43 protein-coding genes (1 of these 43 running past the window's edge) are annotated in these 57671 nt (G+C 49.7%); 15 read left to right on the forward strand and 28 right to left on the reverse strand.

The features are described from left to right. The coding region (locus ACY0JR_RS12555) for a hypothetical protein (RefSeq protein ID WP_462634444.1) at positions 1-369 on the forward strand (369 nt) is incomplete at its 5' end. 134 nt (positions 370-503) lie between these two features. Here the strand turns inward: ACY0JR_RS12555 and ACY0JR_RS12560 are convergent. The 3 genes from ACY0JR_RS12560 to ACY0JR_RS12570 form a co-directional block, all read right to left on the reverse strand. Next, a complete protein-coding gene (locus ACY0JR_RS12560) occupies positions 504-1868 on the reverse strand; it encodes a sensor histidine kinase (RefSeq protein ID WP_462634445.1) in 1365 nt (454 codons plus the stop codon). Next, a complete protein-coding gene (locus ACY0JR_RS12565; RefSeq protein WP_462634446.1) occupies positions 1865-2548 on the reverse strand; it encodes a response regulator transcription factor in 684 nt (227 codons plus the stop codon). The genes ACY0JR_RS12560 and ACY0JR_RS12565 overlap by 4 nt, the downstream gene beginning before the upstream one ends. Positions 2549-3214: 666 nt before the next feature. Then, on the reverse strand, positions 3215-4201 hold the full coding sequence (locus ACY0JR_RS12570; protein WP_462634447.1) for a GlxA family transcriptional regulator: 987 nt from the start codon (positions 4199-4201) through the stop codon (positions 3215-3217). Positions 4202-4395: 194 nt separating this feature from the next. Here ACY0JR_RS12570 and ACY0JR_RS12575 point away from each other — a divergent pair, with 194 nt between their 5' ends. The 3 genes from ACY0JR_RS12575 to ACY0JR_RS12585 are packed head-to-tail and all read left to right on the forward strand — an operon-like array spanning position 4396 to position 5900. Next, entirely contained in the window at positions 4396-4851 is a 456-nt protein-coding gene (locus tag ACY0JR_RS12575) for an SRPBCC family protein (protein WP_462634448.1), read from the forward strand. Positions 4852-4869: 18 nt separating this feature from the next. Further along, positions 4870-5418: an SRPBCC family protein gene (locus tag ACY0JR_RS12580; RefSeq protein WP_462634449.1), complete on the forward strand. Its 549-nt coding sequence runs from the start codon at positions 4870-4872 to the stop codon at positions 5416-5418. Positions 5419-5426: 8 nt separating this feature from the next. Further along, entirely contained in the window at positions 5427-5900 is a 474-nt protein-coding gene (locus ACY0JR_RS12585) for a VOC family protein (RefSeq protein ID WP_462634450.1), read from the forward strand. A 192-nt stretch (positions 5901-6092) separates the two neighbouring features. On the opposite strand, the gene ACY0JR_RS12590 is transcribed toward ACY0JR_RS12585, so the two are convergent. Beyond that, a complete protein-coding gene (locus ACY0JR_RS12590; RefSeq protein ID WP_462634451.1) occupies positions 6093-6692 on the reverse strand; it encodes a porin family protein in 600 nt (199 codons plus the stop codon). Between the two features lie 513 nt (positions 6693-7205). Between ACY0JR_RS12590 and ACY0JR_RS12595 the strand changes: the two genes are divergently transcribed. Next, positions 7206-8078 (forward strand): arylamine N-acetyltransferase family protein, encoded by an 873-nt coding sequence (locus tag ACY0JR_RS12595; protein ID WP_462634452.1) that lies wholly within the window; start codon positions 7206-7208, stop codon positions 8076-8078. Positions 8079-8297: 219 nt separating this feature from the next. Further along, positions 8298-9035: a ThuA domain-containing protein gene (locus ACY0JR_RS12600; protein WP_462634453.1), complete on the forward strand. Its 738-nt coding sequence runs from the start codon at positions 8298-8300 to the stop codon at positions 9033-9035. Positions 9036-9333: 298 nt separating this feature from the next. On the opposite strand, the gene ACY0JR_RS12605 is transcribed toward ACY0JR_RS12600, so the two are convergent. Beyond that, complete coding sequence (locus ACY0JR_RS12605) at positions 9334-12156, reverse strand: DUF4961 domain-containing protein (RefSeq protein ID WP_462634454.1); 2823 nt, start codon at positions 12154-12156, stop codon at positions 9334-9336. A gap of 192 nt (positions 12157-12348) precedes the next feature. On the opposite strand from ACY0JR_RS12605, the gene ACY0JR_RS12610 reads away from it, so the two are divergent. After that, positions 12349-14370: an alpha amylase C-terminal domain-containing protein gene (locus ACY0JR_RS12610; protein ID WP_462634455.1), complete on the forward strand. Its 2022-nt coding sequence runs from the start codon at positions 12349-12351 to the stop codon at positions 14368-14370. A 687-nt stretch (positions 14371-15057) separates the two neighbouring features. Here the strand turns inward: ACY0JR_RS12610 and ACY0JR_RS12615 are convergent. Then, positions 15058-16398: a glycosyltransferase family 4 protein gene (locus ACY0JR_RS12615; RefSeq protein ID WP_462634456.1), complete on the reverse strand. Its 1341-nt coding sequence runs from the start codon at positions 16396-16398 to the stop codon at positions 15058-15060. 525 nt (positions 16399-16923) lie between these two features. Further along, positions 16924-18726 (reverse strand): glycosyltransferase, encoded by a 1803-nt coding sequence (locus ACY0JR_RS12620; protein WP_462634457.1) that lies wholly within the window; start codon positions 18724-18726, stop codon positions 16924-16926. A 422-nt stretch (positions 18727-19148) separates the two neighbouring features. Here ACY0JR_RS12620 and ACY0JR_RS12625 point away from each other — a divergent pair, with 422 nt between their 5' ends. Continuing rightward, entirely contained in the window at positions 19149-19583 is a 435-nt protein-coding gene (locus ACY0JR_RS12625; RefSeq protein WP_462634458.1) for an acyl-CoA thioesterase, read from the forward strand. A gap of 105 nt (positions 19584-19688) precedes the next feature. After that, positions 19689-21281 carry a M20/M25/M40 family metallo-hydrolase gene (locus ACY0JR_RS12630; RefSeq protein ID WP_462634459.1) on the forward strand — a complete coding sequence of 531 codons (1593 nt, stop codon included), beginning with the start codon at positions 19689-19691 and terminating at the stop codon, positions 21279-21281. A gap of 674 nt (positions 21282-21955) precedes the next feature. On the opposite strand, the gene ACY0JR_RS12635 is transcribed toward ACY0JR_RS12630, so the two are convergent. After that, positions 21956-23611, reverse strand: a complete 1656-nt coding sequence (locus ACY0JR_RS12635) for a M1 family metallopeptidase (protein ID WP_462634460.1) — start codon at positions 23609-23611, stop codon at positions 21956-21958. Between the two features lie 294 nt (positions 23612-23905). After that, the gene (locus ACY0JR_RS12640; RefSeq protein ID WP_462634461.1) at positions 23906-25798 is read right to left on the reverse strand and encodes a chloride channel protein; all 1893 of its coding nucleotides are present in this window, start codon (positions 25796-25798) and stop codon (positions 23906-23908) included. A gap of 99 nt (positions 25799-25897) precedes the next feature. Here ACY0JR_RS12640 and ACY0JR_RS12645 point away from each other — a divergent pair, with 99 nt between their 5' ends. Both ACY0JR_RS12645 and ACY0JR_RS12650 read left to right on the forward strand, forming a co-directional pair. Continuing rightward, positions 25898-26815, forward strand: coding sequence for a bestrophin family protein (locus ACY0JR_RS12645; RefSeq protein WP_462634462.1), 918 nt, complete (start codon positions 25898-25900; stop codon positions 26813-26815). Positions 26816-26975: 160 nt separating this feature from the next. Further along, positions 26976-27557: an HPP family protein gene (locus ACY0JR_RS12650; RefSeq protein ID WP_462634463.1), complete on the forward strand. Its 582-nt coding sequence runs from the start codon at positions 26976-26978 to the stop codon at positions 27555-27557. A 36-nt stretch (positions 27558-27593) separates the two neighbouring features. Here ACY0JR_RS12650 and ACY0JR_RS12655 read toward each other — a convergent pair whose 3' ends face one another. From ACY0JR_RS12655 to ccoS, 3 genes are read right to left on the reverse strand one after another with little or no spacing between them, the layout of a single operon-like run. Next, a complete protein-coding gene (locus tag ACY0JR_RS12655; RefSeq protein ID WP_462634540.1) occupies positions 27594-27845 on the reverse strand; it encodes a hypothetical protein in 252 nt (83 codons plus the stop codon). Next, the gene (locus ACY0JR_RS12660) at positions 27838-28077 is read right to left on the reverse strand and encodes a hypothetical protein (RefSeq protein ID WP_462634464.1); all 240 of its coding nucleotides are present in this window, start codon (positions 28075-28077) and stop codon (positions 27838-27840) included. The genes ACY0JR_RS12655 and ACY0JR_RS12660 overlap by 8 nt, the downstream gene beginning before the upstream one ends. Further along, on the reverse strand, positions 28067-28273 hold the full coding sequence (ccoS, locus tag ACY0JR_RS12665; protein ID WP_462634465.1) for a cbb3-type cytochrome oxidase assembly protein CcoS: 207 nt from the start codon (positions 28271-28273) through the stop codon (positions 28067-28069). The genes ACY0JR_RS12660 and ccoS overlap by 11 nt, the downstream gene beginning before the upstream one ends. A 388-nt stretch (positions 28274-28661) precedes the next feature. Here ccoS and ACY0JR_RS12670 point away from each other — a divergent pair, with 388 nt between their 5' ends. Together ACY0JR_RS12670 and ACY0JR_RS12675 are read left to right on the forward strand one after the other, a co-directional pair. Continuing rightward, positions 28662-29057, forward strand: coding sequence for a hypothetical protein (locus ACY0JR_RS12670; RefSeq protein WP_462634466.1), 396 nt, complete (start codon positions 28662-28664; stop codon positions 29055-29057). A 364-nt stretch (positions 29058-29421) separates the two neighbouring features. Beyond that, positions 29422-29973 carry an REP-associated tyrosine transposase gene (locus ACY0JR_RS12675; protein WP_462634467.1) on the forward strand — a complete coding sequence of 184 codons (552 nt, stop codon included), beginning with the start codon at positions 29422-29424 and terminating at the stop codon, positions 29971-29973. Positions 29974-30240: 267 nt separating this feature from the next. Here the strand turns inward: ACY0JR_RS12675 and ACY0JR_RS12680 are convergent, their stop codons facing one another. Together ACY0JR_RS12680 and ACY0JR_RS12685 are read right to left on the reverse strand one after the other, a co-directional pair. Next, positions 30241-32184, reverse strand: a complete 1944-nt coding sequence (locus tag ACY0JR_RS12680) for a heavy metal translocating P-type ATPase (protein WP_462634468.1) — start codon at positions 32182-32184, stop codon at positions 30241-30243. 69 nt (positions 32185-32253) lie between these two features. Further along, a complete protein-coding gene (locus tag ACY0JR_RS12685; protein ID WP_462634469.1) occupies positions 32254-32691 on the reverse strand; it encodes a heavy metal translocating P-type ATPase metal-binding domain-containing protein in 438 nt (145 codons plus the stop codon). Positions 32692-32863: 172 nt separating this feature from the next. Between ACY0JR_RS12685 and ACY0JR_RS12690 the strand changes: the two genes are divergently transcribed. After that, positions 32864-33337 (forward strand): hypothetical protein, encoded by a 474-nt coding sequence (locus ACY0JR_RS12690; protein ID WP_462634470.1) that lies wholly within the window; start codon positions 32864-32866, stop codon positions 33335-33337. 12 nt (positions 33338-33349) lie between these two features. Further along, entirely contained in the window at positions 33350-33676 is a 327-nt protein-coding gene (locus ACY0JR_RS12695) for a cupin domain-containing protein (RefSeq protein ID WP_462634471.1), read from the forward strand. Between the two features lie 208 nt (positions 33677-33884). On the opposite strand, the gene ACY0JR_RS12700 is transcribed toward ACY0JR_RS12695, so the two are convergent. The 14 genes from ACY0JR_RS12700 to ACY0JR_RS12765 all read right to left on the reverse strand — a co-directional run. Next, positions 33885-35255 carry an ATP-binding protein gene (locus ACY0JR_RS12700; RefSeq protein ID WP_462634472.1) on the reverse strand — a complete coding sequence of 457 codons (1371 nt, stop codon included), beginning with the start codon at positions 35253-35255 and terminating at the stop codon, positions 33885-33887. A 14-nt stretch (positions 35256-35269) separates the two neighbouring features. Then, positions 35270-40354 carry an eCIS core domain-containing protein gene (locus ACY0JR_RS12705; protein WP_462634473.1) on the reverse strand — a complete coding sequence of 1695 codons (5085 nt, stop codon included), beginning with the start codon at positions 40352-40354 and terminating at the stop codon, positions 35270-35272. Between the two features lie 15 nt (positions 40355-40369). After that, the gene (locus ACY0JR_RS12710) at positions 40370-41674 is read right to left on the reverse strand and encodes a contractile injection system tape measure protein (protein ID WP_462634474.1); all 1305 of its coding nucleotides are present in this window, start codon (positions 41672-41674) and stop codon (positions 40370-40372) included. Between the two features lie 13 nt (positions 41675-41687). Next, entirely contained in the window at positions 41688-45395 is a 3708-nt protein-coding gene (locus ACY0JR_RS12715) for a carboxypeptidase-like regulatory domain-containing protein (RefSeq protein ID WP_462634475.1), read from the reverse strand. 225 nt (positions 45396-45620) lie between these two features. Beyond that, positions 45621-48968 (reverse strand): hypothetical protein, encoded by a 3348-nt coding sequence (locus ACY0JR_RS12720; RefSeq protein ID WP_462634476.1) that lies wholly within the window; start codon positions 48966-48968, stop codon positions 45621-45623. Positions 48969-49028: 60 nt separating this feature from the next. Then, complete coding sequence (locus ACY0JR_RS12725; protein WP_462634477.1) at positions 49029-52796, reverse strand: baseplate J/gp47 family protein; 3768 nt, start codon at positions 52794-52796, stop codon at positions 49029-49031. Next, entirely contained in the window at positions 52793-53251 is a 459-nt protein-coding gene (locus ACY0JR_RS12730) for a GPW/gp25 family protein (RefSeq protein WP_462634478.1), read from the reverse strand. Before ACY0JR_RS12730 ends, ACY0JR_RS12725 begins: the two co-directional genes overlap by 4 nt. A 94-nt stretch (positions 53252-53345) precedes the next feature. Beyond that, positions 53346-53636, reverse strand: coding sequence for a PAAR domain-containing protein (locus ACY0JR_RS12735; protein WP_462634479.1), 291 nt, complete (start codon positions 53634-53636; stop codon positions 53346-53348). 98 nt (positions 53637-53734) lie between these two features. Continuing rightward, the gene (gene vgrG / locus ACY0JR_RS12740; RefSeq protein ID WP_462634480.1) at positions 53735-55477 is read right to left on the reverse strand and encodes a type VI secretion system tip protein VgrG; all 1743 of its coding nucleotides are present in this window, start codon (positions 55475-55477) and stop codon (positions 53735-53737) included. Further along, positions 55474-56151: a CIS tube protein gene (locus ACY0JR_RS12745; protein WP_462634481.1), complete on the reverse strand. Its 678-nt coding sequence runs from the start codon at positions 56149-56151 to the stop codon at positions 55474-55476. Before ACY0JR_RS12745 ends, vgrG begins: the two co-directional genes overlap by 4 nt. 10 nt (positions 56152-56161) lie before the next feature. Then, complete coding sequence (locus ACY0JR_RS12750) at positions 56162-56353, reverse strand: DUF5908 family protein (protein WP_462634482.1); 192 nt, start codon at positions 56351-56353, stop codon at positions 56162-56164. Between the two features lie 7 nt (positions 56354-56360). Next, positions 56361-56804, reverse strand: coding sequence for a phage tail protein (locus ACY0JR_RS12755; RefSeq protein WP_462634483.1), 444 nt, complete (start codon positions 56802-56804; stop codon positions 56361-56363). A gap of 8 nt (positions 56805-56812) precedes the next feature. Beyond that, the gene (locus tag ACY0JR_RS12760; RefSeq protein ID WP_462634484.1) at positions 56813-57244 is read right to left on the reverse strand and encodes a phage tail protein; all 432 of its coding nucleotides are present in this window, start codon (positions 57242-57244) and stop codon (positions 56813-56815) included. Positions 57245-57377: 133 nt separating this feature from the next. Further along, positions 57378-57671, reverse strand: the end of a protein-coding gene (locus ACY0JR_RS12765) for a phage tail sheath family protein (RefSeq protein WP_462634485.1). The gene runs 1794 nt beyond the window's last position; 294 of the gene's 2088 nt are visible here — the last part of the coding sequence; the start codon falls outside the window, past its right edge; it ends in the stop codon at positions 57378-57380.

Here is a 57671-nt window from a genome sequence, read left to right on the forward strand (position 1 = left end):
AGAATTTCTTCTATTCTAAGCAACTCGGCGATAATTGACCTGTGCAACAAAGTGGGTGCCCACACTACTAACGTTGGGAATCACTCTACCTTTTCTGATCATCAATTCAGGGTGTATGAGATTTCCAGGTCGCATTCAGGCGCTAACCAAGACAAACAACTGATTATTAAATTTGAGTTTGGGAGTTATAACCTGTTGAGCGAGTTGAATTTATTTGACAAAAAAGTGGAGCTCACGTTGTCCTTTATGATTTCGGAAATACTAAAGAATGTATTCAACCATGAGGGAGAGTTTTATGAGCAACATAGGCTTATAAAGAGCCAGAAAGATATTGCTTCTACTGCATACAATATTGAGGCGGGTTCATAGTACATACCCTGTAACGAGGTGGTACTTCAGGAATAAAACGCGAGTCCGACACGTGAACCTTGTTAAACAGCTTTATTCCTTTCAACCTTGTTTACAGCCTCTTTTATATAAACCGAGCCTAAAACCTGGTTCTGTTAAACAGTAGGAAAAGTAAGGGTGACGGTGGTTCCTTTCTGTAAGGAGGAGTCAATCTGGATGGAACCACCATGCAGGCGCAGGATTTTTTCGGTCATGGCCAAACCTATTCCCGAGCCTCTTAGGGAGCGGGCGTTTTGGGCCCGGTAGAACGGTTCCAGCACCCGGTTTACTTCCTGCTCGGGAATGCCTATTCCCTGGTCCTGGACTTGTACTTTCACTTGTTTTTCCTGGCAGGTAAGCGTAACGATTACCCGCTGGTTATCTGAGAATTTGGAGGCGTTTTCCAGCACGTTTTTAAGGGCGATCTGCAAAAGGTTGCGGTTGCCTAAGACCGTTACCTGCTCTGGATGGGCAGGTAAGTCTGCCAGGTTCAGGGAAATCTGGTTCTGCGGAAGCTTGTGATTCAGATCGGTCTTCACTTCTATCAAAATCTCATCTATCCGCACTAGCTCCTGCTGTACGGCTTGCTCATCAAACCCGGTTTGGGCTAGCAGAATCAAATCTGAGGTGAGTTTTTCTAAACGCTCGGTCTCTTTCTGCAGGGTTAGCAGAGATTGTTTGTACTCCTCGGGAGACCTGTCTTTCAGCAGCGTCACTTCCAATTCTCCTCTTAGGGCCGTTAAAGGGTTCCTGAGCTCATGCGAGGCATTGGCTATGAAACTTTTCTGCATGTAAAAGGAGGTTTCCAGGCGTTCCAGCATCTGGTTGAAGGTGGAAATCAGGTTCCCGATCTCGTCGCGGTTTTCCCGTTCCTGTACACGCAGGTGCAGGTTAGAGGCCCTAATCTGGTTTACCTCCTGCACAATGGACACAATAGGTTGCAGTACCCTATGGGCGAAGAAGTGGCCGGCCACCGCCATTATCAAGACGCCCACCAAAATACTGATGAGCAACACTTCTTGCAGATTGCGGAGTTTTCCGGTCCCGGTCACGTCTACCGCCGAGACAATGACATAGAAGTTTCCCTGGTTGTCTTCATACCAAATGCCCACTGCCTGCTTTTCACCCTGCCAGAACTCGGCCTGCTTTTGCTGGTGTATTTCCTGGAAAGTGCTGGCCGGAATGGGGAGGCTCTTCGCCGCTGAGGCTACTTGCGGCTTCCGGTTTCGGTCATAAATGGTAAGGATTTCCTGCGATAAGCTCTGATGGTATTTGCGTTGTACCTTCTGCATGCTGGCGGCGCTAAGCTCGTCGCGCTCCAGATACATTTGCGCCGAGATGACACCCCGGTCCATCAAACGCTGGAAAAACTGCCGACGGGTGTACTGTTCGGCAAAGAAATAGATGATGATGCCCATGAAGATGAGCACGGCCGTGGTAAGCCCGGTAAAGATGAGGGTGAGTTGATTTCGGAAAGTCACGCGTCCTCCGGCTTTTTAAGGATGTACCCCATGCTTACCACCGTATGGATCATTTTGACGGGGAAGTCTTTGTCAATCTTGTTTCTAAGGTAATTCACGTACACGTCTACCACGTTGGAGCCTAGGTCGAAATTCAGGTCCCAGACGTTCTCCAGTAAATCTACCCTAGACAGTACTTTACCCTGCCTTTTTAGAAAATACTCCAATAACGCGAATTCCCGGGCCGTGAGGTTGATTTCTTTGCCGGCACGCATGACTTCTTTGGTGTCCAGGTTCAGTTGCAGGTCTCCGCATTGAAGAATGTTACTGAGAGAGGAAGACTCGGTGCGGCGAGCCAACGCCCGGACCCTGGCTACCAGTTCCTTGAACTTAAAGGGCTTGGTTAAGTAATCATCGGCGCCGGCTTCTAACCCGTCCACAATGTCATCGGTCGCGCCCAGCGCGGTCAGCAACAGCAGGGGCGTTTTGATTTGCTCTTGCCGCAGTTGCCGGCACAAATCCAGACCACTCAGGTGCGGCATGATGATGTCCATGATGATGACCTGGTAGTCGTTCTGCAGGGCCAATCGCTTCCCCGTCAATCCATCATAGGCAACTTCTACCTCAAATGTCTGTTCCTGCAAGCCTCTTTTTATGAAGGCCGCTACGCTGGGTTCATCCTCAATTACTAGTATTTTCATGCTGTATTTGCCCGCTGGTGGCCCTTTCACAAAAGTAGACCTAAAAATTTCTTCTTTATAGGGATATGTGTTGGGATAGGGTTTTCTCTGGATGTGTTTTTGAGAAATGAGGGGTTAAATGAACTTCTTTTCTCATGGAGGTGCATGCAGTTTGCTGTTCCCTTGGCTTGGGTGCTTTCTGCGTGGGTGCAAGTGCTTTACTGTTTCATCGTTGACGGTAAGCGCTCACGGCCGCGAGGCCCCGCCTTCCGCCTTCGCGCTGTGATTTCTCCCCACCTGCTTCGCTGACGCTCAGAGGTGGTCGAACTCTAGGCGCTCAGCCGAAAGGCTGGAACTTGGGAAAGCAGAGATTCCCCCTTTGATGGGGGCGAAAGGGGATGTTTACACCTGCCGGTCACACGCGTTCCCAAGAAAAACATGGTTCAAGTCAGTGACTTGGACCTACCATGACCGGAAGTTTGCAACTTCCGTAAGGCGTAAGCCTCAAACTGATATTGCTGAATTAGGAGCAGCAATCATCGCTCAGGAGCAGCAACACCGTTCACTTAAAAGACCTCGTAGTGTCCGAAGGTCCTACGAGTGTCTATGACCATATCGTTCTCTCCACCATGTCTCCTTCCAAGACCCACTTAGGCCTTTCTGTTTTTTGGGAAACTAACCAAAGCCTTACGCCATTTCCAGGGCTTCTTTGTTGTACTTGTTACGATATTCCAGGGGCGAAATGCCGGTGATTTTCTTGAAAGTGGTTCTGAAGGCTTTGGTGTCTGAGTAGCCTACGGAGTACATGACTTCGTTTACATTTTCCCGGGAGGTTTCCAGGCCTATTTTGGCGGCTTCAATCTTCACGCGCTGGATGTATTCTACCACGGTGTTGGCGGTGGCTTTCTTGAAACGGCGTTCAAAGTTGCGGCGTCCCAGAAAACACATCTCGGCCAGTTCTTCCACCGTAATTTTGTTCTGGAAGTTATGCTCAATAAACTCCTGCACTTTCTTGATGGCTTCGTCCTGGTGTTCTTTCTGTCCGTGGAAGATGATGAACGGCGACTGGCTGCTGCGGTCAATGTCAATCTCGAAAATCTTAGAGGACCGTACGGCCATGTTTCTGCCGGCAAATTTCTCAACCAGGTATAAAATAAGGTTGAGGGAAGAGTACGCGCCACCGCTGGTATAGATGCCGCCTTCGTCGGTGATGATCTTGTAGGGCATCAGGTTTACCTCTGGGTACATCTTCTTGAATTCTTCAGCCATGAGCCAGTGGGTGGTGCAACTGCGGCCTTTGAGCAAACCGGTAGAGGCCAGCAGAAACGCACCAATGCAGAGCGAAACCACCTCGGCCCCGCTCTTGTATTGCTTTACAATCCAGGCTACAAACGCCTGGTTCTCGGCCACTACTTTTTGCATGTTCCCGTGCACGGCGGGGATGATGATGAGGTCGGTTTTGAAGTTTTCCTGCACCACCAGTTCTGGGGTGACGCTGAATAAAGCGTTGGTGATTCTGGGTTCTTTGGAGCTTCCCACCAACTGTACTTTGAACAAGGGCGCCTTGCCAGACCGTGCCAACCCGTCGTTCACCATAGAGAACATCTTGTACGTCGCCTCTATATTACTGAAGCTAACGTCACCTTCGGGAATAAGAATGGAGATGTGTTTCATACCACCAAAGTAGCAAGCTTTATTGTCGTAATCAACCCCTTGGATTGTCGCATTCACCCACCCTGGAATAGGTTAATTGTCTGTATGTTTGTGCTATACCAAAGCGCAGTTCAGGCCTCTTTTCCTGAAAACTGCCCCAGAGCCTAGACTACGTTATCTATCCTAAATTCTTGTTCACTTAAAGCTTTAAACCCATGGAAAAGACCATCATCAAAAAACAAATGGACATCAATGCGCCCAAAGAGAAAGTGTGGGATGTGTTACTGCAAGACCATTACACCCGGCAGTGGTACGCCGCTTTCAGCGAAGGCACTTTTGCCGAAACCGATGACTGGCAATTGGGCAGCAAAGTGGTTTTCAAGGATACCTCTAACAGCGGCATGATTGGGAAAGTAGTGGAGAACACCCCCCATGAACTCTTGTCTGTGCAATATGAAGGTATTCTGATGAATGGCGAGGAAGATACCCAAAGTGAAGAGGCAAAGGCTGTACAAGGCGGCCGCGAGACGTACCGGCTACTGGAAGCGAACGGAGGCACCCAGATTGCCATTGAGAGCAATATGTCGCCGGAATACTTTGACATGATGTCGGCGGCTTGGGACACGGCTTTGCTGAAGATCAAAGAACTGGCCGAGGGAAACGCAAATTAACGCTATATTGGGTCTTTTATGAAAATCATCAAGAATCTATTGTTGGGGTTGGCCTTTCTGGTGGCCGCTTTGCTGGTGGCGGCGCTGTTCATGGAGAAAGCGTACACCATTGAACGGGAAATCGTGATCAACAAACCCAAAGCAGAGGTCTTTGACTACCTCAAACAACTCAAGAACCAGGACCACTTCAGCAAATGGGTCATGACCGACCCTAACATGCAGAAAAGCTTCAGGGGCACAGATGGCACCGAAGGTTTTGTGTACGCCTGGAATGGAAACGATGATGCAGGCCAGGGCGAGCAGGAAATCACGCGCATTACACCCGGCGAAAAGGTGGACATAGAGGTAAGGTTCATCAGGCCCATGGAGAACGTTGCGCATACCCCTTTCACCACCACCGCGGTTACCCCTAACCAGACCAAGGTGAAGTGGGCCATGGAAGGCACCAGCATGTATCCGTTGAACCTCATGAACCCAATTCTGGACGGCATGCTGGGCCCCGATATGGAAACCAGTCTGGGCACATTAAAAGGAATTTTAGAAAATCAACCACTCACTTCAAACTAACTACTACGATGCTTACCCTACACCCTTACTTAAACTTCAACGGCAACACAGAAGAAGCTTTCACTTTCTACAAGACTGTCTTTGGGGGAGAATTCCTGGCTATTCAGCGCTTTGGTGACATGCCAGATTCAGGCAATATTCCCGCTCAGGAACAAGATAAAATCATGCACATAGCTCTTAAAATTGGCGAAAACACCATTCTCATGGGAACCGATGCCTTGGAATCTATGGGCCATACGGTCACCATGGGAAATAACTTTCACCTATCATTAGATGCCCAAAGTGTAGAAGAAGCCACCACTGTTTTCAATGCACTTTCTGAAGGTGGTAAGGTAGAGATGGCTTTAGAGAAAACCTTCTGGGGAGCTTACTTCGGGATGCTCACTGACCGGTTCAATATCAAATGGATGGTGAACCATGACCTTCCCCAGGAAGCACAAGAGCAGGTACTAACCGCCAATGCAGAGACAGTTGCGCCATAAACTCAAAGTCTTGGCAGAAAGGTAGAAACCCTGCAAGAAGCCGGCAGAATGAAATAGAAAACCTTTGCCTCATCCTTTAGAATCCATTCTGAATTAAAAAGCAAGAACTCCGTTTAGGGGCTGTTTTCTCATAACAGCTTCTAAACGGAGTTCTTGTTCTTGGAAGCAACGCCTCCTGCTACAAAGTAATCTCTATTTCCCGAAGAGTTTATAGCCCAAACTCAGGATCACTTGTTTGTTTCTAATATCAACAGTGCCGTTGGCATCTGTGTAGGGCCTGTTCAGACGCTCATAGCGCACATCGGCGGTGAGGCGCGAAATGTCTACGCCAGCCCCAATCTGGTAGCCCCAATCGGTTGAGTTGAAAGCTTCTTTGTAGTCTTCCAGATCAGACTCAGAGTCAATCAAAACGGAGGCCACCGGACCCGCATACGCCCGCAGGAAAAGCAGTTTGTAGCCTACCAGAATAGGAACATCTACGTTAGTGAAACCGATTTCCTGCACCGAGGTGCCGGTACCATTGGCATTTGGCATCTGGAACTTGCCTCCAGACGACGTTAAAAGGGCTTCGGGCTGCAGAATGAACCCCAACACGTTGAACCTGGTAAAAACCCCGGCATGAAACCCCGTAATGTTGTCTTCATCCTTGAACTGGGTGAAGTTGGCGCTTGGGTTCTTAAAGTCAACGCTGGAAGAACTTACACCCGCCTTAATCCCGAGGGTAAAAACCTGTGCCTGTGCCATCACGCCCGAGGAAAGCAGAACAACTAAAAGTAAAAGCAGTTTTTTCATAATTGATAGCGTTAGAGTGTCTTGTTTATAGGTGTAAACCATTTAGCAGTCCCTTTTCAAACGACCAAAATGGCAGGTTGTTTTACGTCTGTTTTTCTGAAAAGAAAGAAAAAATGCAGCAAACCTGTAGAAGTGGTATTAATACCTATTCCTTGTTTTAATCACCTTCCAGGTTCATGCTTGGTTAATTCATGCTTTAGATAATTATACAAATCTAAACTTCAGAGCCTCAAGTTTAATTACTCTACAGACAGCTAGTAACCTATAAACACCTATTCCAAAGAATATTTTTTAATAAATGCAATTATATCAGCTTAAAACCCTATATTAGATAAAAATCTATACTCATCTATAGCACAATTGTAAGCAAAGCAATACCTCTTTATCTATTTTACAGAAGCTTAGAAGAATTCTTGGTGCGGTTTGTACCCTCTTTCTTCCTAGAAAAGAACGTTTATCAGAGCAAATTACATATTCATATAACCTATCCCATTACTATCAAATAAATTCAAAATGGAATTATTAACCCCAACTTCCCCTAACAAGACTTATTTCAAAATAAAAAAAGACGGGCTTGATCTGGATCGCTATCTTGCCAGAATCAACTACACCGGCGAACTTACCCCCACGTTAGAAACGCTCCAAAAACTGCATTACCAGCATTCTACCACTATTCCGTTTGAAAACCTCTCCCCTTTCCTGAAGCAATCTGTTTCGCTGGATGTGGAGTCCCTGCAACGGAAGATAGTGGAAGAGGGCCGGGGCGGTTATTGCTTTGAACAGAACCAATTGTTCAAGCAAGCCTTACAGGTGCTGGGCTTTCAGGTAAAAGGGTTAGCAGCGCGCGTTCTCTGGAACGTTCCTGCCGGCGTAACCACTGCCCGGGCACACATGCTCCTTTTGGTACATCTGGAAGGTAATGATTATATAGCCGATGTTGGGTTTGGCGGCTTAACCTTGACAACTCCGCTGCGGCTGTATGAACTGGCAGAGCAGAAAACAACGCATGAAACCTTCAGACTGCTGCCGTTGGATGAAGAATATGTGCTGCAAGCGAAAGTTCAGGGAACCTGGAAACCGCTGTACCGCTTCGGATTGCAGGAGCAGTTCACCGCCGACTATGAAGTCTCTAACTGGTTTACGTCCACGCACCCCAGGTCTCCTTTTGTGAATGGTCTGATGCTGGCCAAAACAACAGCAGATGCACGTTACGCCCTCCGGAATTATGAGTTAAACATCCACCATGTCTCCGGGCAAACCGAAAAGCAAGTACTCACCAGTCCTGCGCAGCTAAAAACCGTTTTAGAAGAAGTGTTTCAGCTTCCGGTTCCAAGCTCCCCAGAGTTAGACCTGGCTTTACACCTAATCATGCAGCCATTAGATTAGGTTCTATTTCACATCTATCATCCAGAAAATACGGTTGCTAGCTTTGGGTTGTAAGATCTGGAGCTAGCAACAGACGTTTATAGCCGTTTAAGACTTTTGCTTGTGTCTCACATCCAGGACTCTGTTTCAAGGTTTCTTTTTGTAAATCAGCCTAAAATAGCGTAGAATTATAGCTTGCAATTCACCTGCTTCGGCATTCAAACCTCTACTCTATCTTCTATGAAACACTTGTCTGTGTTCCTGCTTTTGTCTTTTGCTTTGTTCACCAGTTGCACCAATCCATCAAAAAAATCAGAGAGCTTGAAATCTCCGGCGGTGCTGGTGTTTTATAAAACGGCCGGGTTTTACCACACGTCCATTCCCGCCGGATTAGCGGCCATTCAGAAGTTGGGAAGAGAAAACGGGTTCAAGGTAGATACCACCAAAAATGCCGCCGTGTTTGTGAGTGATTCCCTGAAGAAATACAAAGCAGTTGTTTTCCTGAGCACCACCCAGGATGTATTGGATACTCCGCAGCAAAGCGCCTTTGAACAGTTCATCAAAGCGGGAGGCGGATTTGTGGGCGTCCATGCCGCCACCGATACTGAATATGACTGGCCCTGGTACAACCAATTGGTAGGCGCTTACTTTGAGAGTCACCCCCAGGTACAGAACGCCACCGTGCAAGTACTGGACAAATCCCACATCTCCACCTCTTTCCTCCCCGACCGTTGGGAACGCAGAGATGAATGGTACAACTTCAAAAGCATCAACCCTAATGTGAAGGTACTGGCTAACCTAGACGAGACTTCTTACACAGGTGGTAAAAACGGCGCCAACCATCCTATAGCCTGGTACCACAGCTTTGATGGCGGCAAAGCCTTCTATACCGCAGGCGGCCACACAAATGAAAGCTTCCAGGAACCACTTTTCCTGCGACACCTGCTGGGTGGTATCCAGTATGTACTACAGGATTGAGTAAAACACAACATATCTTCCTAAGGCCTAAATTAAAGGGTCACGCTGCTTTTAATACAGCATGGCCGTTTGTTTTAGGCCTATTTGATTAAAACCATTCGCTCGCCTCTCGGACGCAGTGAGCTACCTGCGGCGTCCCGCCGCTTAAGTATAACTGATCCACTCGGCCACAGGCCGAAAGTAGGTCACACGCGTCCGAGACGCGAGCGAGTAAAAAAAGCAGCGGGTGTTTCAAGGCTAATTTTGGAAAATTAACCTTGAAACACCCGCTGAAATTTGAGCAATTATTGATACTGGTTTACTGCACTACTACTGCAATGGTCTTGGCAGAAGTCCCGGTGACCAATTTGCAGTGATAAATACCCGGTGCCAAACGGTTTCCTTTACCGGTGGTGAGTTTATGGTTGACCGAATGTCTGCCGGCTGCCTGTTTTCCCAAGGTTTGGCTGCTCACCAATCTACCTACCTGGTCATACACCTGCAGCGATACCTCAGCAGAAGTAACCAGTTGATACCGAACGGTCAAATCTCCGCTTTGGGTAGGATTAGGAAAGGCTATCACCTCTCTGGCCAAAGCCGCCTGCTCTTCTTTGGAAGCCAACAGAATGCTGCCACTGGAAAGCCGTTTAGTGGTGTACACGCGGTATTCACCGGGTTGAAGTAAAATGGTCTGGTTCACGTTGGTTACGTTTAAAGACGCACCAGTCACATAATCATACCAGGTACCTGTGTACTGAAACTTAGGATCAATGGCAGCGGCCGTAACCCCGAAATTACCCAGCACCGCTACGTTCATATCGGGGTCTTGAATATGAATCGTTTTGAGGGCGTTTTCTAGATTCAAGGTGTAATTCCCAGACTCAAAAGCGGGTTCGTTGATCTTCAGTTTAATGAGTGCGTTATACACGTTGTACAGCTTTTTACGCTCTGCGTCCTGGTAGTAATTCCAGAGAATGGGCTTGTTACCAGTGCGTCCGTTCTGATTGATGGGAATATCATAGCCCAATTCCCCAAACTGCCAGATCATTTTAGGGCCCGGGATGGTGAAAAAGAACGCTGCCGCCAACTGTATGCGCTGTAAGGCCGTGGAGAGATTTCTAACATTGTAAGTACCCGAACTATTGCCATAGGCCAAAGCTTCTACCATTTGGCGCTCCTCGTCATGGCTTTCCATAAACCCCACCACGTTAGGATTGGTCCAACCCCGCTGCTTATATGAAATCCAGTTGAAGTTGGAATTATCTGTATAGCCCAGAATGGCCTGTTTGTAATTGCCGAACATATTTCCCCAGAGCATCATGCCGTAGTTGGCCAGAACGGTTTCTTCGCTGTTATCAGCAAAATGCTCCAAAATCACATAGGCGTTATTGTCTACCGTCCAGAGATGGTCTGCCATGCGTTTGAGCAGGTCAATGCGGGATTGGTCATACTGTCCCCAGGCACTTACGCTGCCTATGGTCCGCTTTTGGGTGAAGCCCTTAGATAAATCGAACCGGTAACCGTCAATTTTGTATTCCTGCAACCAGAACTCGGTAACGCGGTCTACAAAATATTTGGTGGCGGCACTCTCGTGGTTGAAATCATGGCCCACGTTGAAATCATGGGTAGGATCTGGGTTAAACCAAGGGCTCTCCGGGGTGGTTTTGCCGGTAGCGCTATTGAAGTACAACTGCACCATGGGCGACTGCCCGAACGAGTGGTTCAGGGCTATGTCCATGATCACGGCCATACCGCGGGCGTGCGCGGCATCAATAAAGCGTTTGAGCATCTCCTTGGAGCCGTAGTACTTGTCTGGCGCAAAGTAATAGGCGGTATTATACCCCCAGCTCAGGTTACCTTCAAACTCATTGATGGGCATTAACTCAATGGCATTCACACCCAGACGTTTCAGGTAGTTGAGAGTATCGGTGAGGGTTTTGTAGTCATGCTTCTCCAGGAAGTCGCGCACCAGCAACTCGTAAATGACCAGGTCCGTCTTCTTGGGCCGGGCAAAGTTGGTCACGTTCCAGGTATAAGCAGCTTGGTTTGTCTGAAATACAGAAACCATGCCCGTGGCTTTTCCAGTAGGGTATGCTTTCAGGTTAGGATACGTTTCTGCCGTGATAAACCGGTCTTCATTGGGGTCCAGGGTTTTCTGGGTGTAAGGATCTCCTATCCTAATGGTTTCATCAACCAGATACTGATAGGCGTATTCCTGCCCAGCAGTGAGGTTATCAATCTGGACCCAGAAACGAGTTCCGTCTGGCGTGCGCTTCATGGGCGTATCTCCTACTACCCAGTTGTTAAAATCCCCCACCGCGTAAACGTTCTTTTTACCCGGAGCGTACAGGTTCAGCAACACGCTGGTGGCACTTAGATACGTTACTCCGTCTTTGGCATTTGCCGGGAGTGCCTCTACCCGGGCCGTTTGCCGCACCACGAAAGTAAACGAATCGGCGGCCGAGATGGTACCGTTTTCGGCGGTCAGTTTCACTTTGTTGGCTCCAAGAGTGGTAGCCGTTACCTGCGCGTCTAACGTAGTGGCTGCTGCTTCCTCCTTTACCTTCACGCCGTTCACGTAGAGCGAGAGTTTCGCGTTGGTAGAGGAATTCCCTCTCACCTGTATAGTTTGGTTCGCGTCAACAAACAGACCATTCATCCCAACGGTAGGCTGCGAGAAGGACACGTTGATGGTGCCTGCACTGAAAAGGGGAACCTTGATGTCTTTGCCCCCGGTGTCTTTTCCTTCTTTGGTCCTGCTGGCGTTCCTGAAGACAAACATGAGCGCCTTTATTTCTTCCTGGGCGGGCACGTTGTAATACGTGCGCGGATTGATGGTAATCTGGTACCGGTTATTTCCCAGGGAAGTCATGAGCGCGGCGGGCGTATTGGTCTCCCAAGACGCTTTTACGTACTTCCAGTCAGAATCTGAGGTGCTCAGATTCGTTAGAACTCCTGTGTGGGCGTAGATAGGATCTGTCACGTTGGCCAGACCGCCGGTGCCTTTGGTAGCATCAAACGTGATGGTGATGGGTTCATTCTGAGTTGGAAAAGCGGGTGACCAGGTCACTACCTGCGCCTGAACCCCTTGCACCAGCAGTAACACCAGCAACAAGCCAAGCAAACGAAACGTAGTTTTCATGCAATAGGCAGATTTAGTTTGGTTTAAAGAAAGTCAATGACGTTACGAAATCGATTTCCTTGCCAATTTATCAAATTTAAAACGTATTCACATGATTTAATTGACAAGTTTCTACCGCACTAATCATACCCAAGTCCATAGTTGCACCTTACCCTAAGTAAGTGTACCTTAACCATTCCCAAAACTGCATGTATGCCTAAGGTAACTCCAACCCTTCCTATAGTTCAGTCCGATAGCTGGCTTTCACCTTATGCCCCGCAGCTCTTGCAGCGGAAGGCTCGTTTAGAGCAAAACATAAAAACCATCCAACAAGAGTATTCCTCGCTGATAGACTACGCGGCCTGGCACCACCAGATGGGCCTCCACTTTGAGCCGGAAAACAATGGTTGGCGCTACCGCGAATGGGCACCCGCCGCGCAGGCACTTTCTATCATCGGGGATTTCAATTTCTGGGACAGAAAAGCGCATCCGCTCAAGAAAATGGAAAACGGCATCTGGGAAGTTTTTCTACCCGCAGATCAGGTGCAGGTGCAGCATGGCCACAGGTACAAAGTGCACGTGGTGGGCGCCACCGGTGAAGGCCGGGACCGTATCTCGCCTTTCACCTTCCGCTCCATCCAAGACCCGGAAACCTATGATTTCTCGGGCCAGTACTGGGCACCGGAAGAGCCTTTCACCTGGACCGATGCTTCTTTTGACACTACCCAACTCACCCAGCCGCTGATCTATGAGTGCCACGTAGGCATGGCCCAGGAAAAACACGGCGTAGGCACGTACCGCGAGTTCGCCGACCAGATTTTGCCTAGAATTGCCGAAACAGGCTATAATTGCCTGCAGTTAATGGCCTTGATGGAACACCCCTATTATGGCTCCTTCGGGTACCATGTCTCCAACTTCTTCGCGCCTACGTCCCGGTTCGGGACGCCTGAAGATTTGAAGTACCTCATCAATGAAGCGCACCGCCTCGGCATAGCCGTAGTCATGGACTTGATTCACGCGCACGCGGTAAAAAACATTGCGGAAGGACTGGCGGATTTTGATGGTTCCGGCGGACAGTATTTCCACCCCGGCCTGCGCGGCCATCACCCCGGTTGGGATTCCAAATTGTTCAACTACGGCATTCCCGAAGTGCGGCGGTTTCTGTTGTCTAACGTGCGTTACTGGCTGGAAGAATTTCACCTGGATGGTTTCCGGTATGACGGGGTCACCTCCATGCTGTACCACCACCACGGCGAGGGAGTCGCCTTCGGGCATTATAAAAACTACTTTGACAAAAGTGTAGACGAAGACGCCATTCTCTATCTGCAACTTGCCTCTGACCTGACCCATACTTTTTCGCCGGGCGCTTTACTCATTGCCGAGGACATGAGCGGCATGCCCGGCCTGTGCCGTCCCCTGGAAGACGGAGGAATTGGCTTTGACTACCGCCTAGGCATGGGCATCCCCGATTACTGGATCAAAACCCTCAAGCATAAGAAAGACGAGGAATGGAACCTGGACGAGATCTGGCACGAGCTTACCAACCGACGCGTTGGCGAGAAAACGGTAGCGTACGCTGAGTCACATGACCAGTCATTGGTAGGTGACAAAACGCTGGCCTTCTGGCTCATGGACAAGGACATGTATTTTAAGATGCGCACTGTGGACCAGAGCCCGGTAATTGACCGCGGCATTGCCCTGCATAAGATGATCCGGTTGCTAACCATGGCCTTAGGCGGCGAGGCGTTCTTGACTTTCATGGGAAATGAGTTCGGTCACCCCGAGTGGGTGGATTTCCCCAGAGAGGGAAATAACTGGAGCTACCAGTACGCGCGCCGGCAGTGGTCACTGGTTGACAACCCAGACCTGCGCTACCGGCACATGTGGCAGTTTGAAAAAGACATGCTCACCATTGCAGAACAATACCGGGTTATGGAACACGGTCCCGCCGAAAAGCTCCACCAGGACAATACCAACAACGTGCTCATTTTCCAGCGGGCTGGTTTGGTCTTCCTTTTCAATTTTCACCCCAAAAACTCGGTGCCAGATTACCGTTTCCCTGTGTTGGAAGCGGGCAGCTATAACCTGATTCTGTCTACTGACACCCCAGAAACCGGAGGGCACGACAGGGTAGATATGAACATTCGGTATTTTACAAAACCTACGGTTCATGGCCCTAGACTCAGTATTTATCTTCCTAACAGAACGGCTTTGGTTTTGAAGAGAGTTGATTAAAGTAAGAGGATGAATCAGGGTTCAAGTCTGTGACTTGGAACTATCATATCTGGAAGTTTGCAACTTCTGTGAGGCGAAAGCCTCAAACTTTCTTTTGCTGATGTAATTACCTTAAGTGGTTGTTTCAGCAGTGGTGCATGCCTTATGCTGTTCCCTTGGCTTGGCTGCTTTTTGCGGGGTGCAAGTGCTGTGTTGTTTCATCGTTGACGGTAAGCGCTCACGGCCGCGAGGCCCCGTCTTCCCCTCGCGCACTGCCCTTTCGGCCTGAAGTTGTCCTTTGCGCTTAGTTTTGATATTCCAGGGCCAAAAGCGAGGCGCGCTCGGGAAAGACTGGAATTGGGGAAAGTAGCAATGGACTTCTGCCCTCCAAACCAGAGACTCCTCCTTTGAAAGGGGCGAAGGGGGATGTTTACACCTGCCGGTCACACGCATTGCTTGCTCCTTCAAAGGCGCATTCTCCTCATGAAAGCAGACCTAACTCATCCCAAAAAAAACATGGTTCAAGTCTGTGACTTGGACCTACCATGATCGGAAGTTTGCAAATCCGTGAGCCATAAAGGCCACCTTCCTATTCCTCCAAAACAAAGCAAGGCCGCTGCGAATGTTCGCAGCGGCCTTGCTTTTGGTGTACTTTTATCAAACACCGTTTAAGCGCTCCTTTTAAGAAAACAGCTTAAAAGGCATTAACTAGTCTTGTATTTGCAGCACGGTGTGCAGGTTCTCCATGATCTGATCTGCGGAGGTACCCCAGGTAAGTTGCTGGATTGCTTGTTGGTTGGCTTCTACCTGTTTCTTGCGCAGGTTCTTGTCATGTAGTAACTGCACCACTAGATCTGCCAGTCCGGCTGTGTCATGTGCATCTGCCACGCTGGCTTGCGGCAGCACTTCGGCGGCACCGGTCTGGTAGGTGATTACTACCGGAAGTCCGGCTTGGGTTGCTTCAATGGCAGCTAAGCCGAACGGTTCAGAGATGGCCGGTAACAGGAATACCGTAGAGTTCTTGAGCAGGGCTTCGGCTTGGGCCGGAGGTAAGAAACCGGTAAAGGTCACCGCCTCATCAATACCCAGACGACGGGCCAAAAGTTTGGCTTCGTCTAGCTGCGGGCCGTGGCCTGCCAGTACAAAGCGTACATCTGGGTCTTGCTTTAAAACCTGCTTGGCTACTTTCAGGAACTGAAGCGGACCTTTCTGGGCCACCATTCTACCCAGGAACGTCACCTGCTTCCGTTTGGCAGGGTTTACCGGTGAGGCCGTGATTTTATCAGAGCCGTTATACACCACCTGTACTTTCTTGGCCGGAATACCGAAGCGTTTGATGATCATGCGGGCGGTTCTGTCGCTCACAGTCAGAATCAAATCGGCATCCCGCATGGCCCGGCCCTCTAACTCATAGATCCAGCCCAGCGGTTCGCCCGGCTGACGGTCAAAAGAGAGGCTGTGTACGTGAACCACCAACGGAACTTTACGCTGATTTTTAATTTCCATACCGGCCAGAAACGTCATCCAGTCATGGGCATACACCACGTCAAACTCTTTGTGAGAGGCCAAACGGGCTACGTAACGCGCAAACTGAATTACTTCAAAGTTCAGGGTTCCTTTGGTAGTTGGGGCCACGTTGATCTGCGGCTGCCCATCAGGGAAATTCACTTCGCCCGGCGTTCTTACCTCTGTGGTGGTAGTGGTGGTCTCTACGGTAGTAGAAGTTTCCAGGTTTCCTTCTTCAGTTACATGCGAGGCTTCATACGCATACGAGCCATCTTCATAGGGGAAAAGCGCGGCGGGCACCCGGTGGGTAGTCGCAAAACGCTCATAGGTTTGGGGAATAGATGCTTGTTTTACTTCAGACAAGTTCAATGCATCAAGACCCACAATTTCAGCGTGCTGGTCTAATGCCCAATGGTCTGCCTGGGGCACCATCATGGTAAGCTCCACTTGTTTGGCGAGGGCTTCTGCTAAATGAAAACAGGCTTTTCCTACTCCTCCGTTCAAAATAGGCTGGTCTTCCCAACCTAACATTAGTACACGCAATTTTTTCATTAATATATAATTCAATTCAGCTTTGATACGAGGGTCGGTTACCTGTAAAGATAAGTCACCAACCTGGTAGTTCAAGTTTAACGCGCATTTATTTTGGCGAGTTTGTTCAATTTAGAAAGATTATATGGAAACATTCCGTACTTACTCTATCAATTTACGAATAAGTACGGTAATATTCTGTTATATCCTCAACTGCGGTTTAACTCTCCTCTAGGTCATCAAATGACCAAACAGATAAATAAAATCCAAGTGGCACCTACCCCAACCTCGCGCTTGAGGTAAATTCAAAATCCTATTCTGGCTTCTGGAAGTAACTTCTCAGATACTTCTGCTCGACTCTGTTTTTAAGTGATCAAATAGAAGTTTCAGAGGATACCTTCTTTTAAATGAATTTACTATAAAGAAAAGGATTCCTCATGAAAGCAGCTTACTTGTTTAAGCGACGTTTTATTAAAAACACCGTCTAAACAAGTAAGCTGCTGGTAGGCGAAAAGGACTTCTAGCTACAAGCTGGACCTACACCTGTTCTTGCTGGGTACTGAGGGCGAGTTGGTAGGCGCGCTCATAATGCACCAACAGTTTCTTCCAATCGAACATTTCAGACAGGCTTTCTACTTTATTGCGTTGCGAAATGCGCTCCCGGCGGCTCATCTCCACGTAGTCATAGAGGTGCTTGGTTAGTTGTTCAGCGGCATCATCAAAGCTGCGTTCGTGCCGGTCAATCACGTAGATACCTTTGTCTGTGTGCTTTTTGATGGTTTTCTTCACGTAATCACCAAAACCGGATAAATCACTGGTCACGGCCGGAATACCGCTGGCCACGCACTCTAAAGGGGTGTAGCCCCACGGCTCATAATAGCTAGGGAAAATACCCATGTGGCAGCCGCGCACAAACTGGCCGTACTCCATCCCGAACAGCGGGTTGGTAGGCGAAATAAAATCTGGGTGGTACACGATCTTCACCCGGTCATCGGCGTTGTTCACCAGGTTGGAAACCCGCAGGAAGTTCAGGATGTCATCAGACTGGTCATTGATGAGATTATGCGTGACCACCGGCGGCAGAAGGTGCGTTTTCCAGGACTGGATGGTACGCCGGTAGCGCAGTTTCCAGTAATCGTCTACGTAATCGTTCAGTTCGGGCAGTTTGTGCTCTGTGCTGGCGGCAGCGTCATAAAACAGGCGTTCGCCAATCTGGTCTTTGATGGCCTCGCAGGTTTCCTGAATCTCTTCCATCAAGGCCTTGGAGTGCAGCACATGCGGATTGATGGTGGTGAACGGTTGCTTGGTGATGAAGAACATCACCACGGTCATGTCACTTTTAGACACCTTCATGCGGTGATTCAGCCGCGCCAGCGCCTCCAGCGTTAAGTCAAAGCCTTTGTTGCGGTACTCAAACCGGCCCGAGGTGAACAGGTAAATGGTTTTGTCCAGGTCAAACGGGAAACTCTGGAAGAAGTGCCCCATCACAAACCGGTGAATGCGCTTTTTAAAGGTAAGGTGCAGGTTCTGGAACTCGTGCATGGCCGTAAACCGCCTAATATTCAACCCATTGGGCAGCACCGTATCCGGAATTCGGTCTAATAAATAGATACACTCGCGCACCGTTACCTCACTCACCGTGGTGAACACGTGGGAGCCGTGTGCAGCGGCCCGCTCAATGGAAACCGCCGGTTCTATGTTAAAATGCCGCGCCTCTTTCTGCCAGTCCACCGAGGTAAGCTGGTCATAGAAATTAGGGTCGTTCATGGCCAAATAACGGCCCAGCAACGTGGCGTGGGTGGTGAACACAATCTTCACGGGCACCTGCTCGCGCCGCAGATCTGGAATGGCCGAACCTACCATCCACTCATGGAAGTGCGCGACCACCTGCGTTTTGGAAGCCAACAGCGAAATAAACCGTTTCACCAGATCGCCGAAGGCTAGTACCTGGTGCAACAGATCTTCATTGTTGGTGGGTATCCTATGGTTTTCCCAGAGCAGGTATTTGATGAGATCCAGTTGTCCCATGGCGCTCTGCGGATTGATTAGCACAATGCGGGGCCTGCCCGTCACCAACCAGGTACCGTAGTAACATTCCACACCCTGCGCCCTCAGTTCCAGCACCGCTTGCCCATACACATCTGAGTAATCTTCAGTGGGTTCAAATTCATGGGCGGCTTGTTTGGGAAAAAAGGGGCCAATGAGACAGTACTGGTCGCCCCAGTATTCTATCATGGCGGGTACTTTGGAGCGTATTACCGTGTAGATTCCACCTACTTGGTTACACGCTTCCCAGGCTATTTCCAGAAGATGCGGAGAAGCAGAAGACGATTGTTGCATGGGAGGTCATTTTAGAGGTATTTTACTCAAATTAGAGTAAAAGGGATATAGAAAAAGTAAATTATTTACACCTAATGAATACTTATTCATCTGCCTATTTCAGCCCTTCTGTGTAATCTCTTCTCCCTCAGACCAGATGTAAAAACGCAAGATCTTCAAAGCTAGAAATTATTTGCAGAATTCATAACCCGCTCTATCCTGTGTCCCTGCGTTTTTGCCCAAGTTTATGGAAAAAGGAAGGGGAACGGTTAGATAGTGATATGTCATGCGTTCGCGGCTGGAAGAAGAAACTTGGCTACTTTCTACAGGTTACTTTTTTGATACCAGGCACAACCAAATACCACCTTTTCACCTATATTCCAGTTCATGTACTTTCACCGGCTACATGAGAAATTCATCTATTCAAAATAAAACCAGAAAATATGAGCATTGTCTATGAAGGGAACGTGATTTGGGCGCAGGTAGACGCCAACATGCACCTTCGCCACTCGGCTTACGCCGATTTCGCCGCCCAAGCCCGTATCGCCATGTTAGACACCCTGGGCCTCGACTTTAAAACCTTCCAACACCTCAAATTAGGACCCATCCTATTCAGGGAAGAACTGCAGTATCTGCGCGAGGTAGGCATCAACGATTCCATCAAAATAGAGTCTGTCCTCACCAAGGCTCGCCCAGATGGCTCCCGCTGGTCCCTTCGGCACGTCATGTACCGGGGCGATGGGGTAAAAGCCGCCATCATCAATGTAGAAGGTGCCTGGATTGACCTCATAAAACGCAAATTAGCTGTTCTGCCGGAAGACCTGGCCCAGAAATTCATGACCCTGCCACAAGCCGAAGATTTCGTACTGGAAGCTTAGTACTGTTTGGGGGCTACTTTCTGGAAAGTAGCCCCCAAACAGAAAACTGGAAAGCTAATTTGCGCTTCCTCTTTCAGTTCTTAACAGCTTTCCTAAATTAGGGGCATGATACAACTCCTTACCCCTCCCCGCCTGGTCTACAAGAAAAGTACGCCCAAGCTCCTGCTTCTTTCCCTGCTCTTTTCTGCCCAAGTTGGTGTTGCCCAAACCAAAGACCCCGTGGTAGAAAACATCATTAAAGAAGCCACCCAAAACTCCCAACTGGAACCGCTGGCCCATGAACTCATGGATGTGATTGGCCCCCGTTTAGTAGGAACCCCGCAGATGCAGCAAGCCAACGATTGGGCCGTTGCCAAATACAAAGGCTGGGGCATTACCGCAAGAAACGAGAAATGGGGCGAGTGGCGCGGCTGGCAAAGGGGCATTTCGCACATAGATATGGTGCACCCAAGAGTAAGAACGCTGGAAGGCATGCAACTGGCCTGGAGCCCCAGCACCAAAGGCAAAGGCGTAACCGCCGAAACCATTCTCTTACCAGAAACGGTGACCGATTCCGTGGCTTTCCAGAGATGGTTGCCCAACGTGAAAGGCAAACTGGTGCTCATCTCCATGCCCCAACCCACCGGCCGCCCCGATTACAACTGGCAGGAATTCGCCACCAAAGAATCATTTGACAAAATGAAGGCCGAGCGCACCGCATTAAGCGAAGCGTGGCGCACTAAAATGGCCAAAACGGGCTACACAGCTCGTACCTTGCCGGTAGCCCTTGAAAAAGCCGGAGCCGCCGGTATTGTGATGTCTAACTGGTCGGCGGGATTTGGCGTGAACAAGATCTTCAGCGCCTACACCAAGAAAATTCCCACGGTAGATATTTCCCTGGAAGATTACGGCATGCTGTACCGCCTCACCGCATCGGGGCAGAAACCTAAATTGAACATTCAGGCCGAGTCTAAAGAAAAGGGCGTAGTGCCCACCTTTAATACCATTGCCGAGATGAAAGGCACCCAGAAACCAGAGGAGTACGTGATTCTTTCGGCGCACTTTGACTCCTGGGACGGTGGCACCGGCGCTACTGACAACGGAACCGGCACGCTGGTGATGATGGAAGCCATGCGCATTCTCAAGAAGATGTACCCTAACCCCAAAAGAACCATTCTGGTAGGCCACTGGGGCAGCGAAGAACAAGGCTTAAACGGTTCCCGCGCCTTTGTGGAAGACCACCCCGAAATTGTCAGCAAAGTACAGGCCGTGTTCAACCAGGATAACGGTACCGGTCGTGTAGCCAATTTATCAGGCTCTGGCTTCCTTCACGCGTATGAGTTCCTCAACCGCTGGCTGGCGCCAGTGCCTACCGAGATCAGGTCCCAGATACAGACCACTTTCCCAGGCGCGCCGGGCGGCGGTGGCTCAGACCATGCTTCGTTTGTGGCGGCGGGTGCCCCGGCGTTCATGCTCAGTTCCTTAAGCTGGTCATACGGCACCTACACCTGGCACACCAACCGCGACACCTATGACAAGATTGTATTTGACGATGTGCGCAGCAACGCCATTCTCACCGCCATCTTAGCCTACATGGCCAGCGAAGACCCCACCACCGCCCCCCGCGACAGAAGTGTGTTGCCTATAAACCAAAGAACCGGCCAGCCCGGCACCTGGCCCGCCCAAACAAAACCTACCCGTAAAGGCGGCTTAGACTAACCTTTCTTTTAACCACGTTTTACAGAAAAAAGGCTCAAAACAGCAGGGGTTGGCAGATATGCCAACCCCTGCTGTTTTTTTGACATTAGATGTAGTCCAGAACGCATCTTAGCAGGAGATTGTGGAGCAGCAATATACCCTCTAAAAGAGAAAGGAACACGTGTGATCTACTTGTGTAAGCATCCCCCCTTCGCCCCCTTCAAAGGTAGGGCTGTTAAGTTCTACATTGGAGGCTTAAACTGCGGTAAAGTCCATTGCCTTTCTTGCAGAGTTTGAGGCTAACGCCTCACTGATTTGCAAACTTCAGCTCATTTAGGTCCAAGTTGAAAACTTGAACCATATCAATTTTTAGAACTTAACGGCCCTACCTTCATAGGGGAAGTCTCCGGTTTAGAGGCGGAAGTCAATTGCTACTTTCCCCTACACATTGCCAGTTCCAGTCTTTCCCGAGTGCGCCTCGCTTTTGGCCCTAGAATGGCAAAACTAAGCGCAAAAGACACCTCAGGCCGAAAGGGCAGTGCGCGAGGGGAAGACGGGGCCTCGCGGCCGTGAGCGCTTACCGTCAACGATGAAACAACACAGCACTTGCACCCACGCAAAAGACAGCCAAGCCAAGGGAACAGCAAACCCCCTGCACCTAAATATCTAAACCAATAAGTAAGATAAGCATCACTTTACTCCACCCGCTTCTGCGTCACGTAAAAATTAGGATCTACTTCCAACTCTGCAGTGCCTGCGGCTACAGCTGCTTTTTTCCAGGCGGAAGTAACCGGCTGAAGCCACATTTCCTTACTGCCAACGGTCACTTTAACCGGTAAGTTGAAACCAGCCACGGCGTTGTTCCAGCGGTATAAAAGGGCATTTCCTTCCTTCTTATACTCCAACACCGGAATGCGCACATCGCGCAGGTATTGGTTGAAGAACGGATTCAGGTCACGGCCGGTCTGCTTGCTGAGGTAGTTCTCTATCTGTGCCGAAGTAACGGTTTGGTGGTAAAACTCTTTGTTCAGGCCACGCAAGATTTTCCGCCATTTCTCATCATCGTTCACCACTTGCCGAAGAGTGTGCAGCATATTCCCGCCCTTGGGGTACATATCACCAGAGCCACTTGAATTGACGTCGTAGGTACCTATGATGGGCCGGTCATTTCTGATTCCCTGGCGGGTTCCAATCACGTATTCACTCCCGGCTTTCTTCCCGTGGTAATATTCCACAAAGAGGTTTTCAGAATAATTGGTGAAGCTTTCATGAATCCACATATCGGCCACGTCTTTGTAGGTAATGTTGTTTGCGAACCACTCGTGGCCGCTTTCGTGCACGATAATGAAGTCGAACTTCAGGCCCCAGCCTGTGCCGCTCAGGTCACGGCCCAGATAGCCGTTCTGGTACTTGTTGCCGTACGTCACCGAACTTTGGTGCTCCATGCCCAAATACGGTACTTCCACCAGTTTGTAGCTGTCCTCATAAAACGGGTACGGCCCAAACCAATGCTCAAAGGCTTTCAACATCTGCGGAACTTGCTTGAACTGCTCTTTCGCTTTGTCCAGGTTTTCGCGCAGCACATAATAATCGCAATCCAGTCTGCCCCTTTCACCGGCGTACACTTCAGAGAAGTGCACATAGTCGCCAATGTTCACATTTACGCCGTAGTTATTGATGGGATTGGTGACCGCCCAGCGGAAAGTCTTGGTTCCGTCTGCGTGTTGCTCCACCTTCCGTAAACGCCCGTTGGAAACATCTGTCAGATGTTGCGGTACGTTCACGCGTATCATCATGCTATCGGGTTCATCGTACATGTGGTCTTTGCAAGGCCAGAACAGACTAGCGCCGTCTCCTTGCACCGAGGTAGCAATGAAAGGATTGCCTTTAGAGTCTTTCTTCCAGGTCACTCCCCCACTCCACGGCGGATTGGTACTCACCTGCGGCTTACCGCTATACGTCACCTCCACGGTTTGTAACGTACCCGACACTTGCTTCGCGGCTAACTGAATAAACCAGGCATTTCCGTCCTGCTTCACTGTCAGATTCTGACCATTCTGCACTACTTTTTCTATGCGCATGGGTGGCTGCAAATCTATCTGCATCACTTGGTTCGACTTCAGCACCTTGTAGCGCACCAGGTTAGTCCCTCGCATGGTGCTGTCCTGCGGGTTCACCTTTATGCGCAGGTCATAGTGCACCAAATCCCACCAGGCCCGCTCTGGGGTGATGGAACCGCGTAAGGTATCTTGCCGGGTGAATGTAGGTGTAGTTTGGGCTTGGGCATCAGATATATTCAAAAGCCCGAGAAAGAAAGCTGCTCCTAAAAGCCAGGAAAGTCTGTTCTGCATTTTGAGGGTGTTTTCCTAAAAGTAGCTAAAAAGTAGCACCGTTTGAAGCCGGAAAATAAACTTTTTGATTTCTACTTAATCAAGGCAAACCTGTGAGGTCACCAAGACCTCACAGGTTTAAAAAGTACTGGATACTGGAGTGAGACTAAAGTCCCGTGCCTCAGAATATAGCGGGTCTCCAGACTCGCCGGGAGTCACCAGCAGCAAAAGAAGTAACATCAGTACCGTAAATGTACTCTAAGCGGCCAGATGCTTAAGGTCGCTCCCAATCGCGGAACACTTAAATTGAAAAGATCATCCTTTCTTCCCTGTCCTTTTCGACGTGGTCATCAATCTTTTCCCGTGCAGCAAAACCCTAAGTCTGGATTTTTTGAGGGAAAGATTGGGGAGTTGCCGTTCGTGCTCCTCAATGCTCAGTTTGTAAGCGGCAATAATATCCTTGTAGGCCAGCACCCCTACTATTTGGTTACCACCGGAGACCACCGGCAGAACGTCTACATTTTCCCGAGCCATCATTTCCACCGCCGTGCGCAGGCTGGCATCAGAAGAAATAGAGATATGTTTGCGTTTGATCAGCGTTCCCAACTGGGTAGCAGGATCATGGTGGTTGCTGAACAGGTTAGAAGAACTGATAATACCTTTGAAGGATTGGTCTGCACCCACTACCACAAAAAAGTTGCTGTTTTCGGCGTGTTCTTTCTCCAGCCATTCCCTGACCTCGTTTAAACGATTTTCTTCGCCCAGTACCAGCCTGTTCTCGCCCATCACCTGACCCACCGTCACTTTCTCCAGCAGATCGGGCTCATAGGAATGTGGCGTCTTCACACCTCGGCGGGCGATTTTCTCGGTCATGATGGTGTTCTCCATCAGGAAGAAAGACACAAAGTAAGAACCGGTGCAGGAGGCCAGCAGTGGCAGCAGGGCATTAGACTGGGAGGTGGTTTCTATGGCGAAGATAATGGACGTAAGCAGGGCCCGGGAAGCACCCGCAAACATAGCCGACATGCCCACCAGAGCCGCTAAGGTGAGCGTCACGCCCGCATCGGGGAACAAGTAAATGATGACACTGCCCAGCAAGGCACCGGTGGCCGCGCCAATGGTTAGCAAAGGAGCCAGCGTACCGCCCGATGTTCCGCTACCCAGAGAGACCGCCCAGGAAATGAATTTCAGCAGACACAAAGACAAGACAAACTGCAAGGGCATGTTGCCCGAAAGAATGTCAGTGATGTTATCATAGCCTACGCCCATGGTGCGCGGCGCGAAATACCCCACAACGCCAACAACCAAGCCGCCCAGCGCGGGCCACCACATCCAATGAATGGGGAGTTTCTCAAAGCTGTCCTCAATGAAATACACCACCTTGGTCACCAACACCGAAAGCAATCCCACTGCAATCCCAATGGCACTATACCCCACCAACGCCATGTTGGACGGCGCCTCAATCAGGTTCGCAATTGGGAAGACGGGGCCTTCCTCAAACATGAAGTGGTGTCCGGCCGCGCCGGTGATACAAGCCAGCGCCACCGGAATAATGGAGCGGGGCGAAAACTCGAACAGCAGCAACTCAATAGCCAGGAAAATGGCCGCAATGGGGCTCCCGAAGATGGCCGACATACCGGCCGTAGCCCCGGCGGCGAGCAGAATCTTGCGCTCATTGTGGGTGATTTTCAAGAGCTGCCCGAAGGTAGAACCCAAGGCTCCGCCCGTGGCGATGATGGGCCCCTCCGCCCCGAAAGGTCCGCCGGTACCAATGGAGATGGCCGAGGAAATGGGTTTGAGATAGGCAATGGATGGCTTGATCCGGCTCTGGTTTGTGAGCACCTGCTCCATGGCCTCAGGTATGCCGTGCCCGCGTATGGCTTTGGAGCCGTAAAGCGCCATCAGCCCAATGATAAGACCACCAATGGCCGGCACAATAATCACGAACAGTCCCAAATTATGATGGGCCGGGCTGGCCGGTTCCACAGAAAAGTTGCCGTAAAACGCGATGTTGGTGCACAGGTCTATGAGGTACACCAGGAGCTTGGCTACAAAACTGATACAAACCGCCACCAGCACGGCGAGTGCCGAAATAAGGAGTAAGCGCTGTTTATCGGCTTTTTTCTGGGGTTTGATGTGTTCGGCGGCTAAGGTGTCTTCCAGCGAGACTGAGATGGGAATTCCTTGGGGGGAAGTATTCTTCTGCATCGTTCTAGTTGTTTACTTTTACCAGTTTGGAACGTATTTCCTTCTTTGGTGCCGCAAAGGTACCATTCATAAAAGCAAAAGAGCAGAAAACACGCACTTATGATTATACGGGAGAAGCAGGGCTGGCTGAGAATGCTTTTTGTGTGGCGAGGCTCCATTCTGAAGGACATACTGCCCCGCTTGCTTCTTTTGGCCCTGTTTTCAGCGGCGGTCGTCTACTTTCTAGGTACGGCAGATGATGGATTCTCCCTCAACCCGGTTCCGTTTACGTTCCTGGGGATTGCCCTGGCCATCTTTCTGGGTTTCCGGAATAATGCCAGTTATGACCGGTTCTGGGAAGCCCGCAAACTCTGGGGTGCGCTCCTGAACACCACCCGTTCCCTGGCGCGGCAGGCTATTACCATGAGCGGCTTGCCCGCCGAAGCAAAGGAAACCCAGCACTTCATCCAGTTGCTCATCGCCTTTACTTATTCCCTCAAGCACCAGTTACGCCAAACCGATGCAGCCGTTGACCTGGAACGGCTGCTGCCCGCTGCGTTAACAGCCGATATTCTGAAACGAAGGTATAAACCCATTCGGCTCCTGAGGGAACTGGGCGCCTGGGTGCAACAGAGAAAACAGGAAGGCCGCCTAGATTCTTATACCCTGAACGCGTTTGACGCCAACCTCAACCACCTTTCTGACATTGTGGGCGGGTGCGAAAGGATTGCAAGCACGCCCATTCCTTACCCATACAGCCTGCTTTTGCACCGCACGGTCTACGCCTATTGTTATTTGCTGCCCTTCGGGTTGGTGGAAAGCAGCGGCTGGATGACGCCCCTCTTCGTGGCGCTGGTGGGCTATGCCTTTATGGGCCTGGATGTGATCATCGGCGAAATTGAAGAACCTTTCGGCCTGGAACCCAATGATCTTGCCCTAAACGGAATGTGCCGAATGATAGAAGCCACCCTGCTGGAACTAGCGAACCAGCCTCTACCAGTTTACCCAGACGAGGGTAAAAGCCATATAATGGACTAGCCCTGAATTTGACGTGAAATTGAAAAAATAGCCTTAAAATAGAAAAAGGTCCCCAACTTTGCAGGCGGAAAGAATACCTGCATCAAACAGAAGTGAGCAAGCCGAGATTCTGCGCCGGTTGCCGCTGCACAAACCCAGATGGAGTCCTCCATCCGTTGAAATGAAGAAAAGAATAAAAAGGCACTTCCGGATGGCCCGCTACGTGGCGTATCGCGAAACGCTGATCGATTATAAAGAACACCTCTGGACGTTTCTGGGGTCTTTTATAGGCATTGGACTCATTGGGCTTCTGAACAGCCACTACTTCACCGCCAACGACAACCTCTTCCTGATCGGGTCCTTCGGGGCATCCTCTGTATTGATTTACGGCCTCATCAACAGTCCACTGGCTCAACCCAGAAACCTGATTGGCGGGCATGTGGTCTGCGCCTTGGTAGGCGTTACGGTCCACAAGTTGGTCCCTCATGAGTTGTGGCTCGCCTCGGCACTTTCTGTTTCTCTATCCATTGTGCTGATGCAGATAACCAAAACGCTGCACCCGCCCGGAGGCGCTACTTCCCTCATCGCCAACATAGGTTCGGAGAAAATCAAGGCCCTCGGCTACCTGTATGTGCTTAGCCCAGTATTGAGCGGGGTGATTATGTTGTTACTGGTCGCGTTGTTGTTCAATAACATGACCAATCATCGCAGTTACCCCAGGAACAAGCAATGGTTTATGCTGTGGAAGAGAAAGTATAGGTAGGGTTTTGCAAAGAGGCGCTTTTCTGAGCCTTCCGTTTTACGCTTCTACAAACTCAGCTTGGTTCTCTAACTTAAACAACATAGAAAGTCCATCTAACAGCGCTTCAGACTCTCCGCGTTGACAGGCAGCCTTTAGTTCCACAACCGGCAGTTTCATGATTTTATTCAGGATGTTTTTGGTCACGCTCTCCAGCAATTCCTGCTCCTGTCCGCTGAGTTTTTTGAGCGCCCTTGCCACCTCCTGTTTTCCGGATTCGGTCGCACCATCTGGGAGTGACAGTTCACGCAGCCTTGTGCATGGGCCGTACCCGCCCGAAGGTGGTGTACTCCGTGCCCATGTTGAGTTCGGGGCGCGCTAGCTGGAACGCGATGATGACCCCGATGAGCATTCCGGCCACGCCCCAGAATAGGGTAGCGTAGGCGAAATCGCGGACAATCTTGTTGTCATAATAGAATGTTTCAACAGTGCGGACGCGTTCTTTGAGTGCCTCGCCCGGTGCTTTTAGAACCTCAGCTAACATGTGCGGTGTCCTCCATGGTTTTAGTAGAAATAGAAGTAATAGGTTGTTTTTCGGTTAAGTCAGAGTCAAAGAGAATGCGCACTGAGGGCGTATAATCGTCCTCGTACTGGCCGGAACGCACCGCCCACAGGAACCCTCCCAGGAACAGGATGGCCACCAGTAAGCTGATGCAGATAAGTAAGAAAATGATGGTCATGGCTAAGCCGGTATGTCTCTCCTGAAACAGGCAGCAGCGGTAGAGAAGTGAATGTGTCCGCTTCGGTGCTTACCTAGCCCTTTCAGTTGTTACAAAGGTCAGGAGTTGACAGAGGGAAAAAGATGACGGGCGTCAGTTTAGGGGGTGATTGATATCAAAGAGGGGATACTGGCGAGAAAAGATTGAGCGGAAGGCCCGTAAGTACATTTTAGCCAAAGTTTAAAGTATCCTACCCTAAGCTTTGGACATTTGTATAATAGTTTAATTTTAGACCTGTTCATCCAACAGGTCTACCATTCCGGCAAGCCTTGCAATATTTAATGGAAGTAGACTCAATTAATTTTTTCCTAAAGATTGACCCATGAGTACTATCTGATAAATTACACACATGAAAAATCAAGAAGAGTCTGTTTTGAATTATGCAGTTACCAGTAGTAAGAAGTTAGCAAAAACAAAAAGCATTTGGTTGTACCTACTAGTTGCAGTTGCTGCTTTTTATCTGAAATATAATAATGAAGGTTTACTCAGGGCTTTTCAATATTCTATAATGATTGGCGGCTTGTTCTATTTTGTTTACTTTTTCTACGAACTGATTCACTACATAAATTTTAAAACCACACCTAGATCTAAACTTCAGTTCCATAGCATCCTATTTCTCCTTCTCCTAAGTTGTTCAATGTACTTGCTGGCATGGTCCCAACTTGCCGAAATGATAGTGTATAGTTTAGGTGCCGCATCTCTATGGCATGTCATACTTTTAATTAAAGCAAAACGTAAGAAATAATAATAGGAGCTAGCAGCAATGAGAAACAACAACGCTGCCTGAACTACATCCATAAAAACCCAGTGGAAGCAGGTATAGTCAAAGAAGCCGCAGATTATGTCTACAGCAGTTCGATTGATTTGCGGGCGAGCAAGGTTTATTGAGAATTACCTACATGGAGCCTCTCTAAGGCGCGGAAGTTACTTCCGTGCCTTTCAACACTGCTGAAGTTTCCACACCTCCTTTTAGAGCTAATTCCCCAAAATCAGGCTTAAAACCTTTATTGTGGTTTCAAGAGTCACTGAAGTAACTTCCGCGCCATAGTAAATAAAGTACCTCTCAAAAGCTTGAAGACAAACCAAATCTATCTTCGTATTCTTTTCTGATGAGCGAGAAATACAAAATTCAGAATCAGGAGAAAGTTTACTTTATCACGTTTGCCGTAGTGCAGTGGGTAGACGTTTTTACCCGCCGTGAATACAAAGACATACTAGTAGAAAGCCTGAACTTCTGTCAACGGGAAAAAGGATTGGAAGTATATGCTTGGTGCATTATGACCAATCACCTTCACTTAGCCGTAGGAACTGAAGGTCGTTTCCCACTACAAGATATTATTCGAGACTTTAAGAAATTCACTTCTGTAGTCTTAGTACGGTCTATTGCCGAAAACCCGCAGGAAAGCCGAAAAGACTGGATGTTGGAACTGTTTAAAAATGCAGCGGAAAACAGCAGCAAACACCAGAATTACCGTTTCTGGCAGAACCAGTACCATCCAGTAGAGCTTTCAGAGAATGCCAAACAGCAACGTTGTCTAGACTATATTCACCACAACCCGGTAGATGCTGGAGTTGTAAGTGAAGCAGAAAGTTACGTGTATAACAGTGCCTTAGATTATGCTGGAGGGAAAGGGTTGGTGAATATCAGGTTTCTGGAATAGACTCTAATAAGCTTCAAGTACATGGTTAGTTAAGCCACTATGGCGCGGAAGTTACTTCCGTGCCTTCCAATACACAATTATAGGTTTATCTTTTAAAGCTCACTTCCAGAAAACAAGCCTAGAACGTAACTGTAGGTGCCCAAAAAGGCACGGAAGTAACTTCCGCGCCATAGTGCAGATTTCCAAAACATTTGTGATTAGGTATAAAGCGTTTAGGGCAGTCTTACCAAAAAAACAGGCTCTAAACGCTTTACCATTACACCCCTCCTACTTCTCTCCTTTAGCCTGCAACAATCCCATCCGCAGGGCCACCCATCGAACGCCCAACACAGAGCAGAGAATCACGCTTAAGGAACTGATGGGCATGAGAATGGCAGATACTACGGGGGTGAACAACCCGGTCACCGCCATAGAAAGCCCGATGATGTTGTAGAAGAAAGACACCATAAACGAGCCCAGTATGACGTTGAGGCTGCGGCGGGAGAACCGCAGGAACTTGGCTAGTTGCGTAAAGGAGCTTGCATCCAGAATGGCATCACAGCCCGGAGAGAATCCGTTCACGGTGTTGGTCACCGCAATTCCCGCATCACTCATTTGCAGCGCACCCGCATCATTGAGGCCATCTCCCACCATGATTACTTTATGACCTTCTTTCTTCAGCTGTTTAATATACGCCAGCTTATCGGCGGGTGACTGGTTAAACCGTAGCACGGCTTCCGTGCCGAAGATGCGTTGCAGGTTTTCCCGTTCGGCATCATTGTCCCCGGAGAGTACCGCCAGCTTTTTGCCCTGGCTTTGCAGCTCCTGTACAAGCTGAGGCAAGCCCTCGCGGTAATGGTTGGAGAACGTAAAGACGCTGCTCTGCTTTTCGCTTAGCTGCACGTACACGCGGGTCGCCAATCCGGTCGCTTGCTGCGGCAAGGCAAGGCCTCCGGCAAAGGAACGGGAACCCACTTTCACCAGAACGCCGTCTACCCAGCCTTGCACGCCTTTTCCGGAAATCTCCTCAAAATCGCGCACCGGTTTCACCGGCGCAGTTAAGTACCCGTACAGGCTCTGGCTTAACGGGTGCGTGGAATGCTGCAACAAAGACCGCAAACGGCTCTGGTCATCCAGGCTCAGTTCCTCACCCTGGTAGGTGATGTTGGTCTGGGTACTTTCGGTTAAGGTGCCGGTTTTGTCAAAGACAATGGTATCGGTTTTCGCCAGCGTTTCGGCTACGTCCCCGTTTTTGAGGTAGAATTTCTGCCGCCCGAAGATGCGGAGCGCATTAGACAAGGTAAACGGCGCACTCAAAGACAAGGCGCACGGACAGGCAATCACCAGCACCGAGGTAAAGGCTTTGATGGCCATGTCGGTATCGCGCGGCACCCAGTACACCAACGCGCCTACAGCGATGAGCAGCGTCACGGTAATGAAATAGCCCCCCACATTATCGGCGTACGTACCAACCCCGAAATAGCTTTTATCTTTCCGGAAGACATCATTGTTCCACAGCTGCGTGAGGTAACTTTGCGACACGTCTTTGATGACCTCCAGCTCAATGCTTTCGCCCGCCTGACGGCCTCCCGCGTAGATGATTTCACCGGCCACTTTGGGCACCGGTGCCGATTCACCAGACACAAAGCTGTAGTCAATAAACGCGGAGCCCCGCAGCAGAATGGCATTAGCGGGCACCAGTTCCTGGTTCCGGATGCGGATGCGCTTGCCCGGCGTGAGTTCTTTCACTGCCGTCACGTTTTCGGCCCCTTTTTCCAAAACCGTTACCGAAATAGGAAAGTAGGCTTTGTAGTCGCGGTCAAAGGCGAGGGCGTCATAGGTGGTTTTCTGCACGTATTTCCCAATCAGCATGAAAAACACAAGACCGGTGAAGGAATCCAGATAACCAGGTCCGCTTTGTAGGCAGATGTCATACAAACTCACGCTGAACAACGAGACCAATCCCAGACTGATGGGCGTGTCCAGGTTAATGTGCCGCTGCTTCAACGACTGCCACGCCGACTCAAAGAAGCCCCGCGCACTGTACAGCAACACCGGCAAGGCAAGCGCAATGCTCACCAATCCGAAGAAAGACCCGAACTGTTGCTTCACTTCCTCGCCAAACGCGAAATATTCCGGGAAGCTCAGCAACATGGTATTCCCGAAGCAGAAGCCCGCCAGGCCCAGCTTCAGGTTAACCCCGAAGTCCCGCTTCTGCTTCTTCCCAGACAAGCTGGAAAGGTTAAGGCTAGGTCCGTAGCCAATCTTATAAAGAAGCGTGACAATATTGCTGAGCTTGGTTTACTGCGGATTATAGGAAACTGATACCTCTTTGCGCGGGAAGTTCACCCGGGATTCTACCACGCCCTGATCCAGCTTGAACAGGTTCTCCAAGAGCCAGATGCAGGAACTGCAATGCATGTTGGGTATCTGGAACAGTACTTTGTTCAACGTGTCGCTCTGGAACGTGAGCAGTTGATTCAGCGTAGCGGTTTCGTCTAAATAAGCAAATTGGTTGACCTGTACTTCTTCGGATTTTACCGTTACGCCCGGCTTCTCGTCTGCATCCAGGTTATAGTAGGTGCAGAGGTTATTGGCGTACAGCAGTTCATACACTGCCTGGCAACCTGTACAGCAGAAGGCCTTTTCATCGGTGTAGATGGGTTCACTGGTGCACTCGTCACCGCAGTGGTAACAGTGTTCTTTTTCTTCAACAAGGATGGCGGCGGATTCCCTCATGACCTTTCGTTACTTTTATCACCCACAAAAGTACAGCAGCCTTCCCGCCAGAAGGATGATGCTGGTCATTCCCTTGCATGATGCATCTCATTGAAGCTCCCGCCTGTTCTACAGACTTTTGCATCATTCCTGCCGTACTTACAGCGGTTTGTTTTCTTTAACTACGAAGCGTATGAGATCTTCCTTTTTAACCCAGGTCATTCTATTTTCTCTGCTCTTATGGGCGGGCATGGTATTAGGCATTTCGTTTCTGGAAGCACCGGTAAAATTCACCGCCCCACAGGTCACGCTCGCCATAGGCTTAGGTATTGGCCGATTGGTTTTCGGCTTTCTGAACAAGTTTGAACTGGTGTTCTGCAGCGTGGTGCTGTTCGGGCTTATTTACAATCAGGCTTCTTTCAAAATAATACTTCCAGTGATTTTGCTTTCAGCGGTAATGGCTTTACAAACCCTCTGGCTTTTACCGGCTTTAGATGAGCGTGCATTACAAATCATTGCTAGTCAAGTGCCTGCTCCCTCTCATTTGCACCACATCTACGTGGGCCTGGAAGTTTTCAAATTAGGCATGTTATTGGGCACGGCTTCGGCGGTCTTCAAGCAACTTACTGTCCCGTCCATCTTGCCTCAAACCGTGCAACCCTCTTAACCTACATTAGCAATGACTATTTCAGAACAAGTGACAGAAACGGTGCCCTTAGAGAACCTAACGGCGCAATTAAAGTATCAGACTTCCAAATTCGCTCATAAGGTGTTGCTAGACCAGGAATACCAGAAAACGCATTTGTTTGCCTTTGCGAAAGGTCAGGAACTAAAGACGCACACCACGGCCACTCCTGCCCTGCTCATTATGTTGGAGGGAACCTGTGCGTTCCATATACACGGCAATTCTCAACAACTGCAACCCGGCCAGATCATTGCCATTCCAGCCAATGTCCCGCACTCCCTCACCGCTGAGACAGATTTCAAGATGGTATTGGTTAAATAATCAAAACCAAAGCACGACACTAGTAAGGAAATACAGCGATTTGCTCAGTTAGAACTAGCCGAAGAAACTTTCGAATTTCATCACACTCCTAGGTTTAAGGTAAGTCCTAGCTATTTACTACAATCAGATGCCAATCCCCTAAACCTGGTTGACTAGAAAGGAAAATTGAATAAAAGCAGAATAACTTCATTTCTGCTTTATTCAGTTTCTACACCATTTTACCCTCTTTTTCCATTTCCTTCTTGATGTTTGCTACCAGGCAATTGGTGGAAACGGGAGCTACATTTTGGGTAAGGGCTATGAGACTTACGCGCTGCACTACATTCATGATCCCAGATCCGGTGAGTTCATATTTTTGGGCAATCTCGGCTAGTTGAACTTCTTTGGCTAGCTTCAGCGGTTTGGGAAGGGCTTTCTGCCAAAGGAGTAACCGTTCTGCGGCGGTGGGTTTAGGAAAATGGATGATGGCATGGAAACGGCGCAGAAAAGCATCATCAATGTTGCTTTTCATGTTGGAGGCCAGAATCACCACGCCCGGAAAGCTTTCAATGCGTTGCAGCAGGTAAGACACTTCCTGGTTTGCGTATTTATCATGGGCATCGCGCACGTTGGTTCTTTTCCCAAAAAGGGCATCTGCTTCGTCAAAGAACAGAATCCAGTTTTTCTGGCGGGCCTTGTCAAATACCTTGGCTAGGTTCTTCTCGGTTTCTCCTATGAACTTGGACACAATCTGAGACAGGTCAATCCGGAAAACGTCTAGTTGGGTGTGTTTGCCCAGCAAGGTAGCCGTAAGGGTTTTTCCGGTGCCTGGCGGGCCGTAGAACAGGGCACGGTAACCGGGCTTAATCTTTTTGTACATGCCCCATTCATACAGCAACGTTTCATTGTGTTGTAGCCAGATCTGGATATCCTGAATTTGCTGAACTGTATGTTCGTTCAACACTAAGTCTGCCCACACTTGCTCAGTAGTGAGGTGCTCGGCGGCAAACTCAGGAGAAAAGCGGGGCCGCGAGACGCTTCCTAGGTTAAGAACTTCGGCCACTTCCTCGTCTAACAGCAACCGGCCACTTAGAGGAGGTTCACCTGCCTTTACCGGTTCTACTTGCAGCGTGCCGCTTTGCGAGAGCCACCCCGTATGGTGCAACAGTTTCAGAATCTGCAGGCGTTTCCCTAGGTGGTCGCCCGCCAAAACAAACATGGCAGTCTCGCCGGTAGGAAGAATGCCCCGGTGGTTTGTTCCCTTGCTGCCTCCAAACTCAGGAAAGTCACCGCCCTCAGGGAGAAAGTCCAGAATGATGTTGGTGTAAAAAGCCGGATTCAGGTGCGGAGCCAAAGCCAGTAGAATCATCACCAGTTCTTCGGGCGAGGGAGTAGTTTTCCGGAAGGCGCGTTGAAACCAATCTGACGTTAAAATCGCTTGCACCTGGCCATGGTCTAACAGGAAATCTCCTACCGCGCTTCCGGTGTAATGGCGCAGCCGGTTCTGAATTGTCTGCCCAAGAAAGTCAAGCAGTTGCTGGTGAAACCCATGTGTGGAGGGTTCTTTCAGAGTAACGGTATGCGCGTCTACGTCTTTCATGGGGTTTGCTTTCCTTACTCTTTGGATTGCTGCACTACGTGGGTTAATTCATGCACCAGCAACTGCTGACCACTGGAAGTACCTGGGGCATACTGACCATTGTTGAAATAAATGTCATTCCCGTGGGTGAATGCCAAGGCTCCCATTTCTTCGGCCATGGCCGCTGCTTCGGCATATGTGTGGATTCTGACGGCCGAAAAATCATGCTTCATTTTGCTGTTCAGATCCTGAAGTACTTGCGACGGCAAGGCAACTCCTTTCCCTTTGGAGGCTTGCAGCCTTTTTTCTACCTCCGGCGAGGCTACTTTGGCGTTTCCTGCCTCTTTTCGCTGAATTGATTCAGAAATGGCTCTGGGTTTCTGCCTTATGGCTTTCTTTTGAATAGGTTCTTTCTCAGGATCTTTCTTGGACGACTCGGCTTTCTGAAGTTTCTCCTCTTTTTTGTCTGGCTCTTTTGACTGCACCTTTGGTTCTTCCTCATTTTGTTTAGCCTGCAAAGAACCCTCTTCCTGCTTCAGATTTTCTGGCGGCACCTGGTTTTTCTTCTCTTCTTCTGCGGCTTTCTGTACCGTTTCTTTTTTGCGCTGGATTCCTGATTTCGTAATGAAACCAGAACCCGCATCTGTGGTTTTTCCCTTACCCCCGAAGAAGGGTTGCTGCTCTTTGATGTTCGGCTTGGCCCGCCGCGAATAGACTCTCATGTCATTGGAAATAAAAGATGGCGTGATACGGTTCTGCAGTGGAAGCGAGTCTCTTTCTGGCGTGGGTGCAGACAGAACGGGAACAACAGGTACGGGAGAGCTATCTTCGGAAAAGTAGGTTGAATTTTCTTGCTCTTTTCCATCCGCTTTCAGCGATAAGGCTGAGGGATTTTCTTCAGTTTGGTTTTTTTCTGGAGGGAACACAAGATAACCATTTCCCTTTAGATCATACACTATAAACGAGTACTCTTCTGTTGCTTCATGAGTAAGAAAAGTTAACAGGGTAGTACCACCAGAAAGACTGGACTTTGCTTCCTGTTCCGGTGAAAGAGGCTGCTTCTCCTCTTGGTTGGCTTCGCTGATATTCTGTTTAAGAGCAGTTTTTGTTAAAACAGGCCTTAAACCTTTGCCCGTGGTTTCTTCTACATTTCGGTCAGGAGTTTCTTTTTTATGGATACCTTTGGCCTTTTTACTCACCAGCGAACTGTTTGCGGGAGCAGTTGATTGGTTTGGAGGCGGTACGCTGCCGTCTGACGTAGATGGTACACTCGCTTTCGCGTTTTTCTCTTCCTCCAGTTTGGCCAGTTCCGCTATGAAAGCGTCTTTGTCTGCGACGGTGATGTATTGGTGCCACATGAAAAACAGGTTGACAAAGGAAATCTTAGTGGATAAGGGTACACCGGTAGCCTTGAGTTCTACCTTTTTCTGATTAAACTGCTCGTATTCAAGATTGCGGGATTCTTCTTCAATGGTTTTCACCACAAATTCCTGCAACTCTGGGGCTTTGGCGTACTTCCCCTTCATTTTATTGGTGTACTGCGTAGGCGTCAAATCTTTCTGAGTTTCAGGGTTCCGCAGGTCGGCCTTTATCTGGTTCCTGATGCCTTGTTTCTTTTCCGCCAGTTCTTTCTCGGCATCGCCGTTGATGGCTTTGTTCAGGATGTCTTTGCCCTGGTCGCCGGAGAAGTCTGGTTTCTGCAGGTTCATATCTTTGTACTCCGGCGGAATAAGCGTGCCGTCTTCTTTGAACTTAATGGGGAAATCAATCTTCAAGCTAAAAGCACCCATGTCTATCTGCTTTTCGGCTAGCACCCATTTGTGGTAGTACAGGTTCACGGTGGTTACCCAAAGGTCCAGGTCTACGCTCACGCTGCCGGTTAGCCGGAAAATGGCTTTGGGCGTGGCGTTCAGGAAAGCCCGAACCTCTTTGAACTGCAGCCCTTTCTGCATGTCCCAGCCGGCATCAACGGCTCCACCGGCTTCGGCATTTAAGCCCAACCCCGCCTCTCCCCCAATTTTCCCGCTGAGCGAGGCAATCAGGACCTGCGCTTTGAGACCGGCGTTGATGGACATGTACAACTCGGCATTGGCCGTTGACCCCAGTGAGCCGTGTATCTCCAGACTCACCTTCTCAATTTCGTTCAGGTTGGTTTCTTTGAAACCTACTTTCAATTCCTTTAGCACCAACGGTTCCCAGTCGAACTTAAAGGTGACGCCCCCGTCAATGAACGCCGAGACGCTCATGCCCGGAATGCCTACCAATGGAATCTGAATCTGGGGGAATTTGAGTAAATCTTTGCTAAAGTGGTAGCCTTCGCCGAAGGGCTTTAAGTCTTTGAGAACGATCTCTCCGGCCACCATCACTTGTTTTTCTGGGGTAAGCCGGACGCTTACTTTGCCGATGAGTCCTTTAAACAGGTCTACCTTTAATTCACCGTAACCAAACACCACTACTTTGCCGGTCTGGTCTGGTTCTCCCTGCGGTTCTCCTTTCTCGTTTACGGTTTTGTTGGTGACCCCCACTTCTAGCCCGCCATCAAAGCGGCCTTTCTTGTATTTGACGGTGGCCCGCACATCAAAGATTCCATCTGTGTACGTGATGGCGAGTTTGGGGCTAAGGCTGGGAACATTGGGCAAGTTGGGCTCAGCTTCGCCCTTTACACCTAGTTTGAGGTCTTCGCCTTTTTTGGCCATCACGGTCACTTCTACCGACCCGCTTTTAATGCCAGGCATTTCCTTGAGGGTCACGTTGGCCAGAAACTTGAGCTCGCCGGTGTCATTGAATTGAGCCGCCAGTTTCACGGTATCTACGCCCGGCACCGTCAGTTTTGCCTCCCCATCGGCTGAGAAGACACCCTTGCTATAGGCCACCTTCAGCTCGGCGCTTTTAATGCCTTTTACGGCATCTGCCTTCACTTCCAAGTCGCCCCCAATGCTCCAATCTCCGTTGTCATAGCCAATGTGAATATCGGCTTTACTGAACCAGCGTGAATCAAAACTGAAGGTGCCGTCAAACGCAATGGTTTTGCCTACTTTGGCAAAGATGTCGCCCTGGCCAAGGTTCTCAATGCTGAAGCCTAAACCACCGGCAACGGAGAGTCCGCTTTTGGTGCTGGCCTCCAGAATAATGCTGCTGTAATCTACCTGAAAAGGCTTAGGAATATTTTTTGCTATTTTATCCAACGGCACCTCGGCTCTTACCGTGAACTCATTGTTCTCCAAGGCAAATGATATGTCAATTCCTTTCAGAACAGAAAGGGTGGGGTCTACTTTCCCCTTCACACTTATGTCTAAGCCATTGAAAACTATATCCTCTTCATTAATTACAATGGGGCTCATCTTCTCCATAGATAGACCTTTCAGGGCAGGCGCTAAGATTGCCTTTGGGCCTTGCCCCTGGATGATGTAGCGGTCCTGGGCTTTTTCATCAAACTCAATCTTCTGCTTTTTAAATTTCTCTGCTTTCAGCAGTGATTTTCCGCCTGGGGTGTTATAGGTAAACTCCAGAGATTTCAGCTTTTTGGCCTGCTTATCATACTCCACATCTATTTTGAAAGCTCCAATGATGGTTTGTTTAGTAGAGTAAGGGAGCACATAGGAAGCCCTTTTGTCACTGGTGGTGAGCAGGAAATGATTGTCTGGAATGGTAGCCTCTTTAAGGGTGATGAATTTTTTATCAAAGGGATTGCCTTCTCCTTTCTCAGTGGAGACTTCTTTGTCGTAGTAATAACTTTCAAACGTTAAATTCTTACCGCTCAGATCAAAGTCGTCAACAAACGTGTCATATTTGTTTTTGATGTTGGCACCACTGGTAGGCACCCGTATGAAATTTTTGGCGTATTTAGCGGCTATTTTTGACAAATCACCTTCAATGGCGTTCCGGACCACGGTTCCCAACTTCCGGTTTACTTTTCTATCTAACAAGATGAGGTTGTCTAATCGGTCTGCCTCTTCCCCCAGAATTTGCCAGTCTATCATGTGCTCAATGTCATACAAAGTAGGAGTTCCTTTGTAATTCCAGAAAGGCACCAGCACTTCATTCACTATCTGCTCAAGGGTACCCACAATTCCTTTCTGTTTGCTTTGGAGCAAAGTAAGTTTTAGCAGTTTCCCCTCTTCCTCGTTCTCATTGCCGGCCAGTTCTTTAAGCTTGAGGTGAACCCCTTCTTTCACTCCTTTCTTCCATTTGGCAAGCTGTTTAGAATTCCTTTCTCCCTTCGGGATCTGAGTTCCTTTGAAATTTTTTAGCCAGGCTGCTTCTTCCTGGGTAATGTAGTATTTTTCGGTTTTGAGTTTTTTAATGTGGAACTCTATTTTGCCTTTGTTCCCCTTGGTGATATATCCTTCTTTAGCTGCGCTTTCCTCCAGTTCTGCCTGAGTAGCCTCACCTAAGGATTTCTTTTTTTCTGGCTCACCGTCCTTCCGTTGCACCTCAGCCTTCTTCTGGTGCAAAGCCCCGCCAGTTTGCTGCACCGTATGCGTGAGCTCATGCGCCAGGAGGTGTTTTCCCACGGAGGTTTCCGGGGCGTATTTGCTGTTATTGAAGTAAATATCCTGACCGTGGGCGAAGGCTTGGGCACCTAGTTCCTGGCTCATCTGCGCCGCTTCAGATCCGGTGTGCGTGCGTACTTTCCCGAAATCGGTCCCGAAACCTTCTTCCATTTCCTGCCGGGTTTTGGTGGGTAAGGGAGCACCGCTTCCCTTGGTACTTTGAATCTGCTGCTCCAGTGCGGGGGGAACGGTAGAACTTTCTGCGGCAGGATTCAGGGTTTCTTTTCTTTGTATCTCAAGGTTTTCCTCGTCTGGCCCGTAAATTTGCGCCTCATCAGTGTGCTGGGAGGGCGAAATTGGGCTGATGCTTTCAGCCAGAGGTTTGGTTTGCAGTTTTTCTCTGTCTTGCTTTTCTGGCATTTCCGCTGAGGTTTTCTGCATGATTTTGTCGGCCATGGCGTCTGCTTCCTGCTCGTAGGCATCGCCGGGCTGTCCTATCTCTATGCTGGCCTGCACCCCAGAGGCCGCAAAGAAGCTGTCTTCCCCCCGCTTGTTAAAGAAAGGCGACTGCTGGCTGCGCTGCAACAACGCGGCAGAGGAAGAAGATTTTTCAGAAGCGGTTTTCACATCGTTTTTCAGAAATCAGGCCCAATCTACCCAGAGGGTTTGAGGCATCCAGGATAACTTTATGAGGGAATAACTCCAGGGAAGCGAGTCCAGGAGCATGTCATAACTTTTCTGCTCCACTTGCAGGAGCCAGTCGCCGTCGGGTTTGCGGGAAAGCCGACCAGATCTTTGTAGAAAACTTTCGCGCAGCCCGGCCGGGCTGGTACTTTTCAGTACAGTCCAATACCGGATTACGGCTTCCAGCATCTTGGCGGCTTCTTCCTGTCCGGCTTGGGGCAAGGGCACTTCCGCTGGTACCGGAACCTCCAGCGGAAGTCCGCACAATAGTTTATTGAGCAGCAGTTCGGGCTCGGGCGTGCAGGTTTGACCGGTGACCAGAAACTGAAGCCAATTCACCGCTTCCAACGGCTGTACCAACGTTTTGTCTATTGCCACTCCCCCACTTTGCAGGTACGTTTCAAGGAAAGGAGCCAGCAACACCAAACCCGCATTTTGGATGTAAAGTCCGTCAGTTTCGTCTTCTGTTGCAAACTCACTCGAAGTACTTTCTATTGAATGTGCTTGAGCCATTTCCGAAGACTCGTTTCCTTTCTGAGAAGCGTTTTCAGACAGATTTTCTTCAGCAGTTTCTTCTTCCGGATTGGAAATGGTCTTCTTTTTCAAATTTGCCTCTGAAACGGTAGAACTTGCCGTAAGGCGCAAAACCTCTTCCACCATTTCCGGCGGAAACTGGTACACCAAGCGTTCCACTGCGGTGTTGTTCTTCAGAAGCGTTTGGAGAAAACCGCCTAAGGAATGGGAACTATGCTCTTGCAGGAAAGCAAGAGTTTTAGTGCTGAATTCTTCAAAACTGCTGAAAATCGCCCACCAAGGTAAATACCCTTTCTGAAGGAAAAAGGCAAACGTCTCCCAGACCGCTTCCTGCGCTGAAACCACCTTGGGCTCTGCCGATGAGGGTTCTACCGTTGAAGGTTCTGCTTTTTGCTCTTTCTGGTGGCTTTTCAGTCTATCCAAGCTTCCTGTCTGCGGCACTGTCTCCGTTTTCGCATTTGCCAGAGGAGAAACCACGGCACCCTGCAGCGATTGCAGGATTTGCTCTACCATTTGTTCTTCCAGGGAAGCAACTTTGCTTATTTGGACGGTAAGGTTTAGCTGGTCTATTCGTAGAATCTGGTCTGGAGGTGAGATGCGATCAAAGAAATCGTTCAGGGCGGGAGAAAGTTGTTCCTGCACCAGTCGGCTTACCCGTTGCTGAAGGTCCAGGGCCTGCTCCACGGCGGGTACCTCCAGTTCAATCACTTGTTTCCGGATGAGGTGCATGTTTTTAACTAGATTATAGCGGAATAACTTTTTCCTTTGTGATAAAGCAGTTGTCATTTACTCCAAGTAGCCAAATACGCAGTTTCCTTTGTTGATTATTATAATCACCAGTGGGTGTCTGGGAGAATAAAGGTCGCCCACTTTCAAAAATCCACAGGAAATTCATGCTTTCACCAATAACACCATAAGAAATTACCCCATCTTTCCTTGACGCTTCAATTTGCCAATTGTCAGAATTCAACTCCTTTTCACATAGGTTTTTAGAAATATTTTTGCATTTGTCCAGATAAACACAACCAAACTTTTTACCCTCTACTTGCACCTTGTTTTCGACATCTTCTAAATACCACGTATGCTGATCATATTTCACGCTGATAGTATAATCATGTCCGGAAGAAAACCTTACTTTCATTTCAAATTTAAAATGGAAGCAAACAAATGTTTCAAATCCTATTAAACGATTTACAGGGTCAAAATGAACCTTGAAGAATTCTTGATTTCCAATTAATTCAAAACACTTTTCATTTAAAGCTTTTACAAACGCAGTTAAGCTGTCCTCAAAGTTTCCTGAATTCACTGTACTTAAAGTATTTCGATAGATACTCCGTAGATCGTCTGATTGTAAGTGATAGAACTTTTCGCCTTTCTCATCCCCAATAATAAGCTGACCTTCCAGCTCTTCCTTCCAATCAACGATGGTTTGAGCAGGCTTAGGCATCCACAGCGGATACCAACACCGTTCGGCTTTACCGTCGCAGGGCAGGTCACAGGGTTCTTCTACAGGTGGGCACTTATGAGGCTCTATATTTACAATTTTTTGCAGACCGGAGATATCTTCTACAGTAATCTTCTTTCCTTCTCCATTGGGAATCTGTATTGAGTAAGAACTTGGTTCGGCAGGCTTGCCATCTACTGTATAAGAACCAGTACCACCACTGATCTGCAAGGTAACTGTGAAGAAAGCACCTGTTCGGTCGCATACCGGTTCAGAAACTTCTACCATCAAATCTGAGGGTTCTTCCGGCGGAGGCACTTCCAGGTTAAACTGTATAGGTGGACAATCTGAGCAACAGAGATAGGGCAGGTAAAAATCAGCAAATACGTGTCCCAAGGGAATCTCAGCTAGTTGTTGTGTTTCAGGCTGCTCTCCTAAAATCACAAGCAATGGTTTGTCTATCTCATTTACCTCAATATCCTGGGCAGGAAATCCAGCAAAAATGACAGTAAGCGTAGTAGGCAGCGTGTTGATGTAAAATAAAAAGAGGCCATCTGTTTTGGTAGACACTCCCCAGGTGGTATTTTTCACCATCACCGTTGCCCCAGCCAAGGGGTTCTTGTTAAGGTCAACTACCCGTCCTTGAACCTGAAAGCGTCCCTTTTTGGGTATAGTCTCTTCTTGGCTGTCTTCATCAGCATACACTAAAATAAGAGTTCCACCCACAGGTACGCCTGCTTTGTGAGTTATTCCCGGGTGTTTCTGAATGTAATTGCCAAACAGCAGCTGTTTTTGAATTTGCTCCAACCGTTGGTGGTAAGTATCCAGCAGAGAAGTAAATGCTTCTTTTTGGCAGGTACTAATTAACGTGTCTAGATGGTCAATTATGTCTTCAAGTTCCCAAGGGTTATCCTGATCTTTTCCATTAGAATTTACCATCAATTCCTTCAATTGTCTGATCAAGGATGCGGTGTTAGCCTTTAGTTTCAGGTTAAGTTTGTGGAATGCCTCTAGGTTGAATTGCGTAAGCTGTGCAGATTGACTCAGATACTCAGCCATCTCCACTAAGTAATGTATTAAGAGCAGCACAGCCTCTACTTTTGTCTCTAGCCCTAAGTACAGCACTCTGTTGTAAGTATCCTCTAGGTTATGCACCAAATACGTCTGCTCGTATAAAGCTCCCAATGAGTTTTCTTCATATAGGAGGCTACTCTCACCCTTTCTAAAATAGTCAAGTTTAGAATTAGAAAATCCAGTCACAACCTCAGAACTCAAAAACTCCGATGTTCCCTTCTCGTGACTTTTTTCATTAACTTTAGTTACTGATGAAACCTTTGAATCATTTGGCGTTTTTATCTTGTAGAAATAAGCAATCTCGCGCTGCAAGTGGCAAAGCAGTTCTTCTTTCAGGGATTGGTAAATGGCTTCCAAGTCCTGAAAGGAACAAGCATGCGTGCGCCAATCCTGCACGTTTTTGTGATTTCGGCCCGTTTTCAGAACCACCACGTCAAAGGGCAACCGGTATTGCCTACGGAGTTGGAGTATTCGGCTTAACGCGTACAGCCAAGGCATGCCCACGTGACCTTCCACCCGTAAGAAGTTATAAGGCTCCAGTTCATACTCCAGCGGTTTCTGTACAAAATCTTCCACTGGTGAAGGGTAACTGGAAGCGTGGTACGAGAGGTTGTTCTTAGCTTTGTTCTGCCGGGTTTTCTGCGGACTCCAGGTTTCATACAAGGGCGGTGTTCCCTCGGTTGCTTTGTAGTAAAATGGTATGGCTTTCTCTGAGAGTGGAGTTTTCCCCAGGTAGCTGGGCGTGATTTTAATATTGGTTCCTCCCCGGCGGGCATTGTTTGAGAATGTCTGAACCATTGATGACGGAACAGTAAACGTTTCCACCATCCTGATGAGCCGCTGGAACAGTTGGCGCAGTTGGGTGCCCAGGTGTTGTTGATGGCTGAACAGCGGCGAAGCCAGGAAGTAGTGCCTATACTTACTGTAGACTTGGGTAGTGTCTTCAGTGGCCAGCCCCAGGAAAAGATGCCGGGGAAACAGGTCATCATCTGGGCAGCAAACGCTGGTGATTTCCAGGCCGCGCACTCTTATTTCATTGTACGCCTCCAGAAGATCAGAGAAGAAATCATGGTAGTACGGATACAGCAGCGGGTTGGTGAGCGTGAGTTTATCTCCGGCGTAGGTGTAAGAACTACCCAACTGCTGCAGCACGGTATCAGTCAGGTTGCCCAACAAAGGCTGGTACAGCGTGAAAGCCTTCAGCAGGACTTCCTTTATCTGGTCCACAGTAGTTTTGGTGAGAGTAGCCCGAAAACCTTCTATGACTTCCTGGGTGGTGAAGATGGCGGGAGACTGAACCGGGACATTGAACCGTTTCAGTTTTACCTCGGGCAGCAGGGCCTGGGCTTGTTGCAGGTTTTGCAGTTGCTCTGGGCTGGGACCATTGCCCGTTTCTGCTTTCAGGAGTAAGTCGGCGTTGGTTTTCTCCAGCAAAAGGTAACGGTAAGCTACCTCAATCACAGAGCCCCGGTCATCACAGGAATAAGGAGAGCAGTTTTTGAGGTTCTCTTCCTGTAACTCCACAAACACCACCACCACTTTGTCCCGCAGGAAACCGGCCGAAAGGTCATTGGCACCACCTGAAGGCAGCAGTTCCCACAACGGAAATTGCTGCCGGGGTACTGCGCTGGTGTAAAACGAAGGATAATCTACCTGCTCTGGAAGGGCGTACGTTTGGTACCGCTTCAATACCGCCTCTGGCAAGGAAACCAGGTAGCCCGCTGAAGTCACCCCGCAGCCCTTGGTCACCGTGATCTGGTTTTGGGCGGAGTCGGGCTTCACCTCCAGTCCGCACACCACGCCAATCCCAATCAGGTTTGTTCGGGTGAGGCGGTTTTGCTCATCCAGGTACTGGAACAAGTCGTTCAGGTGGTCTTTTTTCAGCACCTGGTTGGCGACAAACTGCGGATAGGTGAGTTGGGTGGGTTCCATTTTTCTGGAAGTTAAAGTGTATTCATCTGGTGCGCTTGTTCCTGTTTTTCATTCTGGCTAATTGTGCCTGCGTCTACTATTTCCTGATCACCTTTCATCAAAAGGTAAGTATCCGGTAAATTTTAAGCGGCTCATTTTCCCATCGGAAGAGAAGCCTCTAACTGCTGTTTTAAAGCTCTTTTAGAAAAACCGCCCCTAAAAGAACTGCTTTGTTCAAGTAATATATCACCCCAGGAAAGTGGCATCTAGCCGCACGGGGTTGTCATCGTTTCCGTCTTCGCAGTCGTGGAGCGTGGCCGGCGGATAGAGGCTCCTTAGTTCCCCGAGAGCGCGCACCAGGCGGGCATGCGTTTGCAGCAGGGGCAACTTGGTTCGGTAGAATTCCACCAGCAGATTCTTCAGTTTGGTAAAAAAGGTACTAGGTAAACTGGGGCAGTCCGCGGGGATATTGGTGCTGGACAAGGTGAAAAGATCAGCGAGTTGCTTCCGCCAGTCGGCGGCTTTCAAGGTCGTGTTTTGATTTTCCTCCACTTCCAGCCAGGTCCGTAGCGCATCTCCGTAAGCAGTCGCCATTCCTTGGGCACATTGGCAAATGGCATCTTGGGGTACTTTTTCGCCTTTATCTAGAAAATGCCCCATTAACAAACCTTGCACCTGCTTCTCCAGTGAAAGTGCATTTGGGTCAAGCTTTAAAAGTTCGGTGCCATAGGCAGCACAACTTTTCCGGAATAGGTTGAACTGGAAGCAGCTTTCCTTGCCTTCAAAGTAGCTGGTTAAAGTTGACTTTAAGGCTTCGGCATAACTTTCCTTCAGTTCTGGTTCCAATTCTGCGGTGGGCTTGTGGTGGGGTAAAAGATCCTCAAACAAGCGCTTTAAAATCTCTGTGGTCAAAGGCTGATAATTTCTGGTTACGAACTCCGTGCGGAAAGCTTCGTTGAACGCTTCCAGCCATTCTTCGGCGTAGCGGCACAAGGGCAATTCCAATTCCTCTGCTCGGGTAGAGTCGTTCAGATGGGCTTCCAATTGGTTGCGCAGTACGCAGAGAATGGCCGCACTGCCTTCGCCCCGGCAGACTTCATTGCCTACCCAGCAGATTTTGAGCAGCAGGTGCGCCGGAGTTTCCAGCCGAATCTGACGCTCCGCGAATCGCCGGAAATCCAGGTGCTGGAACAAGGGCAACCAACCAGGCATAACTAATGTCACCCGGAAAGAGTAAGGATCTTCCTCGCCGCAGGTGTCGCAGTTGGGACCCAGGCAAACGGGTAACAGCACCTGCCCCAGGAACCGGGGGCGAAGTAACAGATGCTCTACCAGGATGAGCACCGCATCTTCGGGTAATCCCAAAACCAGCCTGAGACGCTGTTCCAAACCCGAGGTATTGTCAATCCCCCCCAAACCCGGTGGGTTGAAGTAGTCACAGGCGCGGGCTCGGTTAGCGCTGATTTGGGGCAGTTTTTGTAAAAAGTTGGCTTTATGGGCGAGGAGGTTTTGCTGCACTTGCTGTTCCCAGGTCATCGGGCCTCCCCCACTACCTCTGTCAGTAGTGTAAGTGTAGAGCAACAGGGCATAATCAGTGAACTGCTCCCCGAAACGCGCCAACTGGTGGCTCAGGAACCGGTTTCTGCGGCGTAGTCCCTCTTCTTCCGTTTCGGCTAACTTGGGTAAGTCAAGGGCGGTCAGGTTTGCATAAAGTCCCTCGGTTCCTTCAATGTTCTGGATGAGCGCATCATCTATAAACCGGCTGAAATAACTTCTTTTCTGGGCTGGGTTCAGGCTGAAAAGCTTAGAACTGTTGGCTAGTTGCGCCAAGTAATTCACCAGCAATTGTTCAAAGAAGAGCAGGTACGCTTTGAGCTGCTTCGCCTGGGCTTTGCGCAAGGGAGTGGCCTCTGTGGGCAGACCTTCATAGCCAATGCCGTAGGTAAGCGGAAAGGAATACTGCACCGGAAAATATTCCTGAAAGTCGTACGGCGTTCCGGTGGGTACTGCTAAATCAAGTGCACCATGCTGCCACTTCTCTGCGTCTACGGTGCTGCGCAGTTGCTGTAGCATGGCCCACACTTCCTGCCGGTTAGCGGGCAGAAAAGGCAACCCATTTTTGAAGAACAGGAACTTGGACTGCTCCAGATACAGCCGGGGCTGGTGCTGGAATTTCAGGGCCAGCGTCCAGGGTTCACTGGGCATCACGGCTCTGCCCTGCGCATCATAGCGGGTGAGCACCAGGTTCCGGATGGCAACGACTCCCTCAATCTCCATCAGCCGGTTGATGATGTCTGAGGTATACAAATGGGTGCGGAGTTGGGCGGCTTCTACCTCGGTGATTTTCAGGAAACCGTGCTGCAAAGTAGGGCCGTTGAAGATCTCATCTACCGGTATGGCCTCCCCCAACAGTTCCTGCAAACTGTAAAACCTGATGGGTGGGTTGAAGTACTGTTCTATCTCAAAATAGATGGAGGCCAGTACTTTCTCAATGTCGGCTTCCGGCGTCACTTCCACATCAGCACAGACGGCAATTTCTTCTACCGCTACTGTACTGACCCGGCAAAAATCCTCCGCCAGGTTCCGCTGGGCGTGCAGGGTACTTTTAACTTCTTGGATCAATTCCTGAATGGTACCCAATTTACGCTGGTAGTTCTGGAGCAGGCTGTTTTGGGCCGTTTTCTCGAATTCTGCCACAAAATCAGCCACCGGAAAATTCCTCCGCGGGTCAGCCACATCCGGGAAAACAGAGAAAGGGATGTTTTCCAACACAAGCGTTTCTTCAATTCCCGGTACTTCTTTGTCGGGCAGGAACCGTACTTCCAGGGAAACCAGCAGCGGCAGGCGTAAATCCCGCAGGTTTATGGAACTACCCACCAGATTAGTTTCCGGGTCTTTGATCTTCGCGATTTTGGTGACGGTGGTGCCTTCCTCTACCAATTGGCTTGAAGCAACCAGGAAGTTGTGAAAGCTTGCATAGTCTTCCTTCACCTGCGCCCAGGTAGGAAACCGAACTTCCAAAAGCGTGGTCACCAACCGGTTTTGGGCGGGGAGGTACACCGAGGCGCTTTGTTTGAGTTTGCCGTGGTTGAGATCGCCTAAAACAGGGTCTTCCTCCATCTCCAGCAGCACGTCATATGAGCCTTTGGGGGTGACCGGCTTCTCAGTGGCCGTGTACGTGAGGGTGCCCAAGGTACAATCAGCGTACAGCGGCACTTCACAGGGGCACTCTTTGCAAAACAACCAGGCATTCCGGACGCCGGGCAAATCAATGAGCACCTTCCGGAAATCTGGAATGGTCCAGGGACTGTTGGTCAGGATTTTGGCGGCGGTGAAAAAGCCCTGGTCCTCTCCGCCGGTGGCCAATGGCTCGGCCAGCACATCTTTGATGTCAAAACTGGTGCGGTAGCCCAGGTCTGTGAGGGCATAGCACAGCAGTTCTAGAATGGTGATGCCTGGGTCATGAATGTTGTAATCGGTCCAATGCTGGCTGCCCAGTTGCTCAATGTACTCCAGCCCCTTCTGCCGCAGGAAGTAGTAGTCTTCACTGGGAAGCAAGGAAGGATGTTGCGCAAGGGTAACGGGCTCTTTCATGGTTCAGCACTTGAGACTCCGGTGGTGTTTTACAGTTCAATTATGATGGTAACGCGGCGTTCAGCAGCCGCATTTTTCTTTCTCTAGGGGTTCTACCACTTCTTCCAGTACCGTAATGGAATGCTCTTCCTCCGGAACGGAAACCAGCACCGAACAAGCCTTGGTAGCGGTGACTTCCTCCACCTCCTGCTCCGGCAGCCCTTGCCCCGGCAAATGGTACAATTGGAATTTGGTCAGGAAGTCTACATAAGGCCGCTCCTCCACAAAATCAATTAAGGTTGATTTGTAGATTTTACCGCCAAAACGGAGGTCCTGCCCTTCTCCATACGCCCAAGGGGAAAGAAATCGGGTAATCTCCTGTTTGAGCAACCGCGTGTACGCTGAGACATCATATTGTGGGAAGAAACTCACCTCAAACTTCACTTTCACTTGTTCAAAAATGGGGTTGCGCACGTGCAGCGTCACAAAACAAGACAGGCGCTGGCGTAAAAAGGCTTTTATTTCCTCCAGTTCGCCCACACTGGTAAGGGGTTTCAGCGGATCTACCGCATTGCGTTGCCGCAGGTCTGGGATGGTCACGACCGTGACATGCCCTGCCGCTTGTTCGTTGTAAATGCCACTTGTGCCGTTAGGTTCATAGCGGGTGTGCGGCAGGCATTTTACTTTGTAGATGCGCGGGAAAGCCTCCAGCACCAGGTGCTCGTAATCCCAGAGAGCGATGGCCCGGTCCTTGTGTCGCAACCGTTCGCTCACCCGCCGGTAAAAGAATGGGGATGTTTCGGCCATGGCCCCGCCGAACGAAGCGAAAGGCTGCTCTACTTTCTTCACTCCCGCCACCGGTTCCAGCAGCTTGGTGATAGAACCCGCAGGCAGGTGCTGAGCCAGAAAATCAGGGGCATTGTCTTGGTCCTGGAACGTGACCATTGCTGCCTGGGGCAACACCGCTACTATGCGGCACACGGCCTCGCTCGCAGTATGGACGGCAGCCCGCAGCCACACCAAACCTGCCGGAAGAAGCGTATGCTCCGTATCTGCGTTCTTGGGCAACTGGAACCTGATGAGACCGGTGCGGGTTAGTTGGCCGGTAAAATCACTGACCTGCTCTTTGCTAAACGACACCCAATGATTCCCCGCCAGGTAGCTCCAATGCACGTGGTTTTCTGGTTTACTCACCAGGGGATTGGCCGAACCTTCCACCAATTGAAACAGCACTGACAACGTCTGCGGAGGCGTGGCTCCCCCTACCCCTATATAAAATTCTCCTTCGTGCTCTACCCAATCGGGCACGGAACCGTCTTCTTCTTTCACTTCAAAAAAAGGATCTCCCCCGTTTTTGCGCTGAAATCTGGGAACCAGCCTTAAAACAGCTGACTCTCGCAATTCTGTCCGTTTCAACGCCGGGTGCTCCTCTTTCTGCCCGAAAGGATATACATGGAAAAACTGTATCTGCCGCCCTGCAAAGCTGTCTTTGGAAGAAAGGTCCAGCGAAGCTGTAGCTGAATAGTCAAGGGTAATCTGCTGTATGACGGGCGTGTACGGTTCCGTAGGGGCAGATTTCATGGTGCTGATGCTGCTCTGGATTAGGGCTACCTTGTCTGCGGCCTCGGCAGTAGAACTGAGGATGGTTTGAATGGCATCTTTCTTGGCCTTCGCCTCGCCGCTAGCCTTGTCTATGAGGTAGTCAGTAAGCTCTTTCTGGTACTGCCGGTGCCCGAAATCTTCGTTCAGTTTCAGGCGCAGAAATCCTTTGACGCTGCTGGTAGTATAGGCCGGGCGTTCGTCATAATCCAAAGACAGTTGATCATCTGCAGTCAGGGTAATAGTTGGGGGCGTGAACAAATCTGCGGAGGTAGATTTATCCTGCCATTGCCCTTGCTGCAGGCTTTGGATGGTGATGGACTTGGTTGACACCGAACTGGGTTTGTCTTTCCAGATCATGTGTATGGCAGACACCGTGGCATTCTTTTTCAGGAACACATCTGGATGCCCGATGATGAGAGAAGCGTCTTTCTGCGGCAGCGGACCGAATGGCATGAACGGCTGGGCCCCATCCAGCATTCCGTAGTCATTGTACAATTGAGGGTTGCGCAACCCCTGCCCTTCCACTAAAACATCTACTTTGGTCAGGGTGGCATCTTTCACCTGTTCATAAAGATAAGTAGTGTCAGGTTGGTGGACGATTTGCAGTTGAAGTATTGGATGGGGAGTCTCAAAAGCGGCTTGGTGCACTTCTGCGTTGAAGGGTGCCGTGGCTGGTTCATCTGGCAACAGTTTGGCCTTGCACACGAAAACCTTGTTCCCGCTTTCCTCCTGAAGTGCGAAGTTCGGACTTATGAGCGTAAGCGGATGCCAGCCCTCTGCAGTAGTGATAAAGGCTTTCACCGAAGCGGAATAATCGCCTGCTGCAAGGGTTAGTCCGGTCACGTAAAACTTCACCGTAACGATGCGGGTGCCTTCGGTTAGATAGAGCAGCGGGGAGGCAACGGCAAAGCCAATAGTAGCTTGCGGCATCAGCAGGTTGGTCAGTTTTCCGTGGTGGTATTGTTTGTTTGCAAAGGGGTGCCAACCTTGTTCCGTAAGCATAGGTTCCTTTCCCGTACCATCCAGAGAATTTGCCGCGGGCGAAGCATAAATCCAATCCTTCTGCAGCGCTACGCCTGTGGCTTTGCTTGTTTCATCTTCCGGGGTAACTCTATAGAAAGACTTAAAAGCCGAAAGCCCCGCCTGGTTGGGCACAAAATCTTCGTTCAAGGCAAAGACTACCTCCTGCCCTCTGCTGTCTTTCCCGGCCTGAAACAAGGTGCCTTTCTTCAAGATTTCATGCGTTACGTGCTTGGCCAGTTCTACCACCACATGCGCTTTGCTGGGTTGTGGTGGTTTGCGGGTAAGCCGAAGCACTTCCAAATAATAGAAGTCCAGGTGGCGGGCCGAAAGTGTGTTCAGGTGGTCACGGGAGTACTGGAGCAGTTGCAGGAAAGCCAACAGCAGCGTCATGTGTGGTGTGTGGTCGTCCCGGGAAGTAAGCGTAACCTGGAACTGCTGCTGGGCATCAGAAACTACCCGCGCGAAAACCTGCAGAAACTGGTCTAAGGTGGAAGCAAAAAAGGAATGGTTGATGGCGAAGTAAATCTTTCGGGTATTTTCACCCGGAGCAGTAGGTCCGAAGATCTGCGCGTCCACGGTATCTGCAGAAGCCCAATTTGCAGAGAAGGTCCGATTCAGAATCTCTGAGGCGTTGGCTAGTTCCTCGCCCAGCACGGTACGCGGAAGTACTACGGATTCGTCTATTAATCCTTCAGCCTGGGCCGAAGCAAAAAAGGCTTTTAGTTTCTGAAGTTCGTGGCTCAGTTTAACTTGGATCAGGTTCTGCAACGTAGCCTTGAGCGGTACCGAAGTGGGGAGGCGGTGCCATAGTTTCTCTAAGCCCCATGCCAGCGTAGCCACATAACTAAACACCTGCGAAAAGGCTTGTTTCACCTTGTCTTCGTCCACCGTAGCATGACCCAGTTCCTGCCGGATGCCTTTGTTCAGGAGAAAGTTGAGCTGACTTCGGTAGGCATCTACGTCCTGCACGGCCACCAGCGCCAACACCGCCGACACATCGTTTTCCAGGAAGACTTTCCAGTTTTGGTTCTGGTATTGGTTATCGGGACCATAATACCGCACCTGCTCGCTCAGTTTCTGCGCATACACCAACCACTCCGCCACCCCATGCTCGTCCACGGGCACCGACGTTGGAGCCAGTGACGCGCTGGTCCGGCCCGGCTGATCAGTGCCTTCACGGGCTACCATGTGCGGATTAAGGATGTTGGTGCAGGAAGCACTCATAGAGAGTTATCCGTTTGGGGTGGATTGGTCAAGAAATGCAGCAGTTCTGTTCCCTCGGTTTTATAAAACGGGAAAACAAAGTTGAACCTTGAATTGGTGGTGCGTACCCGGTAATCAATCTCAATCAGAAGCAGCCCTTCCCATTCGCGGGTGGTGTTTATGAGTACTTGCTCCAGGTCAATGCGGGGTTCAAAGTAAAGAATGGCGGTTTCTATCTTGTCAGTGAGTTGGGTTTTGAGGGTGGTGTCCAGGGATTCAAAAATCAGTTCCTCCAGATTGCAGCCGAAGCGAGGTTGCATCAAACGTTCCCCTACCATGGTGGTCAACAATAGGTGCAGGCTACTCTGAATGTCGGCCCCCCCTTCTAGCATGGCCACCTGTCCGGCCAGGTAGTCAAACGTAGGGGGAAACCCCCAGCCGCGGCCCAGAAAGTTTTGGTTTAAAGTTGCTGCCATGAGCGTTCAGGCGTGTTAGTATGTTCTATGGTTCTTTTCCGAATTCATCACTCTATTTTGAAGCCATTTTGGTAAAACAAGGCTCAAAGCACGTTTAGCCCCCAATGATCACAGTCACCAACCCCAATGTGATGGTTCCGCCGTGCGCCGTGGAATCACCCATGCGGGCGGCTGGCATTCCACCAATCAACACAGACCCAGAGCCTTTGATGATCGCGTCTGGCGGACCAGCGCAAGTTGCCATGTCGCCTACCCGGGCAGCGGGCATTCCCCCAATCAGCACTGTTGGCGCCCCCGCGGGCAAGATGGCCCCCCCCACATGGGGCTTTGGCCCATCAGACATAGGGCAAACATGCATGTCAGAGACGCGGGCAGCAGCGGGCATTTTTTGTTGGTTTTAGGGTTAGGTAATCTTGTAGAACAGCTTTCGTTTCAAGGCTTTTTGTTTGAAACAGGCCCAAAGCGGGAAGCAAATTCTTTAGTTCAATTGATCATCACAGTTCCTCCTTTCACAATGGCCATGCCGTTGCCCGCTGACAGCTCATTACCGGGTCCGCCTTGGGCCTTGAAACTTGCCTGGGCTTTGGCGTTTATATTGATGCCTTCCACCTTTACATCAGTAGTGGCTTTCAAGGTGATGTCTTTTATGCTGTTCAAGGTGATCCCGTTTTTGTCAAGGATTAGTTTGTTTCCGTGCTGGTCTTCCAACTTGATCAGTTTTTTGTCCTCACTGAGCAGTACCGTATTTCCTGCGGGTGTTTCAATGGTAAGCGTCTTTTTCTCATCGTTGAACAGCACCTTCATCTTGCCCCGGGAGACATAGCCTTTCTCAGGATTGTCATCAGACGCGGTTAGGGGCGCCGGTTTGGCACTGCTGTGGCACATGCCCAGCACTACCGCCTGCATAGGGTCATTGTTGAAAAATCCTACCACTACCTCATCTTGCAGTTCGGGGCGGAAGAACGTACCTCTCTGGGAGCCCGCATCTAAGGTGGCTACCCGCGCCCAGATACCTTCGTTCTGGCTGCTGATGACGGGCAACCGTACTTTGATGCGGTCCTGCCCCGCAGGGTCTTTCTCCAGTTGTGTGACAATGCCCACCTGCAAACCCGTGATGCCCAGGTAGGGCTGGGCCGAGGTTCCCGGGTGTGTGCGTTGGGTAAACCAATCGGGGTTAAGGCCCAGCTGCACATCTGACTCCCAGTTGCCGTTGGAGATTTGATGCCGAACCCCAGAGATGAAGGCTGGTCCTTTGAACCTATCACCCACTCCCTTCAGCTCCACTAGTTTACCCGGCAGCATTTGCGCCAACCCCTGGCACCGTACCCGCCCCCTGATTTTGGCCAGGCGGTGTTTCATCAGTTTGGCATTGGCTACCTCTCTAAGCACCGGTTCTGGTAAATGCCCGCTCTGTGGTTCAGGCTGTAGTTCTGCCTTGAAAACCTGGGCTAATTGGTTTGCAGACAAATTGCCGTTTAATTTGATTTTGGGCTCCACTCCTTCGGCCAGCTTCATCTCATGAGCGGCAGGATCCCAGGACTGAACTTTGAGTGCGGAAGGCTGCACCCGCGTATCTATTTCAGCATCCAGTTCCAGCAGGGTGGCTCCATATTGCAAGACCACCACTGGCTCCTGTTCTACCCTGGGCTTTTCAACCTTCACCTTTCCATCACTCACCAGGCAAATCATACCGTTCTGGTCCAGGCGGGAAAGTATAAAATCCCAATCAGTAGCGTGGAACTGCACCAACTGGGGGTGGATGAACCTGGTTTCTTCTACTTCCCGTGTAAGGCCATGTCGTTTCAGCAAATCTTCTGTCACTACACTGTCTTGCTTGTCCTGGTAGTACTGGCTGCGCGGGGCTAGAGTCATTTTCACGGCCTCGTCCTTGCATTCTACTGTCAGAAAAGAGCTGTTCTTGCGCACTTTGATGCTGTGCCGCACCACAATTCCTTTGAAGATGGTTTCGTCCTGACTTCCGTAGCCAGCCTTGATCTCAATCTTTTTGCCGGGCACAAACATCTCCTGGTCACTGATAGCAAAGGTTTCAGCAGCAGCCTCGCCGTCCAGCATCACTAGGGTGGCAATCGGGATTCGGTTCACTTCCTTACTCACCACAATAGATACCACGTGCACAGTGTCAGAGACCTGCTTTTCGTCAGAGAAAATCTGAAAGGTACAGACGTCTGTTGAGGCGGAGGTAGGAAGAGTTCTGGTGCTGGTCATTTGGCAACGGGCGGAAAGAAGAGCGTTTGACCGGCAGAAAGGCGCCGGAAGTTGATGAGTCCATTGGCTTTGGCTACCTGCAGGTAGCGGCGGGGATCTTCGTAGAGTTGAAAGCACAGCAGCGGCAGGTTGTCACCGGCCAGCACCTGACGTTCATGGGTCAGATCAGGGGATTGTTTATTCTCTTTGGCTACCCGTAGGTTTTCTTCCACACTTCCTTTGAATTGGGCTTTAGCCACTGCCCGTATGGGGGTGCCATCAGGTTTAAAGAGCTTGAAGGTGATCTGCAATGACTCAAGTCGGCATTTAAATAAACTTACGCCCCACACCAGTTTGAAGTGTCTGGTTTCATGGATGGGCCCATGGAAATCTGTGAGTAGGTTTCTAAACTTCTTGAGCTCTGCCCAGATATCAGAACTGGGGCTACCTTCTATAATACCAGTACTATCAAATAGGAATTCAAAGGAAAAATTCTCAGGTTTGGTATGCACGTACTTTTGCTGTTTTCCGCTGGTGCCTTGCCCCTGCTCTTCCGTAAAGACCACCTTGTAATCTAACTGGTATGTTTCTGGGTTAACCACCACCAGGTATTCACCTGCATAGGAAGTATCACTTAGATCTGCCTTATCATACGCGATGATCTTCATTTTCTCTAACTTGCCGGTATCTGCCATGGCTTTTTGGTTAACGTTCTTCCCGTTGCCTTAAGAGATACATTACCTGTTCCACACATTCTGCAATCACCGCCTCACGGTCCTCCCCGTTTAAGGCCATGGCGTTTGTTCTGAAAGCATCTGTTGCACCTGCTCCATCTCCGGAGGAAGCCCCTTCGGTGACCACTACTTTGATGTGCAATTCCCTAATCTCAACCGGCATACATTTGTTAGTTGATGGTAAAATAGTTGTAGCGCAACTCTAAGGTTTCAATGACCAGGGCATTGTTCTCGGCATTGAAATCAGTCACCGACCATTTTTTAGGCCAGGCATTGACAATGTTCCAGCTTTTAAGCGGCTCATGCTGTTCATTGAGCAAAGTCACTAACAAGGTGGCCGGCACGAACTTCTGGCTCTGGAAGGCATTTTGGCACCAGGCAAACACCTTGGAGTTCATGGTCAAAAATCCGCGTTTCAAGACCAAATCAGGGTACTTGGTCCGGACGGGTAGCACGTGTTCGAACCGGTTTTCCCCGCCTTCCTTGAACGTCTCGGTCTCAAACTCCACGGACAGACCCGTCACCGACTGAAAACGGGTGTCGTTGTCTTCATTGCTCACGTTGGTGAACTCCACCCTGAAATGGAACCCGACCGGTGGATAATAGCCCGCCATAACTTGTTCTATTTCACCAGACTCAGCCCTTCATGAGCAATCTCAATGGTTTCAATGGCTACCTCATTGCCATCTGCTTTGAGATCACTGGCCTGCACCTTGGTAGGAAATGCGTTGAGGGCTTTCCAGACGAAAACCGGTTCGTGGGTTTCATTGAGCAGCTTGATGGTGATGTCGCGCCGTTCGGTTTTGCCCAGCATGCTGGTTTGGTTAAACCAGTCGTAGAAATCGGTTTTGCCCACGAAGGTGCCCCGCTTCAGGGTGATCTTTTCGTCTTTGGCAAGACCCGGCATGGAAATCTTGCGGTAAGAGCGGCTTTGGCCTTCGCGGTATTCGATGATATCTACCTGCGTGGTCAGGCCTGTGACTTCGGTGAAGCCTATTTTGTTCCCGCCCCACTCAACCTCAAAGTGGAACTTGGGTAATGGATATTCGGCCATGTTTTTCAGTTAAAAAGTACGCATTCTAAAGCGGAATCAATGTGTGGGAAATTCACCCGAGGGGAAAAATCGTTTTAAGGCCTTTTTCATAAAACTGGCTTAAAAACAGCTTTCCTCCGGCGTTTGGCAAGTCTCAGGACTCTGGCATTTTGTGAGAGAAGCGAAGGATGATGAACTCCGCTGGACGGACCACCGCCAGCCCTACCTCCACGATCATGCGGCCTTCCAGAATATCCAGCGGGGTCATGGTCTTACCCAGGCCCACGGCCACATAAAACGCGTGTTCGGTAATGGCCCCTTGCAGGGCTCCCTGTCGCCAGAGGGTGGTCAGGAAGTTCTCAATCATGGCCTGCACTTTCACCCAGGTTCCTGCGTCATTGGGCTCAAACACGAATTGCTCCGTGGCTTTCTTGCTAGATTCAGTGAC

The sequence above is a fragment of the Rufibacter sp. JT3400010 genome, from assembly GCF_054956755.1.

Excerpts from the sequence above, each read along its gene's own strand:
- ACY0JR_RS12725 (WP_462634477.1), bottom strand. The coding sequence starts at position 52,796 with ATGAGTGCTTCCTGCACCAACATCCTTAATCCGCACATGGTAGCCCGT.
- ACY0JR_RS12750 (WP_462634482.1), bottom strand. The coding sequence starts at position 56,353 with ATGCCGGTTGAGATTAGGGAATTGCACATCAAAGTAGTGGTCACCGAA.
- ACY0JR_RS12760 (WP_462634484.1), bottom strand. The coding sequence starts at position 57,244 with ATGGCCGAATATCCATTACCCAAGTTCCACTTTGAGGTTGAGTGGGGC.
- ACY0JR_RS12685 (WP_462634469.1), bottom strand. The coding sequence starts at position 32,691 with ATGAGGGAATCCGCCGCCATCCTTGTTGAAGAAAAAGAACACTGTTAC.
- ACY0JR_RS12595 (WP_462634452.1), top strand. The coding sequence starts at position 7,206 with ATGGAATTATTAACCCCAACTTCCCCTAACAAGACTTATTTCAAAATA.
- ACY0JR_RS12580 (WP_462634449.1), top strand. The coding sequence starts at position 4,870 with ATGAAAATCATCAAGAATCTATTGTTGGGGTTGGCCTTTCTGGTGGCC.
- ACY0JR_RS12695 (WP_462634471.1), top strand. The coding sequence starts at position 33,350 with ATGACTATTTCAGAACAAGTGACAGAAACGGTGCCCTTAGAGAACCTA.
- ACY0JR_RS12720 (WP_462634476.1), bottom strand. The coding sequence starts at position 48,968 with ATGAAAGAGCCCGTTACCCTTGCGCAACATCCTTCCTTGCTTCCCAGT.
- ACY0JR_RS12715 (WP_462634475.1), bottom strand. The coding sequence starts at position 45,395 with ATGGAACCCACCCAACTCACCTATCCGCAGTTTGTCGCCAACCAGGTG.
- ACY0JR_RS12700 (WP_462634472.1), bottom strand. The coding sequence starts at position 35,255 with ATGAAAGACGTAGACGCGCATACCGTTACTCTGAAAGAACCCTCCACA.
- ACY0JR_RS12670 (WP_462634466.1), top strand. The coding sequence starts at position 28,662 with ATGAAAAATCAAGAAGAGTCTGTTTTGAATTATGCAGTTACCAGTAGT.
- ACY0JR_RS12570 (WP_462634447.1), bottom strand. The coding sequence starts at position 4,201 with ATGAAACACATCTCCATTCTTATTCCCGAAGGTGACGTTAGCTTCAGT.
- ACY0JR_RS12650 (WP_462634463.1), top strand. The coding sequence starts at position 26,976 with ATGAAGAAAAGAATAAAAAGGCACTTCCGGATGGCCCGCTACGTGGCG.
- ACY0JR_RS12640 (WP_462634461.1), bottom strand. The coding sequence starts at position 25,798 with ATGCAGAAGAATACTTCCCCCCAAGGAATTCCCATCTCAGTCTCGCTG.
- ACY0JR_RS12575 (WP_462634448.1), top strand. The coding sequence starts at position 4,396 with ATGGAAAAGACCATCATCAAAAAACAAATGGACATCAATGCGCCCAAA.
- ACY0JR_RS12610 (WP_462634455.1), top strand. The coding sequence starts at position 12,349 with ATGCCTAAGGTAACTCCAACCCTTCCTATAGTTCAGTCCGATAGCTGG.
- ACY0JR_RS12675 (WP_462634467.1), top strand. The coding sequence starts at position 29,422 with ATGAGCGAGAAATACAAAATTCAGAATCAGGAGAAAGTTTACTTTATC.
- ACY0JR_RS12585 (WP_462634450.1), top strand. The coding sequence starts at position 5,427 with ATGCTTACCCTACACCCTTACTTAAACTTCAACGGCAACACAGAAGAA.
- ACY0JR_RS12600 (WP_462634453.1), top strand. The coding sequence starts at position 8,298 with ATGAAACACTTGTCTGTGTTCCTGCTTTTGTCTTTTGCTTTGTTCACC.
- ACY0JR_RS12620 (WP_462634457.1), bottom strand. The coding sequence starts at position 18,726 with ATGCAACAATCGTCTTCTGCTTCTCCGCATCTTCTGGAAATAGCCTGG.
- ACY0JR_RS12645 (WP_462634462.1), top strand. The coding sequence starts at position 25,898 with ATGATTATACGGGAGAAGCAGGGCTGGCTGAGAATGCTTTTTGTGTGG.
- ACY0JR_RS12755 (WP_462634483.1), bottom strand. The coding sequence starts at position 56,804 with ATGGCGGGCTATTATCCACCGGTCGGGTTCCATTTCAGGGTGGAGTTC.
- ACY0JR_RS12630 (WP_462634459.1), top strand. The coding sequence starts at position 19,689 with ATGATACAACTCCTTACCCCTCCCCGCCTGGTCTACAAGAAAAGTACG.
- ACY0JR_RS12735 (WP_462634479.1), bottom strand. The coding sequence starts at position 53,636 with ATGCCCGCTGCTGCCCGCGTCTCTGACATGCATGTTTGCCCTATGTCT.
- ACY0JR_RS12590 (WP_462634451.1), bottom strand. The coding sequence starts at position 6,692 with ATGAAAAAACTGCTTTTACTTTTAGTTGTTCTGCTTTCCTCGGGCGTG.
- ACY0JR_RS12625 (WP_462634458.1), top strand. The coding sequence starts at position 19,149 with ATGAGCATTGTCTATGAAGGGAACGTGATTTGGGCGCAGGTAGACGCC.
- ACY0JR_RS12690 (WP_462634470.1), top strand. The coding sequence starts at position 32,864 with ATGAGATCTTCCTTTTTAACCCAGGTCATTCTATTTTCTCTGCTCTTA.
- ACY0JR_RS12710 (WP_462634474.1), bottom strand. The coding sequence starts at position 41,674 with ATGCACCTCATCCGGAAACAAGTGATTGAACTGGAGGTACCCGCCGTG.
- vgrG (WP_462634480.1), bottom strand. The coding sequence starts at position 55,477 with ATGACCAGCACCAGAACTCTTCCTACCTCCGCCTCAACAGACGTCTGT.
- ccoS (WP_462634465.1), bottom strand. The coding sequence starts at position 28,273 with ATGACCATCATTTTCTTACTTATCTGCATCAGCTTACTGGTGGCCATC.
- ACY0JR_RS12730 (WP_462634478.1), bottom strand. The coding sequence starts at position 53,251 with ATGGCAGCAACTTTAAACCAAAACTTTCTGGGCCGCGGCTGGGGGTTT.
- ACY0JR_RS12635 (WP_462634460.1), bottom strand. The coding sequence starts at position 23,611 with ATGCAGAACAGACTTTCCTGGCTTTTAGGAGCAGCTTTCTTTCTCGGG.
- ACY0JR_RS12660 (WP_462634464.1), bottom strand. The coding sequence starts at position 28,077 with ATGTTAGCTGAGGTTCTAAAAGCACCGGGCGAGGCACTCAAAGAACGC.
- ACY0JR_RS12565 (WP_462634446.1), bottom strand. The coding sequence starts at position 2,548 with ATGAAAATACTAGTAATTGAGGATGAACCCAGCGTAGCGGCCTTCATA.
- ACY0JR_RS12745 (WP_462634481.1), bottom strand. The coding sequence starts at position 56,151 with ATGGCAGATACCGGCAAGTTAGAGAAAATGAAGATCATCGCGTATGAT.
- ACY0JR_RS12605 (WP_462634454.1), bottom strand. The coding sequence starts at position 12,156 with ATGAAAACTACGTTTCGTTTGCTTGGCTTGTTGCTGGTGTTACTGCTG.